This window comes from Paenibacillus hemerocallicola, from assembly GCF_006265175.1.
Lineage (GTDB): Bacteria > Bacillota > Bacilli > Paenibacillales > NBRC-103111 > Paenibacillus_AB > Paenibacillus_AB hemerocallicola.
The window spans coordinates 1-57,671 of sequence record NZ_VDCQ01000050.1 but is presented as its reverse complement, the minus strand read 5'-3'; the positions used below and the strand labels follow the sequence as shown (position 1 = coordinate 57,671).

The 57,671-nt window shown below is 56.1% G+C and carries 51 protein-coding genes, 3 tRNA genes and 1 pseudogene (1 of these 55 running past the window's edge); 41 read left to right on the top strand and 14 right to left on the bottom strand.

Annotation, left to right across the window (positions count from 1 at the left end):
• The 15 genes from FE784_RS28020 to pelA form a co-directional block, all read left to right on the top strand.
• Positions 1-868, top strand: the 3' portion of a protein-coding gene (locus tag FE784_RS28020) for a sialidase family protein (RefSeq protein WP_139605556.1). The gene continues 227 nt to the left of window position 1, outside the view; the window shows 868 of its 1,095 coding nt (coding positions 228-1,095); the start codon falls outside the window, past its left edge; its stop codon occupies positions 866-868.
• 927 nt (positions 869-1,795) lie between these two features.
• Positions 1,796-2,737 carry an AraC family transcriptional regulator gene (locus FE784_RS28015; RefSeq protein ID WP_176706576.1) on the top strand — a complete coding sequence of 314 codons (942 nt, stop codon included), beginning with the start codon at positions 1,796-1,798 and terminating at the stop codon, positions 2,735-2,737.
• Positions 2,738-2,828: 91 nt separating this feature from the next.
• Positions 2,829-4,658 (top strand): glycosyltransferase, encoded by a 1,830-nt coding sequence (locus tag FE784_RS28010; RefSeq protein ID WP_139605554.1) that lies wholly within the window; start codon positions 2,829-2,831, stop codon positions 4,656-4,658.
• Positions 4,659-4,715: 57 nt separating this feature from the next.
• Positions 4,716-6,935, top strand: coding sequence for a BclA C-terminal domain-containing protein (locus tag FE784_RS42500; protein ID WP_176706575.1), 2,220 nt, complete (start codon positions 4,716-4,718; stop codon positions 6,933-6,935).
• A gap of 68 nt (positions 6,936-7,003) precedes the next feature.
• Entirely contained in the window at positions 7,004-8,329 is a 1,326-nt protein-coding gene (locus FE784_RS28000) for an RCC1 domain-containing protein (protein WP_139605552.1), read from the top strand.
• Positions 8,330-8,788: 459 nt separating this feature from the next.
• Positions 8,789-10,069: an ABC transporter substrate-binding protein gene (locus FE784_RS27995; RefSeq protein WP_139605551.1), complete on the top strand. Its 1,281-nt coding sequence runs from the start codon at positions 8,789-8,791 to the stop codon at positions 10,067-10,069.
• 193 nt (positions 10,070-10,262) lie between these two features.
• Positions 10,263-10,646: a large conductance mechanosensitive channel protein MscL gene (gene mscL, locus FE784_RS27990; protein ID WP_139605550.1), complete on the top strand. Its 384-nt coding sequence runs from the start codon at positions 10,263-10,265 to the stop codon at positions 10,644-10,646.
• A gap of 199 nt (positions 10,647-10,845) precedes the next feature.
• Positions 10,846-11,226 carry a flagellar protein gene (locus FE784_RS27985; protein ID WP_139605549.1) on the top strand — a complete coding sequence of 127 codons (381 nt, stop codon included), beginning with the start codon at positions 10,846-10,848 and terminating at the stop codon, positions 11,224-11,226.
• A gap of 113 nt (positions 11,227-11,339) precedes the next feature.
• Positions 11,340-11,411: transfer RNA gene (locus tag FE784_RS27980), tRNA-Lys, on the top strand.
• A 69-nt stretch (positions 11,412-11,480) separates the two neighbouring features.
• Positions 11,481-11,554: transfer RNA gene (locus FE784_RS27975), tRNA-Met, on the top strand.
• A 35-nt stretch (positions 11,555-11,589) separates the two neighbouring features.
• Positions 11,590-11,666 (top strand) — tRNA-Asp (locus FE784_RS27970).
• Between the two features lie 546 nt (positions 11,667-12,212).
• Positions 12,213-12,338, top strand: coding sequence for a hypothetical protein (locus tag FE784_RS42495; protein WP_281287173.1), 126 nt, complete (start codon positions 12,213-12,215; stop codon positions 12,336-12,338).
• 33 nt (positions 12,339-12,371) lie between these two features.
• Positions 12,372-12,536 carry a hypothetical protein gene (locus tag FE784_RS41185; protein ID WP_176706574.1) on the top strand — a complete coding sequence of 55 codons (165 nt, stop codon included), beginning with the start codon at positions 12,372-12,374 and terminating at the stop codon, positions 12,534-12,536.
• A 641-nt stretch (positions 12,537-13,177) separates the two neighbouring features.
• Positions 13,178-13,954: a rhamnogalacturonan acetylesterase gene (locus FE784_RS27965; RefSeq protein WP_246132224.1), complete on the top strand. Its 777-nt coding sequence runs from the start codon at positions 13,178-13,180 to the stop codon at positions 13,952-13,954.
• A 52-nt stretch (positions 13,955-14,006) separates the two neighbouring features.
• On the top strand, positions 14,007-15,494 hold the full coding sequence (gene pelA / locus FE784_RS27960) for a pectate lyase (protein WP_246132225.1): 1,488 nt from the start codon (positions 14,007-14,009) through the stop codon (positions 15,492-15,494).
• Between the two features lie 126 nt (positions 15,495-15,620).
• Here the strand turns inward: pelA and FE784_RS41180 are convergent.
• From FE784_RS41180 to FE784_RS27935, 5 genes and pseudogenes are all read right to left on the bottom strand, one after another.
• Positions 15,621-15,892: pseudogene (locus FE784_RS41180) on the bottom strand (glycoside hydrolase family 2); the annotation flags it as partial.
• A 99-nt stretch (positions 15,893-15,991) separates the two neighbouring features.
• Positions 15,992-17,140: a serine hydrolase domain-containing protein gene (locus FE784_RS27950; RefSeq protein ID WP_139605546.1), complete on the bottom strand. Its 1,149-nt coding sequence runs from the start codon at positions 17,138-17,140 to the stop codon at positions 15,992-15,994.
• 33 nt (positions 17,141-17,173) lie between these two features.
• Positions 17,174-18,313 (bottom strand): serine hydrolase domain-containing protein, encoded by a 1,140-nt coding sequence (locus FE784_RS27945; protein WP_176706571.1) that lies wholly within the window; start codon positions 18,311-18,313, stop codon positions 17,174-17,176.
• 255 nt (positions 18,314-18,568) lie between these two features.
• Positions 18,569-19,012, bottom strand: coding sequence for a collagen-like protein (locus FE784_RS27940; protein WP_246132223.1), 444 nt, complete (start codon positions 19,010-19,012; stop codon positions 18,569-18,571).
• 132 nt (positions 19,013-19,144) lie between these two features.
• Positions 19,145-19,819, bottom strand: a complete 675-nt coding sequence (locus tag FE784_RS27935) for a FadR/GntR family transcriptional regulator (RefSeq protein WP_139605544.1) — start codon at positions 19,817-19,819, stop codon at positions 19,145-19,147.
• Positions 19,820-20,142: 323 nt separating this feature from the next.
• Between FE784_RS27935 and FE784_RS27930 the strand changes: the two genes are divergently transcribed.
• The 10 genes from FE784_RS27930 (at position 20,143) to FE784_RS27885 (ending at position 31,727) form a co-directional block, all read left to right on the top strand.
• Entirely contained in the window at positions 20,143-20,817 is a 675-nt protein-coding gene (locus FE784_RS27930; protein WP_176706570.1) for a FadR/GntR family transcriptional regulator, read from the top strand.
• A 199-nt stretch (positions 20,818-21,016) separates the two neighbouring features.
• Complete coding sequence (locus tag FE784_RS27925) at positions 21,017-22,141, top strand: pyridoxal-phosphate dependent enzyme (protein WP_176706569.1); 1,125 nt, start codon at positions 21,017-21,019, stop codon at positions 22,139-22,141.
• A gap of 37 nt (positions 22,142-22,178) precedes the next feature.
• A complete protein-coding gene (locus tag FE784_RS27920) occupies positions 22,179-23,192 on the top strand; it encodes a Gfo/Idh/MocA family protein (protein WP_139605541.1) in 1,014 nt (337 codons plus the stop codon).
• On the top strand, positions 23,189-23,923 hold the full coding sequence (locus FE784_RS27915; protein ID WP_139605540.1) for an MBL fold metallo-hydrolase: 735 nt from the start codon (positions 23,189-23,191) through the stop codon (positions 23,921-23,923). Before FE784_RS27920 ends, FE784_RS27915 begins: the two co-directional genes overlap by 4 nt.
• 22 nt (positions 23,924-23,945) lie before the next feature.
• Positions 23,946-24,989, top strand: a complete 1,044-nt coding sequence (locus FE784_RS27910) for a succinylglutamate desuccinylase/aspartoacylase family protein (RefSeq protein ID WP_139605539.1) — start codon at positions 23,946-23,948, stop codon at positions 24,987-24,989.
• Positions 24,986-25,786, top strand: a complete 801-nt coding sequence (locus FE784_RS27905; protein ID WP_218103825.1) for an SDR family NAD(P)-dependent oxidoreductase — start codon at positions 24,986-24,988, stop codon at positions 25,784-25,786. The genes FE784_RS27910 and FE784_RS27905 overlap by 4 nt, the downstream gene beginning before the upstream one ends.
• Positions 25,780-26,733 carry an aldo/keto reductase gene (locus FE784_RS27900; RefSeq protein WP_139605538.1) on the top strand — a complete coding sequence of 318 codons (954 nt, stop codon included), beginning with the start codon at positions 25,780-25,782 and terminating at the stop codon, positions 26,731-26,733. Before FE784_RS27905 ends, FE784_RS27900 begins: the two co-directional genes overlap by 7 nt.
• Before the next feature lie 714 nt (positions 26,734-27,447).
• Positions 27,448-29,067 carry a putative polysaccharide biosynthesis protein gene (locus FE784_RS27895; RefSeq protein ID WP_176706568.1) on the top strand — a complete coding sequence of 540 codons (1,620 nt, stop codon included), beginning with the start codon at positions 27,448-27,450 and terminating at the stop codon, positions 29,065-29,067.
• Positions 29,068-29,723: 656 nt separating this feature from the next.
• Entirely contained in the window at positions 29,724-30,698 is a 975-nt protein-coding gene (locus tag FE784_RS27890; protein ID WP_139605536.1) for an aldo/keto reductase family protein, read from the top strand.
• Between the two features lie 21 nt (positions 30,699-30,719).
• Entirely contained in the window at positions 30,720-31,727 is a 1,008-nt protein-coding gene (locus FE784_RS27885) for an aldo/keto reductase (RefSeq protein WP_139605535.1), read from the top strand.
• 99 nt (positions 31,728-31,826) lie between these two features.
• Here the strand turns inward: FE784_RS27885 and FE784_RS27880 are convergent, their stop codons facing one another.
• The gene (locus FE784_RS27880; protein WP_246132222.1) at positions 31,827-33,176 is read right to left on the bottom strand and encodes a DUF2515 family protein; all 1,350 of its coding nucleotides are present in this window, start codon (positions 33,174-33,176) and stop codon (positions 31,827-31,829) included.
• Positions 33,177-33,359: 183 nt separating this feature from the next.
• Between FE784_RS27880 and FE784_RS27875 the strand changes: the two genes are divergently transcribed.
• From FE784_RS27875 to clpP, 3 genes are read left to right on the top strand one after another with little or no spacing between them, the layout of a single operon-like run.
• A complete protein-coding gene (locus tag FE784_RS27875; RefSeq protein WP_139605534.1) occupies positions 33,360-34,004 on the top strand; it encodes a winged helix-turn-helix domain-containing protein in 645 nt (214 codons plus the stop codon).
• Positions 34,004-34,285, top strand: a complete 282-nt coding sequence (locus FE784_RS27870; RefSeq protein WP_139605533.1) for a hypothetical protein — start codon at positions 34,004-34,006, stop codon at positions 34,283-34,285. The genes FE784_RS27875 and FE784_RS27870 overlap by 1 nt, the downstream gene beginning before the upstream one ends.
• 41 nt (positions 34,286-34,326) lie before the next feature.
• The gene (gene clpP / locus FE784_RS27865) at positions 34,327-34,905 is read left to right on the top strand and encodes an ATP-dependent Clp endopeptidase proteolytic subunit ClpP (RefSeq protein ID WP_139605532.1); all 579 of its coding nucleotides are present in this window, start codon (positions 34,327-34,329) and stop codon (positions 34,903-34,905) included.
• Between the two features lie 65 nt (positions 34,906-34,970).
• On the opposite strand, the gene FE784_RS27860 is transcribed toward clpP, so the two are convergent.
• The 3 genes from FE784_RS27860 to FE784_RS27850 all read right to left on the bottom strand — a co-directional run bounded on the left by FE784_RS27860 (position 34,971) and on the right by FE784_RS27850 (position 36,615).
• Entirely contained in the window at positions 34,971-35,387 is a 417-nt protein-coding gene (locus FE784_RS27860) for a hypothetical protein (protein WP_218103824.1), read from the bottom strand.
• Between the two features lie 190 nt (positions 35,388-35,577).
• Complete coding sequence (locus FE784_RS27855) at positions 35,578-35,763, bottom strand: type II toxin-antitoxin system antitoxin (RefSeq protein ID WP_139605530.1); 186 nt, start codon at positions 35,761-35,763, stop codon at positions 35,578-35,580.
• Between the two features lie 9 nt (positions 35,764-35,772).
• The gene (locus FE784_RS27850; protein WP_139605529.1) at positions 35,773-36,615 is read right to left on the bottom strand and encodes an SPFH domain-containing protein; all 843 of its coding nucleotides are present in this window, start codon (positions 36,613-36,615) and stop codon (positions 35,773-35,775) included.
• Between the two features lie 222 nt (positions 36,616-36,837).
• Between FE784_RS27850 and FE784_RS27845 the strand changes: the two genes are divergently transcribed.
• Complete coding sequence (locus FE784_RS27845; protein ID WP_139605528.1) at positions 36,838-37,182, top strand: thioredoxin family protein; 345 nt, start codon at positions 36,838-36,840, stop codon at positions 37,180-37,182.
• A gap of 791 nt (positions 37,183-37,973) precedes the next feature.
• Here FE784_RS27845 and FE784_RS27840 read toward each other — a convergent pair.
• Entirely contained in the window at positions 37,974-38,867 is an 894-nt protein-coding gene (locus tag FE784_RS27840) for a LysR family transcriptional regulator (RefSeq protein ID WP_139605527.1), read from the bottom strand.
• Positions 38,868-39,008: 141 nt separating this feature from the next.
• On the opposite strand from FE784_RS27840, the gene FE784_RS27835 reads away from it, so the two are divergent.
• From FE784_RS27835 to FE784_RS27805, 7 genes are all read left to right on the top strand, one after another.
• Complete coding sequence (locus tag FE784_RS27835) at positions 39,009-39,770, top strand: sulfite exporter TauE/SafE family protein (protein WP_139605526.1); 762 nt, start codon at positions 39,009-39,011, stop codon at positions 39,768-39,770.
• A 34-nt stretch (positions 39,771-39,804) separates the two neighbouring features.
• Positions 39,805-41,124 (top strand): hypothetical protein, encoded by a 1,320-nt coding sequence (locus tag FE784_RS27830; RefSeq protein ID WP_139605525.1) that lies wholly within the window; start codon positions 39,805-39,807, stop codon positions 41,122-41,124.
• Between the two features lie 101 nt (positions 41,125-41,225).
• Positions 41,226-43,559 (top strand): carboxypeptidase regulatory-like domain-containing protein, encoded by a 2,334-nt coding sequence (locus FE784_RS27825; protein WP_139605524.1) that lies wholly within the window; start codon positions 41,226-41,228, stop codon positions 43,557-43,559.
• 183 nt (positions 43,560-43,742) lie between these two features.
• Positions 43,743-44,717, top strand: coding sequence for a COX15/CtaA family protein (locus FE784_RS27820; protein WP_139605523.1), 975 nt, complete (start codon positions 43,743-43,745; stop codon positions 44,715-44,717).
• A gap of 53 nt (positions 44,718-44,770) precedes the next feature.
• The gene (locus FE784_RS27815; protein ID WP_139605522.1) at positions 44,771-46,531 is read left to right on the top strand and encodes a UbiD family decarboxylase; all 1,761 of its coding nucleotides are present in this window, start codon (positions 44,771-44,773) and stop codon (positions 46,529-46,531) included.
• A gap of 66 nt (positions 46,532-46,597) precedes the next feature.
• Complete coding sequence (locus tag FE784_RS27810) at positions 46,598-47,302, top strand: Cthe_2314 family HEPN domain-containing protein (RefSeq protein WP_139605521.1); 705 nt, start codon at positions 46,598-46,600, stop codon at positions 47,300-47,302.
• A 36-nt stretch (positions 47,303-47,338) separates the two neighbouring features.
• Positions 47,339-48,133, top strand: coding sequence for an SDR family oxidoreductase (locus tag FE784_RS27805; protein ID WP_139605520.1), 795 nt, complete (start codon positions 47,339-47,341; stop codon positions 48,131-48,133).
• Between the two features lie 90 nt (positions 48,134-48,223).
• Here the strand turns inward: FE784_RS27805 and FE784_RS27800 are convergent, their stop codons facing one another.
• A complete protein-coding gene (locus FE784_RS27800) occupies positions 48,224-48,469 on the bottom strand; it encodes a NifU family protein (RefSeq protein ID WP_139605519.1) in 246 nt (81 codons plus the stop codon).
• A gap of 98 nt (positions 48,470-48,567) precedes the next feature.
• Here FE784_RS27800 and FE784_RS27795 point away from each other — a divergent pair, with 98 nt between their 5' ends.
• A complete protein-coding gene (locus tag FE784_RS27795; RefSeq protein ID WP_139605518.1) occupies positions 48,568-48,834 on the top strand; it encodes a YuzB family protein in 267 nt (88 codons plus the stop codon).
• 2 nt (positions 48,835-48,836) lie between these two features.
• On the opposite strand, the gene FE784_RS27790 is transcribed toward FE784_RS27795, so the two are convergent.
• Positions 48,837-49,901, bottom strand: coding sequence for an NAD(P)/FAD-dependent oxidoreductase (locus FE784_RS27790; RefSeq protein WP_139605517.1), 1,065 nt, complete (start codon positions 49,899-49,901; stop codon positions 48,837-48,839).
• Between the two features lie 76 nt (positions 49,902-49,977).
• Positions 49,978-51,081, bottom strand: coding sequence for an aminofutalosine synthase MqnE (mqnE, locus tag FE784_RS27785; protein ID WP_139605516.1), 1,104 nt, complete (start codon positions 51,079-51,081; stop codon positions 49,978-49,980).
• A gap of 193 nt (positions 51,082-51,274) precedes the next feature.
• Between mqnE and FE784_RS27780 the strand changes: the two genes are divergently transcribed.
• Entirely contained in the window at positions 51,275-51,634 is a 360-nt protein-coding gene (locus FE784_RS27780; protein ID WP_139605515.1) for a HesB/IscA family protein, read from the top strand.
• 801 nt (positions 51,635-52,435) lie between these two features.
• Here the strand turns inward: FE784_RS27780 and FE784_RS27775 are convergent.
• Entirely contained in the window at positions 52,436-53,776 is a 1,341-nt protein-coding gene (locus FE784_RS27775; protein ID WP_139605514.1) for an ABC transporter substrate-binding protein, read from the bottom strand.
• Positions 53,777-53,985: 209 nt separating this feature from the next.
• Between FE784_RS27775 and FE784_RS27770 the strand changes: the two genes are divergently transcribed.
• The 3 genes from FE784_RS27770 to FE784_RS27760 all read left to right on the top strand — a co-directional run bounded on the left by FE784_RS27770 (position 53,986) and on the right by FE784_RS27760 (position 56,801).
• The gene (locus tag FE784_RS27770; RefSeq protein WP_139605513.1) at positions 53,986-54,795 is read left to right on the top strand and encodes an AraC family transcriptional regulator; all 810 of its coding nucleotides are present in this window, start codon (positions 53,986-53,988) and stop codon (positions 54,793-54,795) included.
• 719 nt (positions 54,796-55,514) lie between these two features.
• A complete protein-coding gene (locus FE784_RS27765; RefSeq protein WP_139605512.1) occupies positions 55,515-56,306 on the top strand; it encodes an alpha/beta hydrolase in 792 nt (263 codons plus the stop codon).
• 30 nt (positions 56,307-56,336) lie between these two features.
• A complete protein-coding gene (locus tag FE784_RS27760) occupies positions 56,337-56,801 on the top strand; it encodes a DUF6884 domain-containing protein (RefSeq protein ID WP_139605511.1) in 465 nt (154 codons plus the stop codon).
• Positions 56,802-57,671 lie beyond the last annotated feature (870 nt).

The window sequence follows — 57,671 nt, the reverse complement described above, 5'->3', positions numbered from 1 at the left end:
GGAGCACGATGCGATGAACCTGATGAGCGTGTCGTTGCTGCGCATGCTGAACGGGGATATCGGCTTGTTCTACCTAATTCGTTACGGTTTGCACGATATGAGGCTGCACCTGAGGCGGTCGGCCGACGAAGGAAAGACGTGGGGCGAAGCGGTATGCTGCATTCCCGGTCCCGGCTACTACGTAACGAACAATGACCGGGTTATCCGGCTCGCGAGCGGGAGATTGGTCGTTCCCGCAGCTTATCACAAAGTGCGCGGCGATAGCAGGACGGACTGGAAGTCGTTGGATGTCAGGGGCGTCGCCCATTTCTACTTGTCGGATGACGACGGAGTGACTTGGAGAGAAGCAAAGAGCTACTGCGTCCTGCCTTACTCGCGCACGATCAGCGGGCTTCAGGAGCCGGGCGTCGTCGAATTGAAAAATGGCAGCTTATGGGCTTGGGCCAGAACGGACGTGGGCTGCCAGTACGGCATGTTTTCAGCTGACGGGGGCGAGACGTGGAGCAGTCCGGAGCCTACGCCGTTTTCCTCGCCCTGCTCGCCGCTGTCGCTTAAAAGGGTTCCGCAGACCGATGTGCTTCTGGCCGTCTGGAATCCGATTCCCCATTACCAGACACGGGAATACACGAGAATTTCCGGGGGGCGCACGCCTCTCGTAGGGGCGATTAGCAAGGACGAGGGGCTGACGTGGACGGATTTTTTCGCCGCCGAGCTGGAGGAGGACCGCGGAGGCTATTGCTATACCGCGATTCATTTCACCCGGGACGCCGTGCTGCTCGCCTACTGCGCCGGAGAGCCGGAGGACCGCTCGCGCCTGGCCCGGCTGAAGGTGCGCAAGGTCAGCCTTTCGGAAATCGTCCCTTCCTGAGAAGCGGCGGCACGGCCCGCTATGCTTCGCTTGCCGGAATCGGTTGAATATAGGTTGCCGAGTCCCCGCCGATATCCGGGCAGCTGGATATGCTGTATAAAGATGCGACAGACGGCGGGATAGATTCGTTACCGCTGTTTCAGCGATCAAGAACAAGTTTCCCAAGAAATTTGCAGGAATCGTTAGTTCCATAACGGACCCTACCCATGCAGGAGACGCCCCGGTTTGCCGAACCGGGGCGTCTTCTGTGCGTTTGGCGGCGCATGGCCAAGGAGTGAAAGTCTCCGGTGAAGAAGCCTGCAGGAAAAGCCGCAATGGCAGGCGAACCGGCCGTCCTTGCCGGCGCCGGCCCTGACCCAAAAGGCAGGGACTTGGTGCGAAGCCCGGAACCGGCGCAAGAGAAGGGCGTTGAAATAGAAAGCGCGCGCCACGACGGCATCATTCGCATGCAGGAGGGCGCGCCTCGCCTAATCGGGTAAGGCCGGCTGCTGTTGCCGGCGCTTTGCGGCACAGCGAATCCGACAAATAGCGGAACTGGCGTATGCTATTGACCCGGGCACTCGTGTGGTTGGCAAACTAACGGAAAACCGTTCCGCTATTCCGCGGTTCACGATCATGTACACCCCGAAAGAACGAGATAAAGGAAGCCTGTTCCGTTATTTTCAGCAGTTTAACGGAATTCGGGACCATAACGGAATACAGTTCCTCTATTGACAGATGGCAACACGCTGCCCCCGTTTCATCAAGGGGTCTCCAGGTTGTGCTGGGAGCTGCGCGCGGTGCGAATTATGTTCAATGTCATGTCCCGAATAACTCCGCCCGATTTAGTAGTCCGATTTTCTCATTTTCAGGCGGGCCGGTCCCGGCCCGCCGTGTTGTGGTATTATGGATAGACAGGAAGTATGCGGGAATGAAGGAGCGGTGAGCGTGTCGCCTTCCAACGGAACGAGAATTACGAGCGTCCCCGGTACGAGACGGTTTCAATTCGATTGCTTGCATTCCGCCGAGCTGATGCAATACGGCGCCATATCGTTGTACCAGTTCGGGGATTTGAGCTGCGATGCCGGGTTCCACCTATCCCAACATACGCAGGTATGCTACGAAATCTCGTATATCGTCTCCGGGAAGGGCTGGTTCGGGACGAACGGGGCCCGTTACGAGCTCGAGCAAGGGGATCTGTATATCGGGGCGCCCGGGGAAATGCACGAGGGCGGGGCCGATGCCGACGATCCGTTCCGGTACTTTTATTTGGGCTTCCAGTTCAATACGTCTTCGTTTCCCGACAGCCCGCTGCTCTCGATCAAGGAGCTGATCGACGGCAAGCAGACGCCGAGGTGCGCCGATCGACTGGATATTCGCACTCCGTTCGCGGGAGTGCTCAAGGAATTGAGCAGCGCGAGCCCCTTCTCCGAGAAGATGATTCAATCGTATTTGGAGCAAATTTTGGTGCTGACTTACCGCAACTTCTTCTCCGACTGGGAGGCCAAGTATCCCGGCGAAGGATGGGAGAATTCGGCCAAAAGAGCGGTTTTCGCGGCGATCCACTATATCGACGACCGGTTGCTCAAAATCGACGATCTGGGGGAAGTATCCGACGCGTTCGGATACAGCCTGTCTTACTTGTCGCATCTGTTCTCGAGGGAAACCGGCGACAGCCTCCGCCATTACTACGCGAAACGCAAATGGGAGAAGACGGTCGAGCTGATGAAGGAAGGCAATTACAGCATAACGGAAATCGCCGCCATTATGCGGTACGATTCGATCCATACGTTCAGTCGCGCGTTCCGGAAGGCATTCGGCTTATCGCCGTCGAGCTATATGAAGGAGCATTTCGGCAAGAAAGGGACAAGCGCAGGGCCTTCGGAGTGACCGCAGGCCTTTTTGAGGCGAAGAACCTTTTGGAGCCCCATTCTGCTTGGACTTCCTATCAAAACGCATTGGAGAGGTGCTTAATCACGCAATGGAAACGAAGGAATCGGCTAAAGTCGCCATTATCGTTCTCGCACAGCATGAACCTCTACTGCAGCCATGCTTGTCGTCGATCATCCTTTCTACCGGCGGCGATTACGAGCTGATCGTGGTAAATGACGGAGATCATCCCGGTATACGGGCATGGCTGCTCCAAGACTCCAAGACGAAGCTGATCTCGTCCCCGGAACGAATCGGAGTTGCCGCCGGCTTCAACCGGGGCGCAGCTTCTGCGGATGCCGACCTGCTCGTATTCGTGCGCGACCACGTCGTTGTGACGGAGGGCTGGCTCGATCGGCTTCGCGATTGCATGAACGCGCACGAGGATGCGGCTTTGGTCGGACCTTTGAGCAACGGAGTAAGCGGTCCGCAAAGGCTCGAGCTTCCGGGAAACGACCGACGTGCGGCAATCGGACTGGCCGATCTTCGCGCCGGGCAATCGAAAAAGGTACCCAAGCTTTTAAGCCACCTCCTGGTCGTTCGGAAGGAAGCATTCGACCGATTGGGAGGTTTTGACGAGCGCTTCGGACTGGAAACGTATGAAGACGACGACTTGAGCTACCGCGCTTTGTCGGAGGGATACGGACTCTACATAGCCGAGGATTGCTACGTCCATTATTCCGCTCCTCCCGCCTTATTCCCCGAAGATCCGGACTGGTACGGAACGCAGCTGGCGAACAATCGGTCCGTATTTATGGACAAGTGGGGCATCGATGCCGCCGAAGCGCTGTACGGCTGGAAGAAGCGCGTATCCGTCAGCTTGTGCATGATCGTCAAAAATGAGGAGAACACGCTTGACCGCTGCTTGTCCGGCGTCAGCCGGCTGGTCGATGAAATCGTCATCGTCGATACCGGATCGACCGACCGGACGAAGGAAATTGCCGGGAAATATACGGAGCGCGTGTACGATTTCGAATGGGCGGACGATTTTGCCGCCGCGAGAAACTACGCCTTCAGCCTTGCCTCGAAGGAATTTATATGTTGGCTCGATGCCGACGATATTTTGCTTCCCGAGGACGGCGAACGTTTCGCCCAACTCGTAGGCGCCCTGCCGTGGGATGCTGATGCGGTATCGATGGTATACAATTTATCGTTCGACGAGCAGGGCAACGTATCTACTAGTTTGCGCCGCAACCGGTTGGTGAAGCGAAGCAATAACTTCAGGTGGATCGGAGCGGTTCACGAGTATTTGGAAGTGTTCGGTAAAGTCGTGGATGCGGATATAGCGGTCACCCACGACCGCAAACATGCGAACTCCTCCCGCAACCTGAACATTTACGAGAAACGGGAGAGTATGGGCGAACGGTTCACTTCGCGGAACTTGTATTATTACGCCAATGAGCTGGCCGACCACGGGCTATGGGAACGGGCGATCGAGAAGTACGAGATGTTTCTGGGAAGGGGCGACGGCTGGATCGAAGACATATTGGCCGCTTGCACCCGGCTGTCGGAATGCTGGTACCGGTTGAATCGGACGGATGAGGCCAAGCGGCAAGCTTTGCGCGCTTTCTCCTATGCGCTCCCGCGCGCGGAGCACTGCTGCAGGCTCGGCTTTTATTTCATGGCCGAACACCATTACGAAGCGGCTGCCTACTGGTACGATCAGGCAACGAAGCTCGTACGTCCGGAGAGCTCGATGGGCATGCTTCAGCTGGATTGCTGGACTTGGCTGCCGCACCTTCAGCTATGCGTATGTTATGACCGTATGGGCAAGCGGGAGCTGGCCATCCGGCACAACGAGCTGGCGGCCTCCTACGCCCCGGATCATCCGAGCGTACTGGCCAATGCAGCCTATTTCGCAGGTTTGCAAGTACTTGCCTGATTCGTTAATACCAAAATGGTTTCACGCACTTATTTACATATAATGGAGGGAATTAATGTGAAAGATCGTAAGCAAGGCTGGATGAGGGGTTCCATGGCGGTTATGCTGTTGAGCCAAGCTTTCAGCAGCGTCGCCTATGCGGCCGATGGCGACACCGTGAATAACGGGGGAACGGCGGGTGCGTTCCCTGATATGAAAGATGCAGTATGGGCCGAGCGGTACGTGGAGAAGCTCCGTTCGCTGGGAGTCGTGACCGGCGACGATAGCGGTCATTTCAATCCGAATCAGCCGATTTCCCGCCAAGAAGCGGTACTCATGATCGCCCGACTGCTGCGAGCGGCGGGTCAGCCGATAGCCGCGGCTCCGTCTCAGCTTCCTTTGCAGGCAGACGAATGGGCGAAAGATTACGTATCGTTTGCGCTGGATAAAGGCATTTTGATCGCTCGTGAAGAGATGGAGGGCAACGCCGCCGCTACAGGCTGGAACCGGCAAATCGCGACCCGGGAATGGACGGCCAGGCTGATGCTTCGGGCGCTTGGCGACAAAGTCGAGGGAATGTCGGGCGCGGGAGACGGAACGACGTTCTCCGATATAGGAGCCGTCTCTTCCTGGGCGGAAGCGTATGTAAGGCAGGCGGCCAGCCTGCGCGTCATCGACGGTTTTCCTGACAACTCCTTCAAGCCGCAAGATCCGGTCACCCGGGCGCAAGCGGCAGCCATTCTGAGCAGATTGGAACAGGTTTTGATCGCCGATTCGGCGAGCGTCACCCGCGGTATCGTGCAATCGACGAGCGGAGATAGCATCGTAGTAGCGAAGCAGGACGGCGGCAATGCGACGTTTACCGTGACGCAGTCGACGGTCACCTATGGCAATATCAAGCAAGGCGCCTTGATTACCGTGGTCCATTTCGGGGCGATCGCCAGCTTTATCGAAACCGTGTCGGACTCGGACAGCGTGCAAATCAGGCAAGGGGAAAAGGGCGAAAAAGGAGAGAAGGGAGACAAAGGAGACCAAGGAGAAAAGGGTGAAAAAGGAGATACGGGGGAGAGAGGCGAATCCGGTTGGTCGGGTTCCAGCGGCGCGACGGGAGATACGGGTGCGACCGGGGCGACGGGAGCAACGGGCGAACAGGGTGTCACGGGAGCTACCGGAGCTGCCGGCCCGGCAGGGGCGGTCGGCGCAACGGGTGAACAGGGCGTAACGGGAGCGACAGGTGCAACCGGAGCAACCGGTCCGGTAGGGACGGTTGGCGCAACGGGTGAACAGGGCGCAACTGGAGCGACAGGTGCAACCGGGGAGCAGGGGATCGCCGGAGCAACAGGAGCGGTCGGCCCGGCTGGAGCGGCCGGCCCGGCAGGGGCGGTTGGAGCGACAGGCGCAACCGGGGCTGCGGGAGCAACCGGCGCGACGGGTGTGGGTTTAAGCGGAAGCGTTGTTTTTGATCCGCTCGCGGCTCCGACGTATCCGGCAGGTCAGGTCGTGACCTTCGGCGGGAGTACCTATATTACGAATTTGGCGGCGCCTTCGGGAGTACCGGGCTCGTCTTCGGACTATACGCTGCTGGCCGCCGCCGGAGTAACGGGAGCTACGGGAGCAACCGGCGCTGCAGGACCGATAGGGGCGACCGGCCCGACGGGAGCGGCCGGAGCAACCGGCGTGACAGGACCGACAGGAGCGACGGGACCAGACGGTGTGACAGGTCCGATAGGGGCGGTCGGCCCGATGGGAGCGGTCGGAGCAACCGGCGCGACAGGAGCGACAGGAGCGACGGGACTAGCCGGTGTGACAGGTCCGATAGGGGCGGTCGGCCCGATGGGTCCGACGGGAGCAGCCGGCCCGACGGGTGCCACAGGAGCGGCGGGATCACCCGTGATCGGCGGATACGCGGCAAATGCAACCGGAGCGATAGTCGCCGTTGTTCTCAGCGGAACCAATATTCCGCTTCCGAACAACCAGGTGCTTGGAACAGGCTTGACGATAAATGGCTCAAATGACACAATTACCGTGCTATCGGCGGGATTATATTATATCGATTACGATATAAACATAACGACGAATCAGTTAATGGGGACTAGAATACTGAGAAACGGAACGGAGATCGCTCAAAGTAAAATAGTTCCTTCATTGTCGAGATCCCAATATAATGCCACATTTTTAGTGCAATTGGCCGCAGGCGATACCATCAGCCTTCAATTTTTTGGCTTGCTGGGGGCAGTTACGCTAATCGGCAGCGGTTCAGTCGGGGCTTCGCTTACGATTATGAATTTGAATCCTTAACATAGCGGAGACAGACCCGGGCTGATCTTTGGCCTTGTATAATAAGCCTGGAAGGCAGGTGAAGAGACTTGAGGATTCATAAAATCAAACACATGAAGCGAACCAAGCTGCTGGGGACGGCACTTGTTCTGGGACTGGCCGTCCCGGCTCCTTATGTTACGGCGGCGGGCGGGGCGGTCTTGTCGGTTACTCAGTCCGCATACTCCGGTCAGTCCGGCCAAGGCGTAACGCAAACGGTATACGGATCAAATGGAAACCAGCCCATTCTCAAGCCTAGCGTTAGTCAAGTCGTATACGGGGTTGCTGACGAGGTTTACGGCAGCGCCGTTCCCTTGTTCGCGATAGGAAGCTCTCATACGCTTGCGCTGGAAGCGGACGGCAGCGTATGGGCTTGGGGGTATAACGTCTACGGAGAGCTTGGAGACGGAACGGACGTTTCCAGATATGCGCCGGGACAAGTGACCCCGCTGAACGACATCGTTCAAGTGGCGGCGGGAAATCACAATGTCGCATTGAAAAGCGACGGAACCGTATGGAGCTGGGGTTACAACTTGGACGGCCAGTTGGGGGACGGTACTTCGACCACGAGGAAATCTCCGGTACAAGCGGCCGGCTTGCACGATGTTGCGCAAGTGGCGGTTGGCTTTACGCATAGCCTCGCCTTAAAGGGGGACGGGACTGTCTGGGTTTGGGGGACCGACGAATACGGCGAGAACGGTCTTGCGGAATCCTCCGGAAAGCTTGTCCCCGAACAAATACCCGGCTTGAACGATGTTGTATCGATAAGCGCCGGAGGCTGGTACAGCCTGGCGCTAAAAAGCGACGGCACAGTGTGGGCCTGGGGATCAAATGGGGACGGAGAGCTGGGAGATGGAACGACGACTAGCCGCGGCGCCCCGATGCAGGTTCAGGGTTTAACGGACATTTCTTCTATTTCCGCGGGGCTGTCCCACGCTATTGCCTTGCAGAAGGACGGTTCGGTCTGGTCGTGGGGAGCGAACGGCTTCGGACAGCTTGGCGACGGGACGGAATCGGACAGATCGGTCCCCGTTCAAGTAACGGCGATACGAGGGGCCGTGGCGGTGTCGGCGGGCTCCGCGCATAGCATAGCGCTTCTGAATGACGGATCCGTCTGGACTTGGGGCTCCAACGCCAATGGACAACTGGGGAATGGCGATACGAGTACGAAGCGTTCGAACCCGGTCGAGCTTGAAGGGTTTAAGGCGATTCAAGTAAGCGCGGGCTGGGAAGCAAGCGGAGCTCTCGACTCCGACGGAATCGTTCGACTGTGGGGCGACAACCTTTACGGGAAAATGGGCCAACCGGGCAAGGCTCCTGTCTTGAAGCCGGAAACGGTAGCCGGACTCCCGGCCATTTTGTTGAATAAACGATAAGCCGTCCGAAAATATATAGGACCGATAACCTTAGTGCGCGGGTTAGCGCGCTAAGGTTATTTGCTGTGCCCAGCGGCTGCGGGGCTGCAGGCAGGCAATCCGTCGCGGGCATGGCTCATAAACCGTGATGACGAGGCCGGAACGGCGACTCGAGAGACAGCCTCGTTTCACTTCGCACCCATCGAGGCCCGAATCCGAACTTCTGCACAATTTTACGGCGGGATTGGATCAATACAATCGATCGTTCGATTTCCTATACTAAGCGTAAGTCGACTCGAAGCTGAACAAGAGAGGAGGCCGAACATGCCGATGCGGAAATTCCGGGCAAGCGGCGCCAACAGCTCGCGGTTCATCCGGTGAGGCGCCGGAAAACGGATCAACATCACAAAAGCATGAATCGGGCAGTTCATTCAGCCTTATTTGAAAGCGGTTTCAAAATAGGATCTTGGGGGCGGTAAGATGAAAAAGCTAAGTATAGGTTTGATGACGGTCGTGCTGTTGGCCGGCGGATGCAGCTCCGCGTCAAAACCGGCAAACAAGCAGGACGAAACGAAAATGAGCACGGAGCCGGTTACGTTGAAGCTTTATAATTACGGGGCGTTGACTCCGGAAGTGATCGACCAAATGTTTGTCAAGCCGGTCAAACAGAAGTACCCGCATATTACATTGGAGGTAGTCAAGCTTAGCGATATGCCTATCGCCAACATCGCCGTCAGCGGGAACGAGATGGACATTATTACCGGATGGGGCAGCTTGCTGGATCAGTTCGGCAATTATAAGCTGCTGACCGATTTGAATCCGTATATCCAGAAGCACAAAATCGATTTGAGCCGGTTCGAGAAATCGAATCTGGAAGGAATCCGGCTGCAATCCGATACGATTGCCAAGGGCAGCTTGATGGCTTTGCCTTTCGGCTACAATTATTACGCCACCTTTTATAACAAAAGCATATTCGATAAGTTCGGGGTCGCGTATCCTTCCGACGGCATGACGTGGGACCAGGCGATCGAGCTGGGCAAGAAGCTGACGCGAATGGAAGGCGGCGTCCAATACAAAGGTCTCGATCCGGAAGGAATCGAGAAGGTGGGGAACTCCTTGTCCATTCCTTACGTCGATCCGGTTACGTTCAAGGCGGCGGTCAACACCGACGGCTGGAAGAAAGCATTCGAGCTGACCAAGCGCATCCACGATATTCCCGGAAACGATTTTCAGATTACGAGCCACGGCAATACGGTGAAACGGTTCGTGAAGGACAAAAACGTGGCGATGCTGGCCGCTCCCGAAGTATTGAACAGTATGGCCGACGCGGACTTCGATTGGGATGTGGCGGAGTATCCGAGCTTCCCGGAGAGACCGCACATTTCGGGCGTCGTGCAAACGTTCGTGCTGCAAATCGCCTCGAACAGCAAGCATCCCGAGCAGTCGATGCAAGTCATCCAGCTGGCGACGTCCGACGAGGTTCAGACGGCTCTAAGCCGTTCGGGGATCATGCTGAGCACTTTGCAGAACGAGGCCATTAACAAAAATTTCGGCGCCGATCACCCGCTGCTCAAAAACAAGCATATCGAGAGCATATTGAAAACGAAGCCGGCTCCCTATGTCGTCCAGACCCGCTTCACGAAGGCAAGGGGAATTCTCGAGGCGAAATACAAAGATTACGCGGCGGGCAAGAAGGATGTCAATACGGCGCTCAGGGAAGCGAATGAAGAGATCGACGCCTATATCGCCACGGAAAAATAAACGCGGATCTGCGCGGTTTCCGAAATTACGATAAGACGAATACGAGGCCCGCCGGCAAGCGGGTCCTTTTTAACAGAATTTATAAGGTTCGGGGTGTGTTTCCTGGTTCCGTGGTGCTGCCGCTCTATTGACAGAACCCTATTTTTTATCCATTATCTTGGGTAAGCATATGAAAAGAAAGAGAGGCTGCATCATGTGGAAAGAGTTTAAATCATTCGCTTTAAAAGGAAACGTGCTCGACTTGGCGATTGGTGTCATTATCGGAGCCGCGTTCGGGAAAATCGTAAGCTCGCTCGTGAGCGATATTTTGATGCCGATACTGGGACTGATTCTGGGGGGACTTAATTTTAACGGTCTGGTCTTCACATTCGGGGACGCGGTCATCAAATACGGAACGTTCCTGCAAACCGTGTTGGACTTTTTTATCGTCGCTTGCTCGATCTTCCTGATTATCAAGCTGTTAAGCAAGTTTAAACGGAAAGAGGAAGCCAAGCCTTCGGCGCCGCCGGCTCCGACGAAGGAACAAATTTTGCTTGCGGAAATAAGGGACTTGTTGAAACAGCGCGACGTACGATAACAGGATGCGGATGCCACATCCGTTCGACAGGGCCCATTTGCGGGCCTTTTTTTGTGCGCGGAAACTAAATTTCAGTATCGTGCTATTGTCGAGAAACTCTTTTTTATTTGTCGGCATACGCTTTAGCCCATTGTTCGCCACATGTGCATATAGTAAAATGGGAGTAGGACTTTTTACTCATAGTCAGGGGAAGATCAGAATGAACCTAAAAGTAGACAACTGCCCGAACTGCGGCTCCATATACCAAAAAAATTTCCGGAATATGTGCGGCGCCTGCAGTATGAAGATGGACCGGGACTTGGGCAACTGCATCGACCACCTGTGGAGGTTTCCGAACGTCACAACCGATGAACTAAGCCTTGCCACGCAAACATCTGTAACATCCATTCATAAATTTATCAAGGAAGGGAAGTTCTCCAAAAGCTACGGCAGATTAACCTATCCTTGCGAATGCTGCGGAGAACCGATTCGCAATAACCGGTTGTGCGTCGACTGCTCCCATACGTTCAAAGATACGGCCAAGCAGCTGCAGGCCACGCTTGCTCGCACGCATGCCAATGTGTACAACATTCACAAATGACATCGTATTAAAAAAAGAGTTGAAAGTTGCCGGACGATGTGCTAAAGTATTATTTGCTGCACGAGATTGTCCGCGATAAGCTGGCAGACAAGGCGCAATGGAAATATACATGCAGGTCCGTAGCTCAATGGCAGAGCAACCGGCTCTTAACCGGTAGGTTGTGGGTTCGACCCCCACCGGGCCTATCTTTCTAAAAAGAAAGTACTTGCTTTACTGGCATAAACGTAGTATAGTAAGTAAGTTGATCAAAACGACGCGGGGTGGAGCAGCCCGGTAGCTCGTCGGGCTCATAACCCGAAGGCCGCAGGTTCAAATCCTGCCCCCGCAATACTTTTCCCGAACGAATCGGGACCTTATCGACGCGGAGCTGTGGTGTAGAGGCCTAACATGCCTGCCTGTCACGCAGGAGACCGCGGGTTCGAATCCCGTCAGCTCCGCCATTATTTTATAAATATTTTGCATTTTGCGAATCCGCCGCCCTTAGGGCGGTTTTTTTGTCGTTATATGACTTATAAGTTTCGGTCGGGGTCCCTGCGAACAATCTGGATCAGCATCGGAGCAAAGGCCTCGCATTGCGGGTTGGCGATGAAGGGATTCCAGACGATCGGTAAACGTTTCCTCGTCGATGAGTCCGGACCAGAACATTTTCAGCAAATGGCGCAAAGGCTCGAATAAACGGGCCGGTAAATTCATTTCCGAATGTAGCCGGTACGCGGGGATGATTTCGCGAAACAGAGAAAAGTGTCTCGGCCGGTTCAGACGGCATTCCTCGGAGCACGGATCTTCGGCGGCCGGCTTCATTGCGGGAATGCTGAGGGTGTGCCTGCGAATCAAGTCCTGAGCCCTTCTCGAGGACATATAGTCGACGAACAGCTGGGCCGCTTCTTTTTGTCCGGAATGCTTGTTCACGATCATGGATTTCAAACAATATTCTAAGCAGCAATGCGGCATCTCCGGGCGGTACCCGGACGATCAGCGCGGTTAATTTGAAGGATCTGCTTGTAACCGGCAACGTGCTTCAGGGAGGCGGGCTTGGCGTTGGATACGACCCGTATACGGCTCCGATGACCGCCACCTTCGCTTGGAGCGCCGTAACGGTGCCGGGCGGATGATATGCGGAATACGATGTTGCCGTTCCGGGGGCGTTGCCCGGTCAATTCGCTCTGGCCGGCAGCGATGTCGGCACGGGAAGTCTGGGAGTCAGCGCAATGGTCGTCGCTCCAGACGTTGTTCGTGTAGTGCTGACGAATTTGACGGGGGCGGGGGTAAGCTTGCCCGCCGGAAACTGGCGCGTGAGAGTGATGCAGTAAAATTGCCATGCTTTTATTTTACGGGACGGCGATACACTCGCCGTCCTTTTTTCTGCCGCATAATTGGCATACCGGCTGCAGGCGTTTTGGTGGCCGTGATAACACGTTGCCTGTATATAGCGGCGCAGGGTTCCGCTATTGTCTCTTATTTCGTTGCACTCCCGAATATAACGGCACAGGCTTCCGCTATTTCGATCTGTCGGGGTGTAATGGGGAGCAAACTGCGGAATAGAGGAATGGTTTTCCGTTATTGTGCTGTCTGCGCTGCTTTTTGGGTCCATAACATACGCCGGTTCCGCTATTTGATGGATATGCGGTCTCGCGAGCATAGCAAAGACGGCAAGTCTTCACTGAGCATGAGAGGCATGTACTTCGGTATGCTAGGGATGCCGTGGTTTTTTAATTTACGTCGATAGCACTCTTGCGACAGCTCGGTAAAGAGGAAAGAGACTTCCGCAGCAACGGAATTTTTTTCGAAACTCGGGGTTTACAGATATAGAATACGTATACTAAAATAATAAATGAATTCTTTTTAATATTAGATAATATATTAAAGAAAACGTATTCTCTAATGGAGGCAGTTCGGTGATTGTTCGAGATTTTGTTCATAAACGAGAAGCTCTGCTGCTGGGGGGTCAAGTATGCTGCGCAGAAAAGGCATTGCCGTATTCGTTATCCTCGTATTATCCCTGCTGTCGGGCGCATGCGGGACGAAAGGCGGTGATACTCCAGCAATGCCGCATATAACCGTATTTTTGGCGGGAGACTCCACGGTTGCGACCTATCCGGCCAATAGAGCTCCGTTGGCAGGGTGGGGGCAGTTTATCGGCGCTTCGTTCACCGATCGGGCAACGATTCGGAATGCGGCGGAATCGGGCAGGAGCTCCAAAAGCTTTATGGATGAAGGGAAGATGCAGCCCGTATGGGACGAAATCAAGAAGGGCGACTATTTGTTGATCCAGTTCGGGCATAACGACGAGAAGACCGATAAGGAGCGCCATACGGATCCTTATACGACCTACAAGTCCTATTTGAAGCAATATATAGAGGGTGCGAGGGAGAGGGGGGCGATTCCCGTTCTCGTAACCCCGATGAATCGAAGGAATTTCAACGCCAACGGCACGCTTGCGATGACGCATGGCGCCTATCCCGCCGCGATGATCCAGCTCGGCAAAGAAATGAATGTGCCGGTCATCGATCTGCATCAGAGCAGCAAGAAGCTGTTCGAGCAGCTTGGCGACGAGCCGACGAAGAAGCTGTTCCTGTGGCTTGCGCCGGGGGAAAACGCCAACTATCCGGAAGGGTCGAAGGACAACACCCATTTTAACGAGTACGGCGCTACCGAGATGGCCAAGCTGGTCGTTCATGGAATACGGGAAACCAATCTGCCGCTTGCGGCCTATTTACAGACCAAATGAGCCGGCGGCGCGCCGGTACTTACGCTCGATCGGAGGGCTTCCGGTGAAAGGAATGGCAAAGCATGATGGCCGCAAAAAGTCGGCCGTTATCGGATTCGTTGTTTTAGTCGCGCTGCTCTCGACTATCTTGTCGGTTATGAGAGCCGCATCGGACGATAAGGGAGAGCGCGCGGGGTGCGGGGACCCTTGTATTCCGTTTATCTTAAAAGCGGAGGCGGTCGGCGCGAACAAGGTGGAAGTGACATTTAGCACGGAGTTGGAGCCGTTTGTTCCGGACGATCTGAAATTGGTGGCGCCGACGGGGACGTGGAAGGAGCTCGACCCGAAGCTGAACCGATACTTGAATGTAAACAGCGTAGAGACGAAAACCAATGAGAAGAAACAGACCGTCGCCACGCTAGAAATCAAGGAAGCGCTAAATCCGGATGGAACCTTGGTCGTCGCGAAAAACCGCGATCCGAAAACGATCAAGCTGCTGACGGCAAGCTATTATACGGGCGTACGTGCGAAAGACATCGCTCTGGCCGACAGTCTGCTCACTTGGCAGCTGGATCGCGGCGGCTGGTACAAGAACATGGGTGCGGCGTACGCCCGGCCTTGGGACGGCAAGGAGAGTCGCACGGAGCTGAAGACCAAATCCGGCGAAGAGATCGGCACGATCGATAACGGCGCTACGACAAACGAGATGATATTCATGGCGATCCTGTACGACGAGACGAAGGACGACCGGTACAAGCAATCCGCGCGGAAGGCGATCGAGTTTTTGCTGACGATGCAAGTTCCCGCCGGCGGGTGGCCGCAAGTGTATCCGGCGAGAGGGAATTATTCCGATAACGTGACCTATAACGACTACGCGATGACTCGGGTCATGGAGGTGCTGCGTATCGTCGCCGACAGAAGCTACCCGTTCGACAACGACATTATTGACGATAAGGTGAGAAGCCGTGTGGAGCAATCGCTCGAGCGCGGACTCGACTATATATTGAAATCGCAAATAAAGGTCGACGGAAAGTTGACGGCTTGGGGAGCGCAGCACGACCCGATCACTTACGAGCCGGTCGGCGGACGGCCTTACGAGCATCCGTCGATTTCCAGCGCCGAATCGGTGGCGGTCGTCCAATATTTGATGGCGATTCCGAATCCGTCGAAGGAAGTGAACGATGCCGTTCTGGGAGCGTTGAACTGGCTGGAGATGGCGCGAGTCAAAGAGATGAAGTATGATACGAAAACGCCCAAAGGCTCCGACTTCGTTGCCGCTCCGAACAGCTCGACCTGGTACAGATTTTACGAAATCGGCACGAATTTGCCGATTTTTTCCGGACGGGACGGCGCGATCAAGCGCACTTTGCCTGAAATCGAGGAGGAACGCAGGAATGGCTATGCGTGGGGAGGAGATTGGCCGCTAAAGCTGCTCCAGGTCGTCGCCGCGACAGGCTATTACGAGAACAGGGTGTACATAAGGACTGCGGGGACCGATTCGAAAAGCGGATCCGGCCACTCGCTGGAGCCGGGCAAGCTCGTCAAGATCGAGGGTAAATAACATCGTTGAATGGAGCCGTCTCAAAGAGGGCCAAGGGGCCAATAACGAACTGAATTACTCGCATACGCTGCTACGATTTCGGCCTCCGCGACATGATCGCGAAGGCCGTTTCCGCAGGATGCGATTTCAAGAAGGAAGCTCCGGCAGCTTTCCGTTATTGATTTGCTTGATGATGTCGAACGGGAGCTTCGGCTTGCGGTCATATGTCATCAGTCCGTTCATCTCCTGCTCCACTTCGGTCAGCTGCGTATAGCAGAAGCCTTTTACGACGGGGCTGTGCAGCAGCGGGTGTTGTCGGCGAGCCGTTGGACGAAATCGGCTTCGTCCTTCGCGCCGGAATAGCCCCATCCTTCCGCCGACGTTTTCTTGAAGGCGATTCCGCCGTATTCACTGACGAGAGGACGGGTCCTACGAAGAGGGAAACGGCCATATGCGATCGATAGGCGGCCCACTCCTTGTAAGTGACGAAAGCGACGGATTTCAATACCCGCAGCATGTCAATTCAAGCCCGACCAAATAATGTTGCCGGGATGAACGATCGATTCCGGCAAAAATCCGGCTTGCCCGGTCGGCACGAAGTAGACGGCGACGAGCTGCTCGATCGGGTCGATATGGAGAGCGCAGCGGCCCGCCCCTTCGTGGGAAAATGTTGCCGGCGTCTTCAACTCGCCTCTCTCCAGAAACAGGTTGAGCCCGAGCCCGTAATTTTTGGACGGAATTTGTACCCCCCATGCGTAAGCGGGTACCCGGAACAAATGATTGCGGGTCATTGCCTCCACCGTTTTCCGGCTGACGATGCGGCTGCCGCGGAACGTTCCTTTGTCCAGCAGCATCTGTCCGAACTTCCACAAGTCGGGCAGCGTCGAATGCAATCCGCCGCCGGCGCGCGGCATTTTGCCTGGCTGCTTCGTGCTTGTCGTCAGCCGCTCGGCATCGAAGGGCTCGACGAGACATACTTCATCGCGGAGCTCCTCGGGCACGTCGAAAAACGTTCGTTCCATGCCGAGCGGATCGAGGATCGTTTGCCGGACGAAGTCGTTGTAGTGCATGCCCGTCACGCGCCCGATCAATTCTCCGAGAATGCCGTAGCCCGAGCTGGAATAGTTATAAAATTGTCCGGGCTTGCTTCTGACAGGTCCGGACAGGACGCCCTTGATCCAATTATCTTCGTTGCTGCCATTCCACCAGCCTCTCGGGTAAGGCTCCAAGTAATAGCCGGGATCCGGGCAAATGCCGGACGTATGCGTAAGAAGGTGAAACACGGTGATCGATTTATGCACTGGCGTATCGAATTCCGCCAATATTGAGGATACGGACTGCTCGAGGTACAGCTTGCCGTCCTCTATGAGCTTCATAATGGCAACGGCTGTAAACGCTTTCGTCGTAGAGGCGATTCTGCGCAGAGAGTCGGGCTGCAGGTCTCCGCCATCCGCGAATCCAACCCGCGGGCCCATCGATTTGTGGGCGAATATTTTACCGTGGCGGGCCAACAAATACGATGCGGCTTGGAGCTTTCCATTGCCGATCAAGTCCAGGAAATGCCGGTCCAGCACGTCCAGCCGCCCGCCGTCGAAACCGACCTCGGACGGATTAGCGTTAGTGGGCCCCGGATGAATGGGACGTATGTACTGCTGTTCGATTGCCATGAGTACTCCCTCTTTCGTCGTCGATTCGTGAGATTACAGCAAGCCCGACCAGATGATGGCCTTCGTCCCGATGACCGATTCGGGCGCCCATTGGATGCCGGTCGGGACGATGAATACGGCGACGAACCGCTCGGCCGGATCGACCTTGATCCCGCAGCGGCCGAAGCCTTCGTGCCCGTAAGTTCCCGGCGTTTCGATCGTAGGCGTAGTCAGGAACAAGCCGAGGCCGAACTCATAATCGGAAACGTCGCTTCCCCATACTTGGGTTTTGACGCCGGACAGCTTGTTTTTCGTCATCGCCTCGACGGATTTCCGGCTAAGAATGCGAGCGTTGTCGAACGTTCCGCCATTCTGCATCATTTGCCCGAGCTTCCACATATCCTCTAGCGTCGAAAACAAGCCGCCTCCGGCCGGCGGAGGCATGTCCGGGCTGTCCCGGCGGAATTGCAGCTCTTGGGTCTGCCAGTCGTCCGTCACGCACACTTCGTCGTACAGATGGGCCGGAACCTCGAAAAACGTACGCGTCATGCCGAGCGGCTTGACGATTCGCCGGATGATAAATTGCTCGTACGGAATGCCGGATACCTTGCCGATGATTTCGCCAAGAATGGCGTATCCGCAGCTAGAGTAGGCGTATTGTTCGCCCGGCTTGCCAAGGAGCGGGCCCGAGATCGCATTGGTGATCCAATCGTCATATCCTTTGAGCTCTCCGAACCATGCGGTCGGGTATGGCTCCATTAAGCAGCCCGGATCCGGATACACGCCCGACGTATGGGTGAGCAGGTGGAACACGGTAATGCTCTTGTGCAGCGGCGTATCGAACGGTTTCAGCACGGTCGACACCGACTGGTCCAAATACAGCTTGCCTTCCTCGACCAGCTGCATGACGGCCACTGCGGTGAAAAATTTGGTGACCGAATACGTCTTGCGGATGCTGTCCGGCATCAAATCGGGGCTTCCTTCCCGATGGGTCAGCTTACCGATTGCCCGATGCGCAAAAATACGTCCGTCTCGCGCGAGCAAATAGCTGCCGCACTGCAGCTTGTTTTGGCGGATCATCTCCGACAGATGCTCGTCCAGCACGGCTAATCTTGCCGGATCGTAGGCGGCTTGCTCGGGTAGTGCGTCTGTCCGTCCGTCTTGAGCTGCCGGCAATTCCGTTTCTCGGATCATACCGAACCCTCGCTTCCCGAATATAATAAATTCCTGAATTATCCAGATGTTCATCCATTATATGACAGAACGTACGTTCCGTCTATGGAGCATTTGCCTTTAGCCGTTTTTTCCCCGTTGGACGGGGCGGCTATGGGCTGGATCCAAAACGAAAAGGACAGCGACATCAAGGTCGCTGCCCTTTCGACTTCCGGAAATCCCGGACTGGCAAATAGCGCTATTTCGTTCCGTGATCGCCTCAACTTCCGCTCTTTATCAGCAGGAGGAGGCAGCCACGAATCTCAGGTCGATGGAGAATCTCATCCAGAAAAACCCGTTCCAACGCCAGCCGCCGATCGATTGGGGGCCTACGAACGTGAGGAACATCCAATACGAGTCGCCGTTCGTTTGCCAAATGTACGTGAATCTAAATCTGCATCGATTAATGGCGCCCGGGTCGAGTGCGTAAGTCCCGGCAAGCGGTTTGGGCGGAATTTGCGCCGGCGGAGCGGACATCGGGGCCTGATCGCCGCCGAAGCCGCCTGGGCCACTCGGCCCGCCGAAGCCGCCCGGTCCGCCAATGCCGCCTGGCCCGCCGAAACCTCCTGGCCCGCCGAAGCCTCCGGGTCCGCCGATACCGCCCTGCCCGGAGGGAGGAAACCCCATAGAACGATCATCGTCCGGTACTTGCACATATTGTGCCGGAATATATACCCACATGGTTGTCGAACTTCCTTTCGCTGTATACATGATTGCACATTTCCAATGTATGTATGCGAAAGCCTATTGACACAAGTTTGCGTTCGAAATACGAGCCCAAAACGGATTGTTGCGTCTGGGTGATCGATCGATTCAGTAAGCGGGCTTAAATCCCAGATGCTCGCGCAAGACGCGCTTCGCCGATTCGGCATCGGCAGCGCCTAGAGCCAGCATATAGTGTTCGTGATCATTGGCGACACGCGCCGTATCCGAATGATCCTGCCTCTTCGCGGCGGCTTGGCGGATAAACAGCTCCGCCAGCGAGGTCAGCGAATCGTTGCGCAACGACCGGACGACGGCGAGATGAAACTGCGCGTCCGCTTCGGAGGCTTGCGCTTGCAGGTCGCCGGGCTTTGCGGCCGCCGCCGCCGAGCGGAACCGTTCCAGCTCTTCAAGCGGGAACGCCCCATCGCGCCTGATCACTTCGTCGATAGCCGCCGCTTCGAGCATATACCGGATCTCGAGCAGCTCCCCGCCGTCCGTACCCGACATGCTCGCTGCGAACGACAGCTGCTCGAGCAGCGGGCTCAGGCTGTTGGCGGATATAAATGCCCCTTCGCCGTGGCGGATTTCCAATATGCCCGAGCTTTCCAGCGATCGGAGCGCTTCGCGCAATATGGCCCGGCTTACATTCATAATTTGCGACAGCTCCCGCTCGGCCGGCAGCTTCTCGCCCGGGGTCATGTTATGCTGGATCATGTATTGCTTCAAGTTTTGGACTACAAGCTTGCTGAGCGTATAGCGCTCCGCTTTTTCAATCGGCTTCATCGGCTTGTACGACTCCTTATCCCGTGGCCATAGTCAGATTGCATCTGCGCGATCAATCGAAATTGGTCAGACCACCATGTTCCATCGTATTCTCTTTTACGCGCCGTGTCAACGCCGTGCCGCCGTGCCGCGCTATTGCTTCCGTCCATCGAGCCGCAGCCAAAAACTAGTTGACAAAGGGCGAGGATCGCTCCTATAGTAGTAAGTGATTAAGGTACTATGGTCTAACCATCCCTAAACTCCTACAGGTCAGGCGAAATGAAATGAAAGAACCGTCGATTGCTGCAACTACGACAGATGACCTAACAAGGAGGCGGAGCGATTTGGAAATTCCGGAGAAGATGAATTTGTCCCATATCGTGAGCGAGCGGGTCAAAGGCTATATTCTCGACAACGATTTGAAGGCGGGAGACAAGCTTCCGTCCGAGAAGCAATTGATAGATTCGTTGGGCGTCAGCCGAACGGTCGTACGGGAGGCATTGAAGTCGCTCGAAACGGTCGGTATTATCAAAATCAAGACGGGCGACGGCATCTATGTCGACAGCTTGTCGCTGAAGCCGGTGCTCGATCAAGTGTCGTTCCGCTGGAAGCAGGACGACCGCAGAATGAGAGAGCTCCTCGCGACACGCCGCGTGTTGGAGCTGGGCGCCCTGGAGATGGCGATCGAGCGGTACGATCTGGAAGCGATCGAGCAAATGGAAAGCTGCAACCGGGCGATGGGCGCCATGATCGCCAAGGGCGAAACACCGATCGAGGAAGACTTGAAATTCCACCGTGCCTTATTCCGGGCAACCGGCAACGAAACGTTTTACGAGCTCAGCGAAGTGCTGACCGATTTCTTCTCGACCATCCGGAAGAAGCATCTCGGCAAAGCGGAGGATTCGAAGAAGTCGTTGATCGAGCACAGCAATATGATTCGAGCGATCAGAGAGAAAGATGTGGAGAGCGCGAAGCGGGAAATGGAAATTCACCTGAACGTTCTGAAGCGGTATATGTAAGCTTAAGGAAGCTGCAGATGGTCCGTTCGAACGCCGATGGCGCAATCCGCGTTGCGAGGAGAGCGCTCTCTCCATTATTTAATGGTCTGACCATACTATGAATAAGAGGTGAATAGCGATGGAAGCTGCTTGCTGGGACTGCGGTCGAACCGTGATCGATACCCGCTCGTACGCATGCCCCGATTGCGGGGGCACAATCATGCTCCGTTACGAAGGCGTCAGCCCGGATTCCATAAAGGACGATTCGCAGTCGGGTTTGTGGAAATACCGCCGGCTGCTGCCCGATATTCCCGAGCCGTGCCGGCTTTATTTGGGAGAAGGCTCCACGCCGCTTGTTCCGAGCCGGAGAATCGCCAAGCGGCTAAAGATAGGGGAGCTGTATTTCAAGCTGGAGGGCGGCAACCCGACAGGATCGTACAAGGACCGGATCGCGGCGATCGGCGTTTCATGGGCGCTCGCGAGCGGTCGCGCCGCTTGTGTCGGAACGACCTCCGGCAATGCGGGCGCCGCCTTTGCAGCCTATGCGGCCGGTGCGGGGATCCCTTATCATTTGTTCGTGCTGGAGCATATGGCCGAAGCGAAACTTGCCCAGGTGCTTGCATACGGTGCGATCGTACGCAAGGTGAAGGGCTTCGGTACGTACGCGGAGGTCGGCGACCGCGTATTCTCCCGCATCATGGAAGCGGTTAGGGAGTACGATTGGGAATCGACTATCACTGCTTTCCGATACAATCCATACGCGATGGAGGGGGTCAAGACGATTTCGTTCGAGCTGGTCGAACAGCTCCCGGGCGCGCCGACAACCGTTTATTCCCCTGCGGGCGGAGCCGGCTTGTACGTAGGCATTTGGAAAGGGTTCGAGGAGCTGAGCCAAATCGGGGCAATCCCGCACAAGCCGCATATGGTCGCCGTCCAATCCGCCGGCTGCTCGAATATCGTAAGGGCGTTTGCGGCCGGGGAGCGCGTTCCTTCCCCGGGTCCGTCGACGTCGCAAATATCCGGTCTGCAAGTGCCGAATCCTCCGGACGGTTCCGTAGCGCTTGCCATTATGGCGCGGGGGGACGGCTCCGCTCTTGCGGTGGACGACGAGGAGATTTGGGAGGCGCAGCGTCTGCTGGCCGAGGAGGAAGGCATTTTCTGCGAGCCGGCCGCGGCGACCGCATTGGCCGGACTGATCCGGGCCGCGAAGGAAAAGGGCGGCATGGAGTCGGAGCGGGCCGTATGCGTCATCAGCGGCGTAGGCTTCAAGGACGGCAAAAGGCTGCTCGATATGGTATCGCACAAGCGCGTTCCGCTGCTGGAAGCGGACAGCCTGGACATTTGAAGCCGGTATCCGAATATTGGAAAGGGAGGCGAAGCATATGGCCGCCGTTCGTTTGGGGATGATCGGGCTCGGCAGATTCGCTGCCGCTCACGCCCGAATATGGTCTCAGTTGAAGGATGTTGAAGTGGTCGCGATGTGCGACCGCAATCCGGCGGCATTCGATGCTTTTCGGCCGCTGTTTCCGGATGCCCGATGCTACGCGGATTGGAAAGAGATGATTGAAAAGGAGTCGCTGGACGCGGTTGATGTTTTGACGCCCGAGCATTTGCACGTCGATCCGGTGTTGTGCGCATTGGCCGCGGGCTTGCACGTATTTGTCGAGAAGCCGCTCGCGTCGACGCCGGACGAAGCGAAACGTCTCGTGCAAGCCGCCGAAGAGCACGGTCGGGTGCTGACGGTCGGGCACGTGCTCCGCTTCGATGCCCGGTATGCCGAGGCCAAAGCCAGAATAACGCGGGGCGACGCGGGAAACATTCGTTCGATTTACGCGAAGCGCAACAACGGAAAAAAATATTTCAACCTTTATAATCGCATTTCGCCCGTATTCATACTCGGCATTCACGATATCGACATGATGCATTGGCTGATGGACGACGATGTTGCGGAAGTAACCGCCGTCCGGTCCTCCTCCGGTCACGAGACGGAAGATTTGATCTGGTCCATGCTGAAGTTCAAGCGCGGAGGGATCGGCATTTTGGAGAACAACTGGCTGCTTCCGGACGGGGCCGCCTCGTTCATGGACGTTCGTACGGAAATAACGGGCGATGACGGCAGCGTGACTGTCCGGGATCCCGAACGCGGTCTCGAGTTTATCGGCGGTACGGCGGCGGAGCATCCGTCGTTTTTGACCGGCTATGAGGTGCACGGCAAAGCGGGTGGGCCGCTTGCCGACGAGCTGGCTCATTTCGCGGACTGCGTCAAGACCGGACGTCCCTCCGACATCTTGCGCCCGATCGACGCGTGGAAGGCGGTTCGCGTAGCTTGGGCCGTCCGGGAATCGGCTCTGCAGGGCAGGCCGATCCGGCTGCACGAGGAGGACGGAGCCCGATGAGGCTGACGGATCGCGTGTGGGTAATCGGAGGCGGGGGGCTCGGATACGGGCTGAGCAGCCATTACGACTGCAACGTATACGCGGTAGATACGGGAGCGCAAATCGTCCTGATCGACGCGGGTTCCGGCATCGAGCCGGAGCTGATGCTCCGCAGGCTGGAGGAAGACGGAATTCCTTCGGATAAAATCCGCACGCTTCTGCTGACCCATGCCCACGCCGATCATGCGGGCGGCGCCGCCGAGTGGCGGTCGCTGCTCGGAGTCGAGGTGGTCGCGGCGGAGTATACGGCCGGTATGGTGGAGAGCGGCGACGAGGTTCTCACATCGCTCGCGGCTGCACGGGCAAGCGGGACGTATCCGGATTGGTACCGCCTTGCGCCTTGTCCGGTCGATCGGATCGTAAAGGCGGGCGACACGATCCGCCTCGGCGACATGTCGCTGCGCGTTATCGCCGCACCGGGACACAGCTTCGACATGGTGTGCTATTACTGTCCGGAATGGAAGGCGCTGTTCGCTGCCGACGCCGTTTTCGCGGAAGGCAAATTGGCGGTAATCGGCACGCCCGACTTCTCCATGGACGATTATCGGGAGACGATTGCGTCGCTTTCCCGGCTCGACGTGGAGCAGCTTTTTCCGGGCCACGGAACGGCTTTGACCGGGAACGGAGGCGGCGCGGTCGCTGCGGCGCACAGCCGGTTCGGGCAAAGCCTGCCGCCGCTGAGTATCGTTTAATATCGGAAAGGAGTGCGACCATATGGCCGTACGGATGGAAATAGAGCGTTACGATGCAAAAGCCGCTGCCCCCGGTACGAAGCAAAGCATGACCTTGATTGCGGACATCGGGCTGGAGCAGCCTCTCGAGCTTCCGGTGCTGCGAATCGACGGGGCCGCCGCAGGCCCTGCGCTGCTCGTTCTGGCCGGCGTTCACGGCGACGAGTATGAGGGCGTCGAGACGATACTGCGCCTGTACCGCGATTTGCGGCCCGAGCAATTGGCCGGGACGATCATCCTTGTTCCGCAGGCCAATGCGCTCTCCTATCGGGGAGGAACCCGAATATCGCCGGAGGACGGCGTCAATATGGCGCGGGCGTTTCCGGGCAATCCGGAGGGAACGCCGACGGAGCGGATCGCCTGGCATTTGCACCACCGCTTTATCGCGCATGCCGACTTTATGCTGGATCTTCACAGCGGCGGGACGCATTATGCGGTATCCACGCTTGTCGGCTATTATCATAACGACGGTACGGAGATCGGCAGACGCAGCCGGGCGGCGGCGGAAGCGTTCGGCATCGATCTGCTGTGGGCTCACGAAACGATCGCTCCGGGCCGGACCGTTTCCTCGGCCCTGGCGCTTGGCGTTCCGTGGCTGTATACGGAAGCCTATGGAGGTCGCCGCATTAGGCGTGAAGACGCCGAGGCGTTTTATGCGGGCGCGTTCAGATTGATGCGCCATCTGGGAATGCTTCGTTCGAATGAGCGGGAGCAAGGAGACGAGGCGTCGCCGGCCGCACCGCGACGCATATACGGAGACGGCAATTTCGACGGCTCGGAAACCGCGAAAGCAGACGGATTCTTTATTCCCGAGCTGCCCCTAGGCTCGCCGGTTGCCGCCGGCGAGCGGATCGGAACGATATACGGTTTCGACGGAGAGGAGCTGCAGCGGGTTGTCACTTCCCGGGGCGGCGTAGTGGTTATGCTGCCGGGGACACCGGCGGTACGTAATGGAGAGCCGTTGTTTATGATAGCACCGTCCGAACCGCATATCGACGACGGTGAGAAACGGGGGAGTGCGGAATGAATGTGATGAGTTCTTTTCGTCTGGACGGCAAAATCGCCGTCGTCACCGGCGGCTCCGGCCTGTACGGCGCCCATATTTCCGAAGCGCTGTGCGAGGCCGGCGCGACGGTGCTGATCGCTTCCCGCAACCGGGAGCAATGCGAAGTCAAAGCGGGCGAATTGCGCGGCCGAGGATACGTCGCTCATGGAGTTCGTCTGGACTTGGCGGATGAAGGCAGCATACAATCGTTCGTCGGCGAATCGGTGACCGCATACGGCGGAATCGATATATTAATAAACAATTCCGTATCGCGGACGGGACTGGACGATATCGAGAAGACGACATCCGAGGGCTGGTCGGCGGCGCAGCAGGTCAACGGGCTCGGGCTTATGCTGATGTCCAAAGCCGTCGTGAAAACGATGCGCGAGCGCGGCGGCGGCAACATCATCAACATCGCCTCGATTCAAGGCGTGCTAGGTCCCCACTTTCCCGTATACGGAGACACCGGGATGACGAGCGGAATCGAGTACACGTATGCCAAATGGGGGATGGTCGGCATGACGAAATGGTTGGCCAATTATTACGGCAAGTATAACGTGCGCGTCAATTGCATCAGCCCGGGCGGATATAACCCGATAGGAACGGCGAACGAAATTCGCGCCGAGCAATTCCTTCGCAATTACGTCGAACGAACCCCTCTCGGAAGAATGGCCGACGACTCCGACATTAAGGGAGCCATCGTATATTTGGCTTCGGAAGCTTCAAAGTATGTGACGGGACACAATCTCGTCGTCGACGGAGGGTGGAGCGGATGGTAAAAGGCGGGGACATTCCGCTAAGCGACGTTGGCGGCATAAAGCTGTCCAAGCTGATGCTGGGAACGGCCCAGCTCGGCATATCCGGATACGGAATCGCCAACCGGACCGGCGAGGTCGACGCCCGGGCGCTGCTTGACCGCTGCGCGGAACACGGCATCAACTGCTTCGATACGGCTCTCGAATACGGAGACGCGGAGCTGAAGCTGGGACGCTATTTCGAAGGGAAGCGGACGCCGTTCATCGTTTCCAAGCTGAAGACGGATCCGAATCTCGATGAGGCCGCGTTGGAGAAGCAAATGAACGAGCGGACGGAGACGATACTGGAGCGGCTGAAGCTGCGGACGCTCCCGGCGCTGATGATCCACGACCCTGCCGTTCTGGAAGCGTACGGGGAACGCGTGTCGCAGGTGCTGAACCGGTTGAGGAGGAGCGGCTTGATCGAGAGGGCGGGCGTATCGCTCGGGGCAAACTCCGACGAGCAGTTCGCCCGATGCGGCCGCCTGCTGCATGACGAAATCTACGAGACGGTGCAGCTGCCGCTCAATCTGTGGGATCGGCGTGCGGTCGAGTGCGGTGCGCTCCGCCAATTCCGGGAGGACGGCAAAATCGTCATAGCCCGCAGCGTCTTCCTGCAAGGATTATTTTTCCGCACCGCGGACGGTTTGCCCGAGCCGCTCGGGACGATTGCCCGGGAAGCGCTGGCGAAGCTCGGGGAGATCGCCGAAACGGAAGGGATATCCGTCGCGGAGCTGGCCATGGGCTACGTGCGGGATACCGAAGGAGTCCATTGTCTGGTCATCGGCGCCGAGCGGCCGGAGCAGATCGACGATAACGTCAGGCTCCTTTCCGGGCCTGTCTTGTCCGAGCGCGCGAGGCAAGCTCTCGAGACGGAGTTCCGCAACGTACCGGATATATTGATTACGCCTGCCATGTGGGTTCAAGCATAGTGCATTTTGTAATAAAATTGAAATATTACTTTCATCTTGTCTTAATGAAGACCGCCTATAATAAAAGTCGACCCCCTTTTTGAATATATAAATGGAAAGTCCCGCAGCCCGTTGCTTGCGGGTCTCTTTTTTTTTGTACGACTGCATCGTTCGCGAGCAAGTATAATGCGAAGTAGGGTTCCGTATGCCGTATGGTGGTCGTACCGACACTATTGCACATTTAGCGGAACGTTTTTCCGTTAATGTCTCGGTTTCCGCGACATTTCCAAAAATAGCGGAACGCTGTTCCGTTATTTCCGCTTGCCAGGAAGAAAAGTGAAAAAAAGCGCGGAATAGCGGAACTCTTTTCCGTTATCGTGCCGTCGATAGCGATTTTCGAACATATAGCGTACGCGCGTTCCGCTATTTCTTAAACGAGTAAGCTCCGAGAGAGCATTCGGGTCCAGTGGCGCGCCGACAAGCGTCTTCTACAAGCGTCTTCTACAAGCGTCTTCTACAAGCGTCTTCTACAAGTGTCTTCGACAAGTGTCTTCGACAAGTGTCTTCGGCAAACAAATCTGCTCCTGCAGCGGCATTGCGAAAAGCAGCCTTATGTTGCTTGCTGCATGCGAATTATGCTGTCGTAGTTTTTTCGCGATTCATAGGATGAGTTCGCGTCGGAATCGTTGTATAATGGAGCAGTCATTATTTTTAGCGGAAGAAGGTACGAGTTCTTTGTCGAAAGATTCGCTTGTCAAAGGTACGATCATATTGGCGCTGGCCGCGTTGATCGCCCGCGTGCTGGGCGCCGTGCAGCGCATACCGCTCGTCCACCTGCTGGACGACTCCGGCATGGCCACATTCTCGAACGCGTTCAACATTTATATGATGCTGCTCGTGCTGGCTACGGCGGGCATACCGAGCGCTCTCAGCAAGCTCGTATCCGAGAGGAACGCGCTCGGGCAGTACGGGGAGGCGCAGCGGATCTATCAAGCCGCGGTCAAGTTTGCGCTCGCCGCCGGCGCCGTCATGACGGTGTTGATGCTGTTGGCCGCTCCATATTACGAGAAGATATCCGGGGTGCCGAACGCATCGCTTGCGATCCGCGCGATAGCTCCCGCGCTGCTCCTGTTCCCGCTCATCGCCATAATGCGCGGCTACTTTCAGGGCAGGCAGCGGATGGCTCCTAACGGCTTGTCGCAAATTATCGAGCAGATCGTCCGGCTTGTCGCGGCGATCGGTCTCGCCTACCTGCTGCTTGCGATCGGCTGGGGACAAGCATGGGCGGTGGCCGGGGCATCGTTCGGAGGCGTCGCCGGAAGTATCGGGGCGGTGCTCGTCATGCTGTATTATGCCGTGCTTCTGAAGCGCGAGGACCGCCGCAATGGTCAGGTCGGCAATAAGACGGTCACGGCTCCGATGAGCCATCGGGATATTTATGCCAGACTTTTCAAGCTGTCCGTGCCGATCGTGCTGTTCTCGATGGCCGTTCCTTTGATCAACGCGATCGATACGACGATTACGGTCGGCTTGCTGCAGCCGGATTTGTCGCACGAAGCGGCCGTCAATGCGCTCGGGATACTCGGCGGACGGGCCCAGTCTCTCGCGGGCATACCGATCATACTGGCCATTGCGCTAAGCCAGTCCGCGGTTCCCGTCATTTCCTCGGCGTTCGCGAAGAAAGACCATGCTTTGGTAAACTCGCAGGCGTCCAAAGCGCTGTATATATCCGTTTTGTCGGGGCTCCCGCTCGTGCTGGCCATTTGCGCGGCCGCGCGGCCGATCAACATTTTCATGTTCGGCAACGCCGACGGCACCGGCATTATCGTGCTGCTGACAGCCAGCGCCATGTTCCAGATCGTGATGCAGACGTCGGGCGCCGTTCTTATGGGTATCGGCCAGATGCGTCCCTTGATCGTGCACGTTTGCATCGGGCTGGTGGTCAAGCTCGCTTGCAGCTATTTGCTCGCTCCGACGTTCGGCATTTACGGAATCATCGCCTCCACGGCGCTTTGCTTCATCGTTATGGCGCAGCTTAACCTCGTTATTTTGCGCAGGCATGTCGACTATACGATTCTCGGGAAAAAATGGTTCGGCTTGGCCGTTACGGCAGTACTCGTATACGCGGCCGGCTTTGGCCTGGAATGGCTGACCCATCGCTACGTGCAACCTTTCGGCTATCGCTGGAGCCATATGCTCGATGCGATCATCGTCGGAGGGGCGGTGATGGCCGTTTACGTCGCCTTGCTGGCGCTGACGAAGGTGGTCACGGCGGAGGATGCGGCAAGGCTCCCCGCGCCGGTGCAGAAAATCATGCGCAGGCTGAAGCGAAAGCCCGGTACGGCCGGCAATTGAGTCGTGTAAAATTGTAACATGAAATTTGTAACACAAATGAAATATTTCTTTCATCTTGTCTTAATGTAAGCCGTCTATAATAAAAGTCGACCCCCTTTTTGAATATATATAGTTGAAAGACCCGCGGCCCGTTGCTTGCGGGTCTCTTTTTTTTCTAGGACAGCATAATCCTCATTAAACTGGAGGCGTTTTGGTGGGCGTGACAACACGTTGCCTGTATTTAGCGGAACTGGATTCCGTTATGGTTTCGAATTTCATTACACTCCTGAATATAACGGAACAGACTTCCTTTATATCGATCTCTCGGGGTGAAAAGGGGCAGTGAACAGGGTTTTCCGTTATTTTGCTGTCGACACTGCGATTCGGTTCAATAACATACGCGAGTTCCGCTATTTGATGAATTCGCAGTCTCGCGAGCGCCGGCAAAGGCGGCTAGCTTTCACCCAGTCATGCGATGCATGCACTTCTGTATGCGAATGATGCTGTCGCAGGTTTTAACGATATGGAAAGCGCCGCCGCCAAGCCGGACGGGCGCATGCGCTTGCCCGGAATGTACTTAGTCATCTTTTTTTGACTACTTTCATTCGGGCGCGGTCTTTGGTACGTTTAAAGAGTCGAAGCGACATCAGGCATACCCCGATAAAGGAGGATTTGGCATGAGATACAGAAAACTGGGCGGGAGCGGATTGAACGTAAGCGTAATCGGGTTGGGCAGCTGGTTGACATACGGGACCGCTACCGAAGCGGAGACGGCGGAAGCTTGCATCCGCAGGGCGTACGAGCTGGGCGTCAATTTTTTCGATACGGCCAACGCCTACAACCGGGGAGCGGCGGAAGAAGTGATGGGGCGAGTATTGGCCGATTACCCCCGGGAAAGCTGCGTGATCGCCACGAAAGTATACTTCCCGATGGGCGAAGGCCCGAACGACCGCGGCTTGTCGCGCAAGCATATCATGGAGCAGTGCGAGGCAAGCTTGCGCAGGCTGGGTACGGATTATATCGATTTGTACCAATGCCACCGCTATGATCCGGAGACGCCGCTCGAGGAGACGCTTCGCGCGCTCGACGATCTGCAGGCGCAGGGGAAAATTCTGTACGCCGGCGTCAGCGAATGGAGCGCCGCCCAAATTGCCGACGCGGTCGGAATCGCGGACAGGCTGGGACTCAGGAAGCTCGTATCCAATCAGCCCATTTACAATATGCTGGTTCGTTATATCGAGAAGGAAGTCGTTCCCGTTTCGCTCCGAGAAGGAATCGGGCAGGTCGTGTTTTCACCGCTGGCGCAGGGCATTCTTTCCGGGAAATATAAGCCGGGGAGCCCGATTCCGGCGGAAAGCAGAGCGAGCGACGAGCGTACCAATCTATGGATCAAGAGCTACTTGCGGGACGATGTACTTTCCTGCGTGGAGAAATTGGTACGATTGGCCGAAGAGACCGGCTGTACGCCGACGCAATTTGCTTTGGCGTGGGTGCTCGGGCGCCCCGGAATCAGCTCGGCGATCGTGGGAGCAAGCCGGACGGCCCAAGTCGAGGAAAACGCGGCGGCCGCCGACCTGAACCTTTCGGCGGACGTGCTGAAGAAAGCGGATGCGATTTTGGAAGAGCTGCGGGGCTTTTTGCCGATCTGGTAAATAGGAAAGGGGAGAGTTGCCGTGAAAACCCGTTATATGGGAAGAACAGGACTCCGGGTAAGCGAGCTGTGCTTGGGCACGATGACATTCGGCGCTGCCGCCGACGAACGGGAGAGCTTTTCCATCATGGACCGCTATGCCGCGCAGGGCGGCAATTTCCTCGATACGGCCGACGTCTACGGGCGCGGCCGGTCCGAGGAAATCGTCGGCGCCTGGCTGAAGGGCAGGCGGAGGGAAGATTTCGTGGTCGCTACCAAAGTACGCGGTGCCATGGGAGACGGTCCGAACGATATCGGGCTCAGCCGCAAACATATTCGCGATGCGGTGAAGGACAGCCTGAGCCGGCTCGGCACGGATTATATCGACCTGTATCAGGTGCATGCATGGGACCCGGCCACTCCGCTGGAGGAAACGTTAGGCACGCTTAACGATCTGGTCCGGGAAGGACTCGTACGGTATTTGGGGGCAAGCAACTACCGCGCCTGGCAGCTGATGAAGGCAAACGGCATAAGCCGGGAACGCGGATGGGAGCCATTCGTATGCTTGCAGCCGCAATATAGCCTGCTGTGCCGGGCTACCGAGTACGAGCTGCTGCCGCTGTGCGCATCCGAGGGGATCGGCGTCATTCCGTGGAGCCCGCTGCGCGGAGGCTGGCTGAGCGGCAAGTTTCGGCGGGATATGGAGAAGCCTCCGGAAAATACGCGCGTGGGGAACAGTCCCGATCTATGGTCGAAATGGAACACGGACACGACTTGGTCGATTCTCGATACCGTCCGGGACATCGCGGAGGAAACCGGTAAAACTCCGGCGCAAGTTTCGCTCAACTGGCTGCTGGCGCGGCAGGAGATGACCGCCCCCATTATCGGCGCCCGCAACGTGGAGCAACTGGAAGATAATTTGGGAGCCGGCGGTTGGGCGCTTGCGGCCGAGCAGGTGGAACGTCTGAACCGGGTCAGCGAGCTGCCGGTCAGCTATCCGTACGACCAGGCCGCCGAGCAGCAGCAGCAGCGGGGAAGAGAACGTCCCTGAGGAACAGGGTAGCAAATAAAGGTCATAACGGAGCCGAGCGGTCCGGGACAATTTCCTGGAGCCGCCCGGCTTTTTCCGTCCACTTTTGGTCCCCGTTTGTCAATCGAACAACATATCCCCGGCCAAAACCGCCAACTCGAGCTTGTTCAACGCAAAGCTGTATTCATTCGTCATCTCGTAGTGGAGGGGCGGTCGCATCTTACCGAAGTAGCGGAAGGGATCGTCATTTCCGCCGCGTTCCCGGTCCGTTGCACGTCCCGATACCGTCGATCCGGCTCGGAGACGATACCAATCGTACCGGTCCGGCGGCGTGAACGGTTTATCTTTCCACGCTTGCTCCAGTTTGGGACTGTACAGAGGAGTTGCCCCCGGCAGCAGAATGCCGCCGTCAAGCTTCTCCACGTATTGCGCTTTCGGCGGTTCGGACCGGAGGGTTGCGAATATCCCGGGCCAGTAATCCGCGCGGGAGCCGGTATGAGTCCGGGATGATGCGAAATCGCGGACGCCTTTGGCGACGGCGGGAACGGCGAATAGAATGGCATACAACGCTTTGCCGAATTCGATCCGTCCGCTCAGATCGGAGAAATCCTCGAGAATGAGTCCGGCGAGCCGATGATTGCGAGGCTGCGAAGAAGCTTCCGGATGTGCCAAAGCCCCCTCGGGAGCGTACGGAAACAATAGGCAGTTCAACTGCAGAACGGTTTGTGCCTGAAAATCGGCCGTATCCAGAATCGCCCGGCGAAACCGCTCGTCTTGAACGACTCGCCCTTCGATGTAATGCTGCTCGTTCACGATCAGCCCGACGGTCAGCAGCGCGGAATTGCCTTCACGCCAAAACTGCTCCCACACCGGGCGCATAAAAGCCGAAACGCCGAATACGGGGAGCAGGTGGAACAGATTTCTGCGGCGTTCCATGGACGATTCGTACAAGCGGAGCTGCGGATATGCGTCTTGAAAAATAAGCGAGTTGGCGCTTTCGAGAAAATCGAATATCGTATCGGACCGGTCGGGCGCCAATAGACGCGAATAAAGCTCGCCCTTCAAATCGGTCATGCTCCAGCCGCCGTTGCGGGAAACCATATGCGCGAGAAACGCCCATTGGAGCACGGGACTGCGCTCGAACACGCGCCAATAGGCCATCGTTCTCGTCACGTTATTGCGGTTGCATCGCTTTGTTTCATCGCGGATCGATTGGACGAGCGAGATTTCCTCGGCCGTCAACCGGGGCGGGGTGCCCGGGTAGTCCTTTTCGGCGAAAGAGGCGGCCAGCTTTCGCAGGCTGCGTATTTCCTCTTTGGTGACGGACAATTCGACGGCATCACCCGATAGCTTCGCGGATTGCAGCCAGCCCGCCACTTTGCCGGTCCAATACGCCGTCATATTGCCCGGAACCGTCAGCAGCCGGTTCCATATATCCCGGAGACGGTTTCGTTCGCCCATCCGATTCATTCGGATTCCTCCCGTTCCGTTGCGAATCATTCGTCTTCTCATTATATGGACCGGATTGTTTTTCCATACGGATTACAGGGGCGGGGCAGTCGAAATGAGACCGGAAATTTGACTTATTGACAAAACATTATTTACGTAATAATATATTTTTACGTAAACAATTAACTGTAGATGGTGATTCCGATGAACGTTCAAGAGCCTTTGGAAATGGTCGTCGTCCACGATCCCGAGCAGGCGGTCGTCTTGCTGAACCCGCTCCGCGCGCAAATATTGGCGCATATGCGCAAGCCCGTTTCGGCTGCCGAGGTCGGCAGAATGATGCGGGAGACGCCGCAAAAGATCAATTATCATTTGAAGGCGCTGGAGAAAGTCGGGCTCGTGCGCAAAACGGGCTCGCGGCAAGTGCGCAATCTCGTCGAGGTGCTGTACCAGGCGATTGCCAAATCGTTCGTGCTGTCGGACGCGCTCGGATTCGAGCCGGAGACGGTGCGGCGGATGAAGGAGGACGGCTCGCTGTCCCATCTCGTGCATACTTCCGAGAAGCTGAAGCGCGACGCGCTGAGGCTGATGGAGAGAACGGAAGCGGGCGAGACGGTGCACAGCGCGTCCCTTTCCGCGACGGTCCGTCTTTCCGGGGAGATAGAGCGGCAATCGTTCGTACAGGAGTACATGGAGGCGCTTCGTCTGCTGACGGAGAAATACGGCGGACCGACAGACGCGAAGCCGGACGAGAACGCGGAGGGTGCCGCGAGCTCCGGGCAATCCGAAGCCGGCTCTTACGAGGTGCTGGTAGCGGTATATCCGCAAATCCGCGAAGGAGAGGACTGATGCAAATGGAACAGGGGAAAAACGCCGACCAAGCCGTAGTCGTATGGGAAAATTGTGCAGGCGCTGCAAACGGCGCCGGCGGAGACAAGCAACAAGCCAATGTCGTAACGTTCAGGCCGGGTGCGAAAGTCTCCGCGGAAGAGGGCGAGCCTGCCGTCGTTTCGCGGTCTATGCCGGGCCGGAGCGGGGAATCCGGAACGGTGATCTACGTCGGCTCCGGATTTTGGGCGCGTTCCGCGGGCAGCGGTTCCGCATCCGCGTCGCCGCGCATGGCCGCTTAGTCGAATTGATTGGATTGACCATTACCAGGAGGTGAGCTTCCATGAGTCTTTATATACCGGTCGTAATCGAGCAGAGCAGCCGGGGGGAGAGGTCCTACGATATTTATTCGCGCCTGCTGAAAGACCGGATCGTATTCGTCGGCAGCGAAGTCAACGACCAGCTCGCCAATGCGGTCGTCGCGCAGCTGCTGTTTCTGGCAGGAGACGATCCGGATAAGGATATCCATATGTATATCAATTCTCCGGGAGGCTCGACGACGGCCGGGATGGCGATATACGACACGATGCAGTTCATCAAGCCCGATGTGGCCACGATCTGCGTAGGCTTCGCAGCCTCGATGGGATCGATTTTGCTGGTAGGCGGGGCGAAAGGAAAACGGTCGGCGCTTCCCAACGCAGAGGTGATGCTGCATCAGCCGTGGGGAGGCGCTCAAGGCCAGGCGGCGGATATTAAAATCCGCGCGGATTGGATCATCCGGACGCGTTCCGTGATGAACAACATCTACGTCGAACGAACGGGCCAGCCTCTTGACAAAATCGAGCGCGATACGGATCGGGACAACTTTTTCTCCGCGGAAGAGGCGCTTGCCTACGGGCTTATAGACAAAATCGTGAAGTGAGACTTCTTCCGCGAAATAAAGCGCAGCCCCCGGGGGGACTGCGCTTTATTCGCATTGTTCTTCGATCAGAAAACGACATAGGTGCTGTCCGTTCCGACAAGCTCCCAGCCGGAGCTGCCGTAACGCCAGGTCGTGACCGCCAATTGCGATGCGGTCCAAGACGGCAAGTAGAGCAGATCCTCCGCCGGAATGGCGTAGCTGCCGTAGGTCGATCCCGGAGGTTCGCTTTGCGCCAAAATCGGAGTTGCGAACAAAACGTCGTTCGTCGAAGGATCGAGCACCGTAATGGAAAAATGCGTCGTAGTGGACGCTTGCGCCCAGTATACGCCGTCGACGTAGGTGGCCGGCGAGCCGATCGTTCCCTGGAGCGGGGAATAAATTACGGTTCCTCCCCAACTGGCAAACGCACTCCCGGACATGCCCAGCGTCAACATCAAGCCCATAAGCAAAATGAATGCCGTACGAAAACGCTTTGTTCTCATCATTCACTCCTCCACCGTCCCGATATTATGGAAAACAGGCAGCAGTTCATGAGGCAAAGTCTTTTCCATAGCCAAAATATAACAAATGACATCATGCAAATAAAATAGGATGAAGTGCCCATCTTTTCCTTAAACGTGCAAAAACTTCGATTTTCGTCGAAATAAGCGCAGCCCCCGAGAGGGCTGCGCTTTATTCGTCTGATGAGGGCGGAGGCGACTGGCGGCCGCCTGGAAGCCGTCCGGCCCGATGCGCGGATTCCCGCAGCAAATATTCAAGGTGCGCATTGACGCTGCGGAATTCGTCAGCGGCCCATCGCTCCAATATTTCGTACAGCTTCGGATCGATGCGAAGCGGAAAGTTTTTTTTGACGGACATGGGGCACCGTCAATAGATCGAGCCTGCGTTGACGACCGGCTGCGCGGACCGGTCGGACACGATGGCCACCATCAGATTGTTGATCATCGCGGCTTTGCGTTCCTCGTCGAGATGCAGACCGTCTTTCTCCAGCTGGGCAATGGCCGTTTGGACCATGCCTACGGCGCCTTCCACGATTTTCTCCCGGGCGGAAATAATGGCCGACGCTTGCTGACGCTGAAGCATGGCGCTGGCAATTTCAGTGGAGTAGGCCAAATGCGTCAGGCGTGCTTCGATCACTTCGACGCCGGCGACCGACAGTCGGCTCTGCAGCTCCTTGGCCAGCTCGGCCGCCACTTCCTCGGTATTGCCGCGCAGCGAGTAGCCGCCGCCGTCAAGGTTGTCGTACGGATATTTGCTCGCTACGTGGCGAAGCGCGGTTTCGCTTTGGATTTCTACGAATTGCTCGTAATTTTCCACGTCGAACAGCGCTTTGGCCGTATCGACGACACGGAATACGATAACCGCGGCGATCTCGATCGGATTGCCGTCGATGTCGTTTACTTTCAGCTTGACGCTATTGAAGTTTCGTACACGCAGCGATACTTTGCGACGGTTGCTGAGCGGTGTAACGAGCCAGAAGCCGCCTTCCCGAACCGTACCCATATATTTGCCGAAAAAGGTGACCACGTTCGACTGATTCGGCTGGATGACCGTAATCGAGCTGAGCAGGAAAAGGTCTACGACGAATAGCGCGATTCCGATAACGGGGTGTCCCATTACGAAGGTGTAGACGACGGCGACAGCGGCCAGGGCCAGGATGAACAAAACGCCGATAAACCCGTTTACGTGCCAAGTTTTTCTTTCGCTCATATGCATAGCTCCTTTGTCAAAATGATTTGTTTTGATCTCTATTTGATATTTATATGATATCACTATTTCTAGTAAATGTAAACTGCATTCATGTGGAAATCTCGATCGATCCGGGCTGCAATTGAGCGGAAGGCCGGGATCCATTGACATCGGGGGGCGCGTCATGCTATAACAGGCAATAAAACCGACCCCTGCATGCCGGTCGGACGGAGGTGCAGCATTATGGAACCGATCAAAACGGAACAAGCTTTTTACGAAGCGATCGCTCAAGACAAACCGACCATCGCCGTATTCAAGACGACCTGGTGCAAAGACTGCCATTATATCGAGCCGTTTATGCCGGACGTGGAGAAGGCTTACGCCGACCGGTTGACCTTTATCCAGCTTGACCGCGACGAGCTGCCGGATCTGTGCGAGAAATACAACATCCTCGGCATTCCGAGCTTTATCGGCTTTCGCCAAAGCGAAGAGCTGGGCCGGTTTGTCAGCAAGCTGCGCAAAACGCGCGAAGAAATCGAGCAATACCTCGATCAAATCGTGGAAGCGAGCAAAGCTTCGACGAAATAAGCGGACTGCCGTTTCGGTACAAACAAGAAAACCTTACCTGCTCCAGGTAAGGTCAAGATGTTGAGAAAGTGTACAAAAAAAGGAAGCTATGGGGAAAGCGATTGGGGAATGCACTTCACTTCCGTTAAAATCGAGTTGCCTTTATGAACAATAGCGGTTACAACTCGATTTTAAAGTCAGACGCTTCGTTCTACGTACATTTCCCCACCCCCTTATAGTGGGTTCTATTCTCTTTTTCACTTTCTCGACAACCTGAACCTTACCTGCTCCAGGTAAGGTTTTGCGTTTCGCGAATCAATTATGCAGTCGAACATACAGAGAAGCCTTGATTCCCAGGCTTCTTGTTTTTTTACACCGTCAACAGATGGAAAACATACAGTTGCTTTTTTGTAGTTCGCGCTTTACAGACGATTGCCTGGAAAACATACAGTTATTTCTTCGGTTCTAGTGCGATTTTCTATAATGCCATGAGAATAACTGTATATTTTCCATCTAAAGCTGCTTTCCGGTCATCCGCTTCAAATATAACTGGAGATTTTGAAGCTGATGAAAAAGTCTGCAAAGAGAGGAAGCGCCGGAGACAAGAGGTGGGGGAATACGCTCCACATCCGTTAAAATCGTGTTGTTTTTAAGATTTTAGCGGTTACAACACGATTTTAAAGTCAGCCGCTTCGCTTTCCGCACATTTCCCCCATCTCTTTTTGTATGACAATTCTCTCTTTTTGACTTTTTCAACAGCCTCAGATTTTCCATCCATTCCTCGGCAGACCTTCACTAAGCGCCGGCCCCATCTATTCCGCCAACGTCAACCCGCCGCTATACTCGGTCAGAAATTGCCGGAATCGATTGGCGACGGGAGAGAGATAACTGTTCTTGTTCCAAGCGAGTCCGATCGTCCTCCGGCACTCCGGCTCGTCAACCGGCAAACGGACGATGCCTTCCATGTCCACTCCTTTAATGTCGGGGAGCAGCGTAATCCCGAGCTTCGCCCGCACGAACCCCATAAGCGTCACGACCTCCTCTCCTTCAAACATAATTTTCGGCGTTATTCCGGCTTGATCGTACAATCGGTCCATAACCGTACGGGTGCCGTACCCTTGCTTCAAGGCGATTACCCGACTGTCCGCTAGTTCTTGCAGCGACACTTGACGGCGATTTCCGAGCTCGTGCCCGACGGGGACGAAGGCGAATATGTCTTCCGTCCATAACGGCTGCCATTCGATGGAAGCTCTCGTTTCCGTAACGGTGGACAAACAAAAATCGATATCGCCGGCTTCCAACTGATCCAACATAACGGAAGTGGCGTTCTGAAAAAGCTGAAAATGAACGCGCGGGCATGAGCCGAGAAACGCGCTCACCAGATTCGGGACGAAGGACGCTCCCAGCGACTTCAGGAAGGCGAGCGAGACGGTGCCGCGCTCCGGATCGAGCAGATCGATCATTTCCTGCTTGGCCTGCGCCAGCTCCTGCAAGCTGCGCGACGTTTTGGCATAAAACTCTTTTCCGTACCGGTTCAGCACGACTCCGCGGCCTTTCCGTTCGAACAGCTTGACGCCCAGCTCCTCCTCCAGCTTGGAGATCGAACGGCTGAGCGCCGACTGCGATACGGACAATAGCTCGGCTGCGCGGGTGAAGTGCTCGACCCGGGCTACCGTATGGAAATATTCCAACTGCTGCCACTCCAATGGTCATACCCTCCGTTGCGCCATATGTCATTTATTACATTTTATCATTGATATCATAGAAATAATACATTAGACACATCGTTCCATCGATGGTTAAATGAACGGTGAGAGGACAAAATTGAGCTCTTGAAAGGAACGGCGATGATAGTACAGATAGTCGGAACGATGTTCGCCGTCGGGCTTCTCCTCGGGTTCGTAGGGGCGGGCGGATCGGGCTTCATTATCTCCATCCTGACGGTAGGCTTCGGTTATCCGATCCATACGGCGCTCGGAACGGCTTTGTCCGCCATGGCGTTCTCCTCGTTGTCGGGCGCTGTCAGCCATTACCGGGACGGCAATGTCCTGTTGAAAACGGGGCTGGCCGTCGGCGGATTCGGCGCGTTCGGAGCGGCCGTCGGTTCTCATTATTCCGTCTACATTCCGGAGGATGGACTGAAGTGGCTTACCGCGGGGATGCTCTTTTTATCCGGCCTCGCCCTGTGGGTGCGCATGCTGCTCGTATCCGGCCATAAGGATAAAGGGACGGACGCCAAAGCATTCCTCGAGGGCTTCGCTTTTTGGCTGGCCGCGGGAGGGGTCGGTCTGACGACCGGAGTGCTGTCGGGCTTATTCGGCATCGGATCTACCCCGTTTATTCAGATCGGGCTGTTGACGGTACTGGGCATGCCCGCTCGTCAAGCCGCGGGAACGACCATGCTGGTCATTCTGCCGATTGCGATTGCCGGCGGAACGGGGTTTTGGTTCGTCGGACATTTGGACTTTCCGCTGCTGGTCCAAGTCGTCTGCGGCACGATGCTGGGGGCGTATATCGGCGCCAAGTTTACGAAACGCGTTACCGTATCGTGGTTGAAGACGGCGATGGTCATCGTACCCATGATCGGCGGAGCCATTTTGCTGCTGTAGGAAAGAAACAAAGCAATGGAAGGAAGGAATTGCGATGAGCAAATGCGGAATGAGCGAGGTTGTTATCACGCCTCCGCTCGGCAGCCCGATTCCGGGTTCGGTCAACGAGAGGTTGTCGACGGGAACGAAGGACGATTTGTATGCGAAAGCGTTAGTCGTCGAAACGGATAGCGCGACGTTCGCGATAGTCGCCTTGGATGCCATCGACGTGCCCCGAAGGCTGGTCGAGAACGTACGGACGCGCGTCTCGGAGGTTGCCGGAATTCCTGGCGAGCATGTGATGGTGTCGTCGACGCACACCCATACGGGCGGACCGACTATCCAGACGAGCTTCGTGAGCGCGGTCGACGAGTCGTATTTGGACTTGCTCGCGAGCAGGGCGGCGGATGCGGTAATCCTCGCCCACTCCCGCCGCACGGAAGCGCGCATCGGCTTCGGGCGCGGCATGGAGGCTGATATTGCCTTTAACCGGAGGTTCCTTATGCGCGACGGCACCGTCCGGATGAATCCCGGCATCGGGAACCCGGACATTGTCGAGCCGGTCGGACCGATCGACCCGGAAGTTGTCGTCATCCGCATCGACGATGCGGAGGGCAATCCGATAGGGGCGGTTACGAACTATTCGTGTCATGCTTGCGTGGTGGGCGGAACGGAGTACAGCGCCGATTATCCCGGCGAGCTGAGCCGAACGCTCAAGCGGCTGCTGGGTCCATCCGCAGTCAGTCTATTCCTGCAAGGAGCCAGCGGAGATATCAACCATATCGATGTTAGCGGCCGACTCGCCACTACGAAGCCGAATCACTATAAGGTGATGGGCAACATATTGGCTTTTGAGGCGATGAAGGTGCGCGAGAAAACGTATACCGCCGATCGGCTGCAAGCCGCCGTCAAGCAACGTCGCGTTCCCGTCCGATTTCGAAGACCGGCGGAAGAGCAGATCGCCGCGGCCCGACAGCTGCTTCAATCGGCGGAAGACGGCGCTCCCGTAACGGAAGTGAAGTTTGCGAAGCAAATCGTAGAGCTGTCGCGCAACGATGCCAATGAAGCGACCGAAGCTGAAATTCAAATCTTCGCGCTTGGCGATCTCGCCATCGTCGGACTGCCGGCGGAAATATTTGTCGAATTCGGCCTGGAGATCAAACGGGGCTCTCCATTCCCTTATACGATCATTAACCAGTTGACGAACGGATCTGTCAGCGGCTATGTATGCACGAGGGAGGCATACCGTCAAGGAGGTTACGAGACCAGGCTCAGGACGTACAGCCGATTGCAGGAGGAAGCCGGGGACTTGTTTGTGGAGCATGCCCTGCAATCGCTTCGCGAGCTTGGAGCGCCAGTCTCGAGTCCGGTCTAGTCATTTTGTCGATAAAAATCGGGAAATGTTGCGCGCTTCGCTCAATTCCTTCTGTATCGTTCGAAAGGCTTATGGTAGTATGAGACTATGAGCTTATAGGAATGATTGGAAAAGAGGTGGAGCGGGGGCGTATGCCTTATGCGAGAAAACGAAGCAAGCTGTCCGGCGTATACCGGACATTCCTGTTGCTGCTGCTATGCGTCTGCAGCATGTTCCCCGGCGTCCCGAGGGCCGGTGCCGAATCGGTTCCTCCTATCGCGGTGTTGTACCCGACGGAAGCGGTAATCGTACGGCCGAATGAATCGGTAAATATCCAAGTGGCGGCGCTGGGGTGGGAAGCGGTCGAGCTCAGGGAAGGCGCGCAAGTAGTGGGCGGCAGTACGGAAGGCGGACCGAACCGCTCGATCGCGGTTGTTTTTCCGACGGAGGGCATACATAATTTGGAGGCCGTCGGCGTCACCGGACCGGTCCGAAGCGTCCCTCGGCAGTTGCCGCCCATACTGGTCAAATCCGGTGCCGCGAATATAGCGGATATCGTACCGTTTGCCAACCGGCAGCCGGCCGACGTACCGGACTTTAACGGGGATGGGAATAAGGCTACCTCCGCGGACAAGAGAGACGATTTGAGAGTCGCCCTGGGCTTGGTCCGGCCTTTGATGTATCCCGGGCCTGCGGCGGGATATACGATTCAGCCCGGGATGTCGCCCGGATCGATCCGAATCGATTATGTCCCGCAAAACGGAGGCGCACTGTATTATGAATTGACCGAATCGACCCGCAACGTTCCCGCCGTCGGATCGGCAGCCAGAGGGAAGCCCTATATGCCGGGGGAGGATATTGCGGGAGCGAATTACGGGTATGCGTATCTGGCATTGTCGGAAGCGGACGCCCAAGGGAAAGTCGTTCGGTTCTCCCATGTCGGACTCCATGACGCCATGTTCCAATCCTCTTTGAGAGGCTCCGTGGTAGATTGGAATAACAGCCCGGTGTTCGGGGCTACGCTGGAGTTCAGGGCCGGGACGGATAACACGTCCGGCAGCGCGGTTGCGCAGACGGCTACCGACGCGATGGGCATGTTCAACGTCGACCTGCCGGCAGGCCCGTACACGATCAAGCTATTGGCGGCAGGCTACGAGCGGAGCAGCTTCAACGTCACGGTGTCCAGGGGCGAGAACAACCATGAGGTTCTAAAAGCCATATCGGAGCTGAAGGCCGACCAAATCCGCATCGTATTGACCTGGGGCGCTGCCGCCAGGGATCTCGATTCGCACCTGCTCGGACCGGACGGCGACGGCGGCATATTTCACGTTTACTATGCCAACACGGTCAGCACCAACACTTACGGGGAAATCGCCAAGCTCGATCGGGACGATACGAATCATAACGGCAGGGAGACCGTTACGGTTACTACGGTCAACCGCAACGTATACGGAACGTTCAATTACTACGTTCACAACTACAGTTGGGGCGAAGGCTCCCTGAGAGGGTCGAACGCCAAAGTCGAGGTGTATCTCGGCACCCAATCCGAAGAAGGCGGCGACGTAAACGAAACGCTGATCAAGTCATACGCGGTGCCGGCGGGTCCGGGGCAAGAGCGGTATTGGGAAGTAATGCATTTGATCGTATCGCCGGACGAATTGTTGGTAGCCGACATCAACCAGGTGAGGGAATCGAGCCCGATTTTGACGAAAATTATCGGGGCGGAGCCTTATGAAGGGGCGTCGAACCGGATCCGGCTTCAGTATCTCGACAATACGGGCTACATCGACGGAGTTTACGATCAGGTCGAGCTGGACGATTTGCAAGTGTCGGCGGCGCTCGACGGAGATCCTTACGGCCTGAGCGGCTTGCAGTACGACAAGGCGTCGCGGGTGTTAAGCTTCGATCCCATACCTTCAGCCGCGACCGCACGACAGCTCATTTTGACGGTGCAGGCCAAGCCGGACTCGAAGCGGTTAATACCGGGAACGGCAACCGCTGAATTGATCGTACCTGCCGCAGCAGGCAAGACGGAGATACTCGGGTTGACTGACTTGACCCAAATCGGCCTCGGCAATCCATTCAAGGTCGGTCTGTCCTTGGCGAATCCGACCGTTACCGGATTGACTTACGGCGATTTGTCGGTAACGGGCTCCGTTTATAACACGGTAACCGGCGCTACTTACGCGAACGTAGACCTATCCGGCATCACGATTACGAATGACGGCGGTTGGGTCATTTTCTTCAATCTGAACCGGGAATCCTTTGTATATCCTTATAACACGGCTATGCGACTGACGTTGACCGTAACGGCCAAGCCGGACTCGGCTCTGCTGACCGGTTCGGCAACGGATGTCACAATCTTTTCATTTCCTTTATTTCTTGGGATAGAAAGCGAGCCTTTTGCGGCATTCGCGCTCAAGTCCCCGCCTTACGCGGGGGAAGCGTTGCCGTGACGGGAGCGCCGATCGGCCGGGAAGCCTCCCTTTGTCAGGGAAGGCTTCCTTTTTTCTTGCTCGGCTGCGGTACACGTTCACATTTCCGAAATGGATTTGCCCGGCGATAATCGCTATAATTGGTTTGACGCAATTTTCGACTTTATCGGAACGCGATTGACTTATAAAGAAGGTGCATCCACGATGGGAAAACGATTATACGGTTTGTCGCTTGCTTCGGTAATCGGAATGGGGCTCGTTCTGCTCATGGGGGCGCTCGTTACCAAGACGGGATCGGGAGAAGGCTGCGGCACGGACTGGCCGCTGTGCAACGGCAAATTCGTGCCGGCGTATACGATCGAATCGATGATCGAATACAGCCATCGTTTCGTCAGCGGGATTGTCGGATTATTGGTGCTGGGTGCGGCCATAGCGACCTACATGAAGCTGCGGCACAGCGGGGAAGCGATGCTGTTCGCCTTCGGCGCGCTGTTTTTCACGATTTTGCAGGCGATTTTGGGCGCTCTTGCGGTCATATATCCGCAATCGGAAGCGGTTATGGCGCTTCACTTCGGTTTTTCGCTGCTGGCATTCTCGACATCGCTTCTGCTGACCGTCGGCATCCGGACCGGCGCTTACGTCCCCGCCGGCTCCAAGGCTCATCGTTCCGCCAGGCTGCTGGCAATGGATGACCGCACAGCGAATATTGTGCCCGGCATGCGCAAATGGATATGGGGAGCGACGATATACAGCTACGTGGTCGTATACGTCGGGGCATTCGTCCGGCATACCGAATCCTCCGGCGGCTGCCTCGGCTGGCCGCTGTGCAATGGGGAAGTCGTCCCCGCCCTGCACGGAGCGACGGGAATCGCTTTTGCCCATCGAATCGCCGCGGTTTTGTTGCTGGTTATAGTAGCTATCATCGCATATCGATCTTCCCGGACGCCGGGCTCCCCGGACCTGCTTCGCGCTGCGGCGCGATGGGCGCTGCTGCTGACCGTACTGCAGGTGTTCAGCGGAGCATCGGTCGTCTGGACGTTAAGCTCCGACTGGTACTTGCTGACGGCTCTCATGCACGTCGTGCTCGTATCCGGCTTGTTCGGCGTACTCTGTTACATGAGTGTGCTCGCGTGGCGGTCGGCGCGTATATCCGCCGACCCGAACCGCCCGGCTTCATGATTTCCGCGGCTCGGATTCCGCGATACGGTTAACCCGATGAAGGGAGAACGTTAATGAATTTTACCAATTTGCGTACGTTTATCGATAGGCTTCGAGCGGAAAGGGATGTAGCGATTATATCCGCTCCGGTCGATCCGTATCTTGAAATCGCCGAAATTCACCGGAGAGTGATCGAGGAGGGCGGCCCCGCGCTGCTGTTCACGAACGTAAAGGGGAGTCCGTTTCCGGTGGCGACCAACCTGTTCGGCACGACCCGGAGAGTCGATCTGGCTTTCGGCCCGAAGCCGGAGGCGATCATGAACCGGTTGATGGCGGCCAAAGATACGCTTATTCCGCCGACGCCGAAAGCGCTGTGGAACGAGAAGGATTTGCTGTTCGACTTGATGAAAGTCGGAATGAAGACGGTACCTCATGCGCAAGCTCCGGTGCTCGAAGTATGCGATCGGAACGAACCGCTGTCCAAGCTGCCGGCGTTGACGAGCTGGCAGGAGGACGGAGGCCCCTTCGTCACGCTTCCGCTCGTCTATACGGAGCATCCGGACGGTCATGACCATAATTTGGGCATGTACCGGATGCAAATTTTCGACGGCAGCACGACCGGAATGCATTGGCAAATTCATAAAGGCGGCGGATTCCATTATCATGAGGCGGAGAAGCGGAACCGCCCGCTTCCGGTGACCGTTTATCTTGGCGGCCCCCCCGCTCTCATCGCTTCCGCGATCGCTCCTGCGCCCGAGCATTTGCCCGAGCTGCTGCTGACGTCGCTAATTCTCGGACAGAAGCTGCCGGTGGCCGACAACCCGCTCGGAGGGCATCGTCTCGTCGCCGAGGCCGAATTCGCCATCTGCGGAGAAGTGGCCCCGCACGTGCGCAGACCGGAAGGCCCGTTCGGCGATCACTATGGCTACTATTCGCTGCAGCACGATTTTCCCGTATTTCAAGTGAAGCATATGTTCCACCGGAAAGACGCGATTTACCCGGCGACGATCGTCGGCAAGCCGCGCCAGGAAGATTACTACTTGGGAGAGTTTCTGCAGCGGCTGCTGTCTCCGGCGTTCCCGCTCGTGATGCCCGGCGTAAAGCAGCTGTGGACGTATGCCGAGACCGGCTTCCATCCGCTCGCAGCGGCGATCGTGCGAGAGAGCTATTCGCGCGAAGCGCTCGGCTCTGCTTTCCGCATTCTCGGCGAAGGCCAATTGTCGCTTACGAAATTTCTGATCTTGACGGACAAACCCGTGGATTTGGCCGACTTCCGCTCATTGCTTGCGACGGTATTGGAGCGGTTCAATCCGCATACCGATTTGTTCATATTCAACAATACGTCGCATGACACGCTCGACTACACCGGCTTGAGACTGAATCACGGCAGCAAGGCGGTGCTTCTCGGAGTAGGCGATCCGGTGCGCGAGCTGCCTCATACATACGAGGAAGGGCATTTGGACGGAATTAACGACGCCAAGCCTTACTGCGCGGGCTGCCTCGTCGTCTCCGGAGCCGCATATGAGGAAGATCCCGAGTTGGCCGGGCGAATAGCCGAACGATATGGCGACACACTAAGCAAATGGCCGCTCGTCGTATTGGCTGACGACACCGCCATCGTAGACGGGCAAACCCCGTTTTTGTGGACCGTATTTACGCGGTTCAATCCGGCGACCGATATTTTCGCAAGGAGCCGGGTGCGGCAGCACCATCTCAGCTTCGAGCTGCCGATCGTCATCGACGCGCGGATGAAGCCGGGCTACCCGGATGAGCTCGTTCCGCGCGAAGACATCGTGAAGCTCGTATCCGACAGATGGCGCGAATATTTTTCATGAGGTCTTTCCGGGGAGGGCCTGCAAAAAGCAAGCATCAACCAAGCATTAACCAAGGGCGGTGACCGAATGTTCAGAGCTTGGTTCGACGAGCCGAAGCGCGTCGATTCCGGACCGCTGCTGGAGGCCATTTCGGCTATAGGGCAATACCGCAAGCTGCTCACGCAGCTGATCGAGGAGCAGACCCCGCAGTGCGGCAAGTATACCCGTTACGAGCTGTGGGCGCGAGGCTTGACCAATGCGCTGGACGAGCTGGAGCAGAGCGTATACTGCGGTGCCAAGTTCCGCGAGGGCGTCAAGGAAACGCAGGAAGAGAAAATGAGTCCGGAGGAAAAAGCTGATTACCATCGGCACGTATATTTTTACAAAAACGGATTTATTCGGCTGTTCTCGATTCTCGACAAGCTTGGTTATTTCATGAACGATTTGCTGCGATTGCGATCCGAGCGGATCAAGCAAAAATTTTCGTATTTCACCGTATTGCGGCAAATGCAGCATCGTCATGCCGAGCCCGGGCTGTTGCAGCCGCTGCAGCTTATAAAAGAGAGCTATAACGAACCGATGGGCAGGCTTCGCCAAAGGCGCAATATGGAAATCCATCTCGTCAACACGGAAATGCTGGACGATTTGCTCCATATCGACCTGTGCCGGGCAGATCGGAGCTATATCGAGGATTTGAACGCCAATATGGACGATTTGAGACAAGGCTTCGAAATGGTTTGCCGGACGATGGCGACCGTTTTCGCTTATGTACACGAACGAAAAAAGACGTAACCGCGGTTTGACGATGGAGAGAAGGAGGAAGCTCCCATGCTTCATGGCAAAATCGCGCTGATTACGGGGAGCGCGAAGGGGCTCGGCAAACGGACGGCCCTCGCGCTCGCCGATCTCGGCTGCGATGTGGCGATCAACTACGTGAACAGCGAGAACGAAGCCTGCGAGCTTGTAGACCGGCTGAAGGCGAAGGGCGTCCGATCCATGGCCGTCCAAGCCGACATCGCGAGCCGGGACGATAATGCCCGCATGATCGATACGATTTCGCGAAAGTGGGGCGACGTCGATATTTTGATCAATAATGCGGGACCGTTCGTGCGGGAAAGGCGGACTTTCGACGAATACGAGCTGGACGAAATCGACTATATGATGCGGGGCAATCTGATCGGCGTCATGCAGCTGGACCGTCTCGTTCTGCCGGCGATGCGTAGCAACCGTTGGGGACGCATCGTCCATTTCGGCTTCGGACGGGCTTCCGAAGGGAGAGGCTGGCCTCACCGGGCCGTCTATGCGGCCGCAAAGGTCGGACTCGTGTCGTTGACGAAGACGCTCGCCGAAGAACAGGCGGCTTTCGGTGTAACCGTTAACATGATATGTCCCGGCGATATACGGGGCGGCAACAAGGAGAAGAGTATCGGGGAAGTCTCCCATTTGACCGACGAAGAATTTCCAGGGATTCGTCCGGGCAGCGGCGAGGATGTCGCGCGAGTGATCGCTTTCCTGTGCATGCCGGAGTCGGATTTCCTGACCGGCAACGTGATGGAGGTATCGGGCGGCTTCGATCCGATCCGCAGCATAGTCGCGCAGCGTCAGAGCGATGGCGGGCGATAAGCGGAGCCGGAGAATTACGCAGCGCCTCCAAAAAACCAAAAAAGAGCGGCCAGCCGATGATGGCATGGCCGCTCTTTAACAAGCGAGCGATCAAAATACTTGAACGACCTCTACGACGCCTTCGACTTCTTCGACGAGGGCGCGTTCGATTCCCGCTTTCAGCGTTATGGTCGAGCTCGGGCAGCTTCCGCAAGCTCCCATAAGCTTTAATTTGACGATACCGTCTTCCACGTCGACCAGCTCGACGTCTCCTCCGTCGCGTTGCAGAAACGGACGCAATTTATCCAATACTTCAAGCACTTCGTCGTACATGCTTTCTTGTACGTTCTGGCTCATTTGCCTCATCTCCCTTCTTAGTATTATTATAGTACATTATACGCGAAATTAAAATGGTGCGACACTGGATGACGAAATGAACCGGATGGTGGCCGATAATGAGACCGATTGTGGAGTTTTGCACGAACAATATGCATCATGGGACGGACGAAGTCATGCGCAGGCTGGAGGAAAATCCGGAGCTGGACGTAATCGAATACGGCTGTCTGGGCAATTGCGGTCAGTGCTACATGGAGCCTTATGCGCTCGTCAACGGGGAGATTGTTCCCGCTTCGTCCCCGGACGAGCTGTTTGAGGCAATTACGGCCAAAATCAAAGAGCTCGAAGAGCAGTTCGCCTGGCTGGACGAACAGCCCGATCTGTAAGCTTATCCGAAATGATGCTTGGACATCCAAAGCACGCCGCTCTTCAATACGCGCGGCACTTTTCCCATGATAACCGTCTTTTTGCCCATCATGCCGAAGCCGGCTTTTTTGCCGAGCGATCCGAGCACGCCCTTCAGCTTGATCGTTTTCAGGTGAGGGGTCTGGCCTTTCCACAGGGCATGCATCACTTCGGCAACTTGCTTGCCCTGTTCTTCGGCGGCTTGGGCGCTCGGGCTGAAGGGCAGGCTGGCGCAGTCGCCGACGACGAATACTTCCGGATGTTCGGAAATCTGATGATACTCGTTCAATAGGACGCGTCCTTGGCCGTCCTTGGGCACGGTGAGCTGCTGCACGATCGGGCTCGGCTGGATCCCGGCCGTCCATACCGTAAGGTCGGTCAAAATTTCTTGATCTCCGTTGTGCAATACCCCCGGATCTACGCTTCTCAGCGAAATGCGCGACAGCATCTCGATATCGTGCTCGATAAACCATTCCCGAACATACCCCTGCAGCTTCTCCGGAAAAGAAGACAATATGCTCGCTCCGCGGTCGATGATGCGGATATTCAGGTCGGGACGGCTCTCGCGCAGCTCGGAGGCGATTTCCACGCCGCTCAAGCCTCCGCCGACAACGGATACCTGCGAGTAAGGATTCAGGTCGTTCAAAGCCTGATACGCCTTGCGGGACCCCGACAACGTCTGAATGCTGTGCGCGTACGTGTCCGCTCCGACGATGCCGTGGAACTTGTCGACGCAGCCCAAAGCGATCACGAGCCAGTCGTAAGAGACGGGATCGTTCTTGTCCATCATGACGAGCTTCCGCTCGAGATCGACACCGGTAATTTCGCCGTACTTCAGCATAATGCGCGGATCGCTCGGAAACGCGACCCGAATTTCCGCTTCGGAGACGGTGCCCGCCGCCAAAGCGTAATATTCCGTCTTCAGCCCCTGGTATGGCATGCGGTCGATCAGCACGATCTCCGTGCCGTGAGGCGGTTCTTGCTCCAGCAGCTGGAGAGCCAGCGTCAAGCCGCCGTACCCTCCGCCCAAAATGACAAATCTACTCATGCGTGATGCGGTCCTTTCCGGGGTCATATATTGGTTTAGAATGTCACGCGAAGGGGAACTTTATGAGCGTTCCCTTTTAATTAAACACGTGGACTTCGTTATAAAACGTATCGCGCTCCACCGGAATCCGGTTCGCACCCTTGATCATGTGTACGAGCTCCTCGCGTGTCAGTCCTTCCGGGGATAAAGCGCCCGCAGAGTGACTGATCCGCTCCTGTACGATCGTACCGTGAGCATCGGAGGCACCGAACGTAAACGCCAATTGGGCGAGCTGGGTGCCGAGATTGATAAAGTATGCTTTGACGTGCTGAATGTTGTCGAGCATGAGACGGCTAATCGCGATCGTCTTCAAATCGTCGAACGCCGACGTTCTCCGCTTGATGCCCATGCCCGTATTGGCCGGTTGGACCGCGTTCGGAATGAACACCATGAAGCCGTCCGTTTCGTCCTGCAGCGCGCGGAGCTGGAGCATATGGCGAATCCGCTCTTCCTTCGTCTCGATGGAGCCGTACAGCATCGTCGCATGGGTTCTTATGCCCAATTTGTGCGCGGTGCGGTGGACGTCGAGCCATTGATCGGAGGTCGCTTTTTCCACGTTCATCTTGTTGCGGTACCGTTCGGTCAAAATTTCCGCGCCGCCTCCGGGAAGGGTGCCGAGACCGGCGTCGGTCAGCTTCTGCAGCACTTCCTTATACGTCAAGCCGCTGATGCGCGAGAAAAAGTCGATCTCCGCACCGGTGTAGGCTTTGATCGTAACTTGCGGAAAGTTTTCTTTCAGGACGCGGATCGAATTGACGTAGTACTCGAACGGTACGTTCGGATTATGTCCGCCGGTAATATGGAATTCGCGCATGCCGGGATGATAATGCTTCGAGACATATGAAATAATTTCGTCGGGAGTGAGCGTGTACGACCCCGCTTCTCCTTCATCGCGACGAAAATGGCAAAACGCGCAGCGGTCCTCGCAAACGTTGGTAAAATAAAGACTCATGTTCTCGATAAAATATACTTTCCGCCCGTTCTTGCGCATGTTTACGATATTGGCCAGCTGGCCGATCGTCAGGAGGTCGTCCGATTCGTACAGGAAGACGCCTTCCTCCAGGGTAAGCCGCTCGCCGTTTTGCACTTTGTCGGCGATATCCGCCATCCGTTTGTCCGGCGTCGTGATCGCGATATTCATAGTTGTTCCTCCTTCTATAAATGCTGTGGTCAACTCCGATTCGTTTCGATGACTCATATATTATAAACCTACCGCACCGCCCGGGCAACAGTAGACTGCTTGCCAGGTCGGGAAATGAACGGGGCGCAGCCCCTTGAGGCATCGCCCGAATAGGAGTATACTGAGATTACAGGTACAAAAGGAGGGAAACGACATGATTACCATTACCGAACAAGCAACCGACAAAATCAAAGAAATGCTGGCAGCCGAAGAAACGCCCAACCTGTTTTTGCGCGTAGGCGTGAAGGAAGGGGGCTGCAGCGGTTTTTCATATGGAATGGGATTCGATGACGATGAGCAGAGCTCCGACCAGGTGCTGGACATCAACGGGTTGAAGGTAGTCGTCGATTCCGACAGCACCAAATATTTGCGCGGCCTCGAGATCGACTTCAAGGATGCCGCCATGGGGGGCGGGTTTACGATCCATAACCCGAACGCCATCGCTTCCTGCGGCTGCGGACAGTCGTTCCGCACGAAGGACGAGGAAGGCAAGCCGAATCCGGAGCAGTGCTGACGGACCGAAGCTGTCGATCGAACCTCTTGTCTCCATGAACGCTATGGAGGCAGGAGGTTTTTTGATGTTTTCTTTAGGAGGGAAAAAGTAGTCGCGTCGGGTTGAAGGCAAGCGCGTCAGGGAATAAGCTCGAAATCAACGTTACTCTGCTACATTCATGTTCTTCGATACCCGATAGTGCCGATTCCAGTTACTAACCAGGCTCCGCTCCCTATCTAAAAAGAAACTTTGCCATCGGCAGAACCAACCGACCGGTTTCAACCTTATTTCCTCCGGCAAGCCGGATATCGAGCGGATTTCATCGGTCCGTGCCGCAAATAAGGTTGATTTCAGCACTATCTGCGTCGTTTACCCGCTTCGGTCCGACAATAGTGCCGGTTTCAACCTTATTTCCTCCGGCGAGACGGATATCGAGCGGATTTCATCGCTCCGCGCCGCAAATAAGGTTGATTTCAGCACTATCCGCGTCAACTCCCCGCTTCGGTCCGACAATAGTGCCGGTTTCAACCTTATTCTGTCTTCCCGCTTCATCGGCGGAGCAAGCCGGCCTTAGCATAACCGTTTCAAGGGCTATTTGCCCGGCGCGGGCAGGGAAACGGGTCTAAATCGAAGCGAACTGGAGAAATAAGGATAAGACCAACGCTGTTCTATAAAATCCGCGCTCCTCAAGCCCCTATAGTGCTGGTTTCAACGCTACAAGCCCGTTTGCCCTACAAGGGGCGGCTTTCTCTTTCTCCGGAACGAAAAACGGATGGACTGCGAGGCTTGCGCTTCGTTGATCCATCCGCTCGGGAAATTCCGTTATTTCGCGGCCGCTTTCATCTCCGCGATTTTCTTGTTCGTCTCCTCTTCCGCTTGACGGAGCGCCGTATTGACATCGAGCTGCTTCGAGACGATTTTATGGACGTTCGTCATGAAGGAGGTCGCGGCAACCGAATTATAAGGGGTTACTACGCTCGGGCTCGCCGGCTTGGCCGGCATAAAGGCGCTCACGTTTTTGCCGCTCAAATACGGGAAGTCCTTGCCGAATTCGTTGCGCACCTTCTCGCTCTTCAGTACGGTCTGAAGCCCTTTCCTGGACTGGGCCAGCTGGAACTCCTCGCTCGCGAGCCAAGCGATGACCTGGAACGCCGCTTCCTTCTTCTTGCTCATATTCGTCAAGCTGAAGAAGGTGGGATAAGGCTGCGAGCCGACGCCCTTCAAGTCGACGTATTCCGGCAAGCTGACCGCATCGAGGTTCATGCCCTTGGTGGCCGCATTTTCCGGATCGAGATAGGTAGGAGGGAAGACGTTGGCATACATCGCCGCGATCCGGTCCTTGATGAAAAAGTTGTTCTGGGCCGTCAACGCTGCGGTTGTAGTCGTTACCTCGTTGCCGGGAATTTCGTAAAATCTGGCCAAATTTTGCGCATGCTTGTTCCAAATGTCGCTGTTGATAAGCGACTTCTCCGTCTTCGGATCGTCGAAGCTGGCCGAGAGCTGATTGGTCAGAGCCAGATGGTTGAACGAAGCCACGAACCCGCGATATTGCACGCCGCCGTCGTTGCGCGTCATTTTGCGCGCTTTCTGGAGCAGCTCGTCCCATGTCATGCCGTTAGCCGGGTAAGCTTCGCCGAACTTGTCGAACAGATCCTTGTTGTAGACGATCGTCGCGTAGCTGGTGCTGGTCGGTATGCCGTATAGGGCGCCGCCGGAAATTTGCCGGATCAGATCGATCGTGGACGGTTCGAATTTCGTCAGATCCAGATTGGCCAGCTTCGTCAGCTCGGTCATATCATAGGCCAAGCCGCTTTTCAGCACGTTTTCGTGAATCATGCCGACCGAAGCGTAAATGACGTCGATCTGTTCTCCGGCCGCGATCAGCTCGGGCAGCAATATTTTTTTGGCGGTATCGACATTGACGAATTTGGTCGTCACATGCGGAAATTTTTTCTGGATCGCATCGCCGTACTCGCTCATGAACTTTTCAGGCGTAGCTCCTCCGACAGGAGTGAAGAAGGTTAGCGTGACCGGCTCATTCGTCGGGGCCGCGGACGGCTTCTCTTCTGCTTTCCCGCCACCGCATCCCGCCAGCAGACTGACTGTAACGCACAGGGCTGCAGCCGCCGTAATGGCCTTCTTCCCGCGTGTCCGATTGTTCATTGTGATCCTCCCCTTTTTGTGTACTTGGAAATGAATGCGAACGATTGGAAATCAGTTGCACTAATCTTTTGCCTCCGCACGCTCTCGCAACCGCGTTCGCGGCGTTTCCTTACTATGAATACGCTTCACATTATAGCAATCGGATTTTATAATAGACATAGCGTAGACAACTGAAAACATGACTTATTCTGCTAAAGGAGAGGAAGTACGTGCCAACCCGGGAACCCGATTTGTCGGCGGAGCTGCTTCACGCGATGTATTCCAGGCACGACAAGCCTTATCATACGAACACGAACAGACCGTTTCTCAACTATTATGTCCGTCTGCAGGTGGAAGGCCAGTGCGAAGCGATGATCGGGGAAAACGGGCAGTGGGAGGTCGTGAATCCGGGAGATTTGTTCCTGTTCCGGCCGGGAGACAAGTGTCAGCTCTCCTTTGCTCCCAATAGGAAGACGAATGAGGTGCTGAGCGGCAACTACTACTTCGTCTGCAGGGGCACCTGGCTCGACAACTGGTGGGGCGAAACGGAGCGCCCGCGCAAAGCGAAAATCGCGCTCGGCACCAAGCTGCTGGATCTTTGCCAAGAGCTGGAATCGGAAATGCGCAAAACGAAAAGAAATTGGCGGGAAGCCGCCGAGTATTTGCTGCGAATGCTGTTCATTATGTTCGACCGGGAGCTCGTAGATCCGCATCGGGACTCGAATCGCGAGACGGTGATCGCCCAGAGGATGAAGCGGTACATCGAGGAGCATGCGCTGAAGCAGCTTAACGTGAAGGATGTGGCGAATCACGTCGGGCTGAGCGAGTCACGAGCTTCTCATCTCTTCACATCGGTGCTCCACCAGAGCATCATCCACTATGCGATGGAAATTCGTCTGAATCATGCTTGCGATCTGATCAAATTTACGGATTACAGCCTTCAGCAGGTAGCCGACCTGTCCGGCTTCAACCAATATTCATACTTCCATAGGACATTCCGCAAAAAGTACGGCGTGACGCCGAGGGAGTTTCGCCGGTAGCGGCATGACGGCAAATAGCCCTCGTCGTTACGCGCGGCAACGCAGGGCGCTTCTTACCCGGACGACGCGGTACCGTCACTGCCCATGCAGGCGGTGTACGCGACGGGGGCCGGAGATACGTTAAATGCGGCGTTTGGCGTCGGGTTGGTTTCGGGATGGAGCTTCCGGGAAGCGAGATCGGAGTACGACCATAAAATGGACTAACGCCACGAGTCGGCTTTATATAGCCGCCGCGTGGCGTTATATTTGTTTGTGTTATCGTTGCGACAAGTTTAACTTCGCTTTAAAAACAAGCGGTTCTTCATACATTACTTTCCCGGCAAACCGTTGACGCCATCTGTAAACAGTAAACGAATACCCAAAACAATGAAAGCCCTACCTCTCTTCCATCCTTACGATTCCTTGATCGTGCCAGTGTGAATCAGGTTCATATCGAATCGAACAAACTCTTTAGGGTTATGGAATTTGTGAATGGCGTGGGGGGTTTTTGGAGGAAAACGTACATGCGATGACAATAACACAGTTGTTAACTTTATCAGATGTTCAACAATTTGTCAAATTTGCTTCAATTGTTTTTCCAAATTCATCCCTTTTTTTGTCTTGAAACCGGGAAGCGAATTGAGTATGCTGAAACTCGTAGGCAAGCAGACAAGCAGCGTGCGGGCTTGCCGGAATGATCGAAATGAAAGCGATAGCAAACCAATATCGGAGGCTGCCGAATGGAACAACTCTTGAACGTAACGTATAGCGAATATGATTCCGAGCAACGCAAAATGGACGTCTTCCTTCCGGGAGATAATGCGAACGGGGTCGGGCTACTGTTTATTCACGGCGGAGGCTGGCACGCCGGCAACCGGACGGCTTGGCATCCGGTAGCGGATTATTTCTGCGCGCAAGGCTACTCCTGCGCTTCGGTCGGTTACCGATTGGCTCCCGATTGGACGTATCCCGCTCCGGTCGAGGACGTACGGCTCGGCATGTCTTTTTTTCTGGAAAATGCGCAGCGATTCCGCTTTGACGCGAACCGGACCGTCGTGTTGGGCTCGTCCGCCGGCGGCCATCTGGCGGCCATGCTGTCGACCCTGTCCGCGGACGACGATCTGGGCATTACGCCCGAGGTGCGCATCAGGGAAACGAAACCGAAGGCGGCCGTGCTCTACTGCGCGGCAACGAATCTCCATCCTGAACATAATCACGAGCGGCTGAATCCGTCTATCGACAAGCTCATGGGCCGAAACGGCACGGAAGCGGCCATCCCGTACGGCGAAGCGTCTCCTGTCGACCGGATTAACGGGAGCGGGCCGACGACCTTGTTAATTCACGGAGATGCGGACGAGGTCATTCCGGTCGAGCATTCGATTCAGTACCACGACAAGCTGACCCGCCACGGCGTTACGTCCGAGCTTGTCGTGCTGCCCGGCGTTCCGCACGGCTTCGGCTACGGAGTGAAAACACAGGCCCAACTCGATTCGTTGAAAGCGATCGAAGCTTTTTTGGCCAAGACGTTTTGACAAAAAATGCGGGACTGGGAAAGGCGCGCCATGAGATCTGCGTTGTGCATCCTGCCATGCGGCATGAAAAAAATATGGGACGTTGTGCCGGAGGCCGGACCGACGGTTGCGAGATCCGCTTACGTCGGCGCGTTTCACAAAGCTTGCCAAGCTTACGCGGAGGCATTCTCCGAGTGCTGGGTCGTCTTGTCGGCCAAGCACGGCTTCCTGCTTCCGGACGATATCGTCCCGGGCAACTACGACCTGGGCTTCCAGCACAAAGGCAAAGGTTTGGACGTCGTATCCGCCGACCGGTTGAGGCGGCAGCTCGCGGACAAGCGACTGGACCGTTATCCCGACGTGATCGTGCTGGGCGGGAAAAAGCTGGTGCGTGTGCTGTCTGAAGTGCTGGACCCGGAGGCTTGCACGGTTCATCTCCCGCTCCGCGACTGCAAAGGCATCGGATATATGCTGCAGAAGCTGAATCGGGCCGTGGAGCTGGGGCAGCCGGTATGAAAGCTGGCGTGCGAGCGTGCATAGAGACGGGGTCCCGCTTTTTGGGGGAGGAGCTTGGCGGGCGGTCAAACGGATGGGCGGACGAGCGGATGGAATACGGATAGATGGATAGACCATTGGGTTGACCAATGGGTTGACCAATGGATGGATAGACCGATATAGGAGTGAATAGACAGTTTTAGATGATGGATGTATGGATGGGATTCGATGTTCCGATCGTTTTGGAACCGCATCGTCAATTAGCGAGTCTCCTTATGGAGATTGATCCTATTGCCGATCACATTCGCATGTGCCGCACCCCTCAAACCGACGAAAAAATTGCCGGTGCTTTAAGATAAGTGAACGAAGAGAGATTGTGAGGAGCAGCAAAAGCATTAATACATAGGGGACCGAGGAAGTTTCCGTTCAGCTAATCGGCGGATGCGGAACAAAAATTTCCTTTATGGCGTAAAGGAGGCTGCTCCAGAAGCTCAAACGGAACGATTTGTTCCGTTATTGGCCGTCAACAGGTTGCAAAACGTGTTTCTTGATGCGATAGAGGAACTAAATGTTCCTTTAAGCTAGTTTTTCGTCGCCATTTTTGACAATAGCGGAACTCATTGTTCCGAATGCGACTGAGCAGAGGCAGCCGTGCTGTTGACCCGAGCGGTGATTTGCATATTTCGTCGCATCCATCTTAAATGCCGCCACCAAAACAAATCGCACACCGATCCCCCTTCATAATGCCGATGCTATATGAGAATCTCTCTGCAGTGCCCTTTCAAGGCACCGTCATCAGAAAATGGCAAGACAGCCCCGAACCGAGCCATGTTTCCCGCACTGTCGTACTGCAACCCCGAACCCCGAACCCCGAACCCCGAACCCCGAACC

Bases quoted from the DNA above. Each gene is read 5' to 3' on its own strand.
- FE784_RS28010 (WP_139605554.1), top strand. From the start codon at position 2,829: ATGGAAACGAAGGAATCGGCTAAAGTCGCCATTATCGTTCTCGCACAG.
- FE784_RS27995 (WP_139605551.1), top strand. From the start codon at position 8,789: ATGAAAAAGCTAAGTATAGGTTTGATGACGGTCGTGCTGTTGGCCGGC.
- mscL (WP_139605550.1), top strand. From the start codon at position 10,263: ATGTGGAAAGAGTTTAAATCATTCGCTTTAAAAGGAAACGTGCTCGAC.
- FE784_RS27985 (WP_139605549.1), top strand. From the start codon at position 10,846: ATGAACCTAAAAGTAGACAACTGCCCGAACTGCGGCTCCATATACCAA.
- FE784_RS27965 (WP_246132224.1), top strand. From the start codon at position 13,178: ATGCTGCGCAGAAAAGGCATTGCCGTATTCGTTATCCTCGTATTATCC.
- pelA (WP_246132225.1), top strand. From the start codon at position 14,007: ATGGCAAAGCATGATGGCCGCAAAAAGTCGGCCGTTATCGGATTCGTT.
- FE784_RS27950 (WP_139605546.1), bottom strand. From the start codon at position 17,140: ATGGCAATCGAACAGCAGTACATACGTCCCATTCATCCGGGGCCCACT.
- FE784_RS27945 (WP_176706571.1), bottom strand. From the start codon at position 18,313: ATGATCCGAGAAACGGAATTGCCGGCAGCTCAAGACGGACGGACAGAC.
- FE784_RS27940 (WP_246132223.1), bottom strand. From the start codon at position 19,012: ATGTGGGTATATATTCCGGCACAATATGTGCAAGTACCGGACGATGAT.
- FE784_RS27935 (WP_139605544.1), bottom strand. From the start codon at position 19,819: ATGAAGCCGATTGAAAAAGCGGAGCGCTATACGCTCAGCAAGCTTGTA.
- FE784_RS27925 (WP_176706569.1), top strand. From the start codon at position 21,017: ATGCTCCGTTACGAAGGCGTCAGCCCGGATTCCATAAAGGACGATTCG.
- FE784_RS27920 (WP_139605541.1), top strand. From the start codon at position 22,179: ATGGCCGCCGTTCGTTTGGGGATGATCGGGCTCGGCAGATTCGCTGCC.
- FE784_RS27915 (WP_139605540.1), top strand. From the start codon at position 23,189: ATGAGGCTGACGGATCGCGTGTGGGTAATCGGAGGCGGGGGGCTCGGA.
- FE784_RS27910 (WP_139605539.1), top strand. From the start codon at position 23,946: ATGGCCGTACGGATGGAAATAGAGCGTTACGATGCAAAAGCCGCTGCC.
- FE784_RS27905 (WP_218103825.1), top strand. From the start codon at position 24,986: ATGAATGTGATGAGTTCTTTTCGTCTGGACGGCAAAATCGCCGTCGTC.
- FE784_RS27900 (WP_139605538.1), top strand. From the start codon at position 25,780: ATGGTAAAAGGCGGGGACATTCCGCTAAGCGACGTTGGCGGCATAAAG.
- FE784_RS27890 (WP_139605536.1), top strand. From the start codon at position 29,724: ATGAGATACAGAAAACTGGGCGGGAGCGGATTGAACGTAAGCGTAATC.
- FE784_RS27880 (WP_246132222.1), bottom strand. From the start codon at position 33,176: ATGAATCGGATGGGCGAACGAAACCGTCTCCGGGATATATGGAACCGG.
- FE784_RS27875 (WP_139605534.1), top strand. From the start codon at position 33,360: ATGAACGTTCAAGAGCCTTTGGAAATGGTCGTCGTCCACGATCCCGAG.
- FE784_RS27870 (WP_139605533.1), top strand. From the start codon at position 34,004: ATGCAAATGGAACAGGGGAAAAACGCCGACCAAGCCGTAGTCGTATGG.
- clpP (WP_139605532.1), top strand. From the start codon at position 34,327: ATGAGTCTTTATATACCGGTCGTAATCGAGCAGAGCAGCCGGGGGGAG.
- FE784_RS27860 (WP_218103824.1), bottom strand. From the start codon at position 35,387: ATGAGAACAAAGCGTTTTCGTACGGCATTCATTTTGCTTATGGGCTTG.
- FE784_RS27855 (WP_139605530.1), bottom strand. From the start codon at position 35,763: ATGTCCGTCAAAAAAAACTTTCCGCTTCGCATCGATCCGAAGCTGTAC.
- FE784_RS27850 (WP_139605529.1), bottom strand. From the start codon at position 36,615: ATGAGCGAAAGAAAAACTTGGCACGTAAACGGGTTTATCGGCGTTTTG.
- FE784_RS27845 (WP_139605528.1), top strand. From the start codon at position 36,838: ATGGAACCGATCAAAACGGAACAAGCTTTTTACGAAGCGATCGCTCAA.
- FE784_RS27835 (WP_139605526.1), top strand. From the start codon at position 39,009: ATGATAGTACAGATAGTCGGAACGATGTTCGCCGTCGGGCTTCTCCTC.
- FE784_RS27830 (WP_139605525.1), top strand. From the start codon at position 39,805: ATGAGCAAATGCGGAATGAGCGAGGTTGTTATCACGCCTCCGCTCGGC.
- FE784_RS27825 (WP_139605524.1), top strand. From the start codon at position 41,226: ATGATTGGAAAAGAGGTGGAGCGGGGGCGTATGCCTTATGCGAGAAAA.
- FE784_RS27820 (WP_139605523.1), top strand. From the start codon at position 43,743: ATGGGAAAACGATTATACGGTTTGTCGCTTGCTTCGGTAATCGGAATG.
- FE784_RS27815 (WP_139605522.1), top strand. From the start codon at position 44,771: ATGAATTTTACCAATTTGCGTACGTTTATCGATAGGCTTCGAGCGGAA.
- FE784_RS27810 (WP_139605521.1), top strand. From the start codon at position 46,598: ATGTTCAGAGCTTGGTTCGACGAGCCGAAGCGCGTCGATTCCGGACCG.
- FE784_RS27805 (WP_139605520.1), top strand. From the start codon at position 47,339: ATGCTTCATGGCAAAATCGCGCTGATTACGGGGAGCGCGAAGGGGCTC.
- FE784_RS27800 (WP_139605519.1), bottom strand. From the start codon at position 48,469: ATGAGCCAGAACGTACAAGAAAGCATGTACGACGAAGTGCTTGAAGTA.
- FE784_RS27795 (WP_139605518.1), top strand. From the start codon at position 48,568: ATGAGACCGATTGTGGAGTTTTGCACGAACAATATGCATCATGGGACG.
- FE784_RS27790 (WP_139605517.1), bottom strand. From the start codon at position 49,901: ATGAGTAGATTTGTCATTTTGGGCGGAGGGTACGGCGGCTTGACGCTG.
- mqnE (WP_139605516.1), bottom strand. From the start codon at position 51,081: ATGAATATCGCGATCACGACGCCGGACAAACGGATGGCGGATATCGCC.
- FE784_RS27780 (WP_139605515.1), top strand. From the start codon at position 51,275: ATGATTACCATTACCGAACAAGCAACCGACAAAATCAAAGAAATGCTG.
- FE784_RS27775 (WP_139605514.1), bottom strand. From the start codon at position 53,776: ATGAACAATCGGACACGCGGGAAGAAGGCCATTACGGCGGCTGCAGCC.
- FE784_RS27765 (WP_139605512.1), top strand. From the start codon at position 55,515: ATGGAACAACTCTTGAACGTAACGTATAGCGAATATGATTCCGAGCAA.
- FE784_RS27760 (WP_139605511.1), top strand. From the start codon at position 56,337: ATGAGATCTGCGTTGTGCATCCTGCCATGCGGCATGAAAAAAATATGG.